Annotated in this window: 49 protein-coding genes (1 of these 49 only partly in view); 25 read left to right on the forward strand and 24 right to left on the reverse strand. The window is 50.7% G+C overall.

Translation table 11 applies throughout. From position 1 onward, the window contains the following. On the forward strand, window positions 1-274 hold the end of the coding sequence (gene hemH, locus AD948_RS16920; protein ID WP_061472782.1) for a ferrochelatase. 764 nt of this gene lie to the left of the window's left edge; 274 of the gene's 1,038 nt are visible here — the last part of the coding sequence; its start codon lies beyond the left edge, outside the window; the stop codon is at window positions 272-274. A 310-nt stretch (window positions 275-584) separates the two neighbouring features. On the opposite strand, the gene nth is transcribed toward hemH, so the two are convergent. Continuing rightward, window positions 585-1,406 (reverse strand): endonuclease III, encoded by an 822-nt coding sequence (gene nth, locus AD948_RS16925; RefSeq protein ID WP_061472784.1) that lies wholly within the window; start codon window positions 1,404-1,406, stop codon window positions 585-587. Between the two features lie 156 nt (window positions 1,407-1,562). Between nth and AD948_RS16930 the strand changes: the two genes are divergently transcribed. After that, window positions 1,563-3,362 (forward strand): ABC transporter ATP-binding protein, encoded by a 1,800-nt coding sequence (locus AD948_RS16930; RefSeq protein WP_006558064.1) that lies wholly within the window; start codon window positions 1,563-1,565, stop codon window positions 3,360-3,362. A 227-nt stretch (window positions 3,363-3,589) separates the two neighbouring features. Continuing rightward, window positions 3,590-6,163 carry a TonB-dependent receptor plug domain-containing protein gene (locus AD948_RS16935; RefSeq protein WP_061472786.1) on the forward strand — a complete coding sequence of 858 codons (2,574 nt, stop codon included), beginning with the start codon at window positions 3,590-3,592 and terminating at the stop codon, window positions 6,161-6,163. 333 nt (window positions 6,164-6,496) lie between these two features. On the opposite strand, the gene AD948_RS16940 is transcribed toward AD948_RS16935, so the two are convergent. Further along, window positions 6,497-7,672 (reverse strand): cystathionine gamma-synthase family protein, encoded by a 1,176-nt coding sequence (locus AD948_RS16940; RefSeq protein WP_061472788.1) that lies wholly within the window; start codon window positions 7,670-7,672, stop codon window positions 6,497-6,499. A 238-nt stretch (window positions 7,673-7,910) separates the two neighbouring features. Between AD948_RS16940 and AD948_RS16945 the strand changes: the two genes are divergently transcribed. Beyond that, the gene (locus AD948_RS16945; RefSeq protein ID WP_006558068.1) at window positions 7,911-8,390 is read left to right on the forward strand and encodes an Lrp/AsnC family transcriptional regulator; all 480 of its coding nucleotides are present in this window, start codon (window positions 7,911-7,913) and stop codon (window positions 8,388-8,390) included. A 174-nt stretch (window positions 8,391-8,564) separates the two neighbouring features. On the opposite strand, the gene AD948_RS16950 is transcribed toward AD948_RS16945, so the two are convergent. Genes AD948_RS16950 through AD948_RS18895 form a run of 3 tightly spaced genes read right to left on the reverse strand, consistent with a single transcriptional unit; the run spans window position 8,565 to window position 10,684 of the window. Continuing rightward, complete coding sequence (locus AD948_RS16950) at window positions 8,565-9,527, reverse strand: cyclodeaminase (RefSeq protein ID WP_061472790.1); 963 nt, start codon at window positions 9,525-9,527, stop codon at window positions 8,565-8,567. Between the two features lie 2 nt (window positions 9,528-9,529). Continuing rightward, a complete protein-coding gene (eutB, locus tag AD948_RS16955; RefSeq protein ID WP_061472792.1) occupies window positions 9,530-10,498 on the reverse strand; it encodes a hydroxyectoine utilization dehydratase EutB in 969 nt (322 codons plus the stop codon). Window positions 10,499-10,555: 57 nt separating this feature from the next. Then, a complete protein-coding gene (locus tag AD948_RS18895; RefSeq protein WP_006558071.1) occupies window positions 10,556-10,684 on the reverse strand; it encodes a hypothetical protein in 129 nt (42 codons plus the stop codon). A gap of 778 nt (window positions 10,685-11,462) precedes the next feature. On the opposite strand from AD948_RS18895, the gene AD948_RS16960 reads away from it, so the two are divergent. From AD948_RS16960 to ehuD, 7 genes are all read left to right on the forward strand, one after another. Beyond that, complete coding sequence (locus tag AD948_RS16960) at window positions 11,463-13,718, forward strand: TonB-dependent receptor domain-containing protein (protein WP_061472794.1); 2,256 nt, start codon at window positions 11,463-11,465, stop codon at window positions 13,716-13,718. A gap of 67 nt (window positions 13,719-13,785) precedes the next feature. After that, a complete protein-coding gene (gene doeA, locus AD948_RS16965; protein ID WP_061472796.1) occupies window positions 13,786-14,967 on the forward strand; it encodes an ectoine hydrolase DoeA in 1,182 nt (393 codons plus the stop codon). A gap of 10 nt (window positions 14,968-14,977) precedes the next feature. Further along, window positions 14,978-15,988: a N(2)-acetyl-L-2,4-diaminobutanoate deacetylase DoeB gene (doeB, locus tag AD948_RS16970; RefSeq protein ID WP_061472799.1), complete on the forward strand. Its 1,011-nt coding sequence runs from the start codon at window positions 14,978-14,980 to the stop codon at window positions 15,986-15,988. Beyond that, window positions 15,985-16,782: an amino acid ABC transporter ATP-binding protein gene (locus tag AD948_RS16975; protein ID WP_082782498.1), complete on the forward strand. Its 798-nt coding sequence runs from the start codon at window positions 15,985-15,987 to the stop codon at window positions 16,780-16,782. Before doeB ends, AD948_RS16975 begins: the two co-directional genes overlap by 4 nt. A gap of 8 nt (window positions 16,783-16,790) precedes the next feature. After that, window positions 16,791-17,675: an ectoine/hydroxyectoine ABC transporter substrate-binding protein EhuB gene (gene ehuB, locus AD948_RS16980; protein ID WP_156479079.1), complete on the forward strand. Its 885-nt coding sequence runs from the start codon at window positions 16,791-16,793 to the stop codon at window positions 17,673-17,675. Continuing rightward, window positions 17,672-18,331: an ectoine/hydroxyectoine ABC transporter permease subunit EhuC gene (gene ehuC / locus AD948_RS16985; RefSeq protein WP_061472803.1), complete on the forward strand. Its 660-nt coding sequence runs from the start codon at window positions 17,672-17,674 to the stop codon at window positions 18,329-18,331. The genes ehuB and ehuC overlap by 4 nt, the downstream gene beginning before the upstream one ends. A gap of 4 nt (window positions 18,332-18,335) precedes the next feature. After that, on the forward strand, window positions 18,336-19,073 hold the full coding sequence (ehuD, locus tag AD948_RS16990) for an ectoine/hydroxyectoine ABC transporter permease subunit EhuD (protein WP_061472806.1): 738 nt from the start codon (window positions 18,336-18,338) through the stop codon (window positions 19,071-19,073). A gap of 107 nt (window positions 19,074-19,180) precedes the next feature. On the opposite strand, the gene AD948_RS16995 is transcribed toward ehuD, so the two are convergent. Beyond that, on the reverse strand, window positions 19,181-19,669 hold the full coding sequence (locus AD948_RS16995) for an Lrp/AsnC family transcriptional regulator (RefSeq protein ID WP_061472809.1): 489 nt from the start codon (window positions 19,667-19,669) through the stop codon (window positions 19,181-19,183). A gap of 183 nt (window positions 19,670-19,852) precedes the next feature. Here AD948_RS16995 and AD948_RS17000 point away from each other — a divergent pair, with 183 nt between their 5' ends. Further along, complete coding sequence (locus AD948_RS17000; protein WP_338076688.1) at window positions 19,853-20,776, forward strand: DMT family transporter; 924 nt, start codon at window positions 19,853-19,855, stop codon at window positions 20,774-20,776. 129 nt (window positions 20,777-20,905) lie between these two features. On the opposite strand, the gene AD948_RS17005 is transcribed toward AD948_RS17000, so the two are convergent. The 4 genes from AD948_RS17005 to hydA all read right to left on the reverse strand — a co-directional run bounded on the left by AD948_RS17005 (window position 20,906) and on the right by hydA (window position 26,784). Next, window positions 20,906-22,180 carry a M20 family metallo-hydrolase gene (locus AD948_RS17005; protein WP_061472815.1) on the reverse strand — a complete coding sequence of 425 codons (1,275 nt, stop codon included), beginning with the start codon at window positions 22,178-22,180 and terminating at the stop codon, window positions 20,906-20,908. Between the two features lie 41 nt (window positions 22,181-22,221). Further along, a complete protein-coding gene (gene preA, locus AD948_RS17010; protein ID WP_061472818.1) occupies window positions 22,222-23,496 on the reverse strand; it encodes an NAD-dependent dihydropyrimidine dehydrogenase subunit PreA in 1,275 nt (424 codons plus the stop codon). An 11-nt stretch (window positions 23,497-23,507) separates the two neighbouring features. Continuing rightward, window positions 23,508-24,857 carry an NAD(P)-dependent oxidoreductase gene (locus AD948_RS17015; RefSeq protein ID WP_408736078.1) on the reverse strand — a complete coding sequence of 450 codons (1,350 nt, stop codon included), beginning with the start codon at window positions 24,855-24,857 and terminating at the stop codon, window positions 23,508-23,510. 526 nt (window positions 24,858-25,383) lie between these two features. After that, a complete protein-coding gene (gene hydA, locus AD948_RS17020) occupies window positions 25,384-26,784 on the reverse strand; it encodes a dihydropyrimidinase (protein WP_061472824.1) in 1,401 nt (466 codons plus the stop codon). 122 nt (window positions 26,785-26,906) lie between these two features. Between hydA and AD948_RS17025 the strand changes: the two genes are divergently transcribed. Then, on the forward strand, window positions 26,907-28,364 hold the full coding sequence (locus AD948_RS17025; protein WP_061472827.1) for an NCS1 family nucleobase:cation symporter-1: 1,458 nt from the start codon (window positions 26,907-26,909) through the stop codon (window positions 28,362-28,364). A 54-nt stretch (window positions 28,365-28,418) separates the two neighbouring features. Here AD948_RS17025 and AD948_RS17030 read toward each other — a convergent pair whose 3' ends face one another. Beyond that, window positions 28,419-29,291 carry a LysR family transcriptional regulator gene (locus AD948_RS17030; protein WP_061472830.1) on the reverse strand — a complete coding sequence of 291 codons (873 nt, stop codon included), beginning with the start codon at window positions 29,289-29,291 and terminating at the stop codon, window positions 28,419-28,421. Between the two features lie 75 nt (window positions 29,292-29,366). On the opposite strand from AD948_RS17030, the gene AD948_RS17035 reads away from it, so the two are divergent. Next, window positions 29,367-30,395 (forward strand): YeiH family protein, encoded by a 1,029-nt coding sequence (locus AD948_RS17035; protein ID WP_061473053.1) that lies wholly within the window; start codon window positions 29,367-29,369, stop codon window positions 30,393-30,395. Between the two features lie 149 nt (window positions 30,396-30,544). Here the strand turns inward: AD948_RS17035 and AD948_RS17040 are convergent, their stop codons facing one another. The 4 genes from AD948_RS17040 to paaI form a co-directional block, all read right to left on the reverse strand. Continuing rightward, window positions 30,545-32,692 carry a PQQ-dependent dehydrogenase, methanol/ethanol family gene (locus AD948_RS17040; RefSeq protein ID WP_061472833.1) on the reverse strand — a complete coding sequence of 716 codons (2,148 nt, stop codon included), beginning with the start codon at window positions 32,690-32,692 and terminating at the stop codon, window positions 30,545-30,547. Window positions 32,693-32,780: 88 nt separating this feature from the next. Continuing rightward, entirely contained in the window at window positions 32,781-34,274 is a 1,494-nt protein-coding gene (locus AD948_RS17045) for an aldehyde dehydrogenase family protein (protein WP_061472837.1), read from the reverse strand. Window positions 34,275-34,312: 38 nt separating this feature from the next. Then, complete coding sequence (locus tag AD948_RS17050; protein WP_169797425.1) at window positions 34,313-35,368, reverse strand: SphA family protein; 1,056 nt, start codon at window positions 35,366-35,368, stop codon at window positions 34,313-34,315. A gap of 99 nt (window positions 35,369-35,467) precedes the next feature. Then, window positions 35,468-35,899, reverse strand: a complete 432-nt coding sequence (gene paaI, locus AD948_RS17055) for a hydroxyphenylacetyl-CoA thioesterase PaaI (protein WP_061472843.1) — start codon at window positions 35,897-35,899, stop codon at window positions 35,468-35,470. A gap of 801 nt (window positions 35,900-36,700) precedes the next feature. On the opposite strand from paaI, the gene AD948_RS17060 reads away from it, so the two are divergent. The 6 genes from AD948_RS17060 (at window position 36,701) to paaE (ending at window position 41,551) form a co-directional block, all read left to right on the forward strand. Continuing rightward, window positions 36,701-37,624 (forward strand): PaaX family transcriptional regulator, encoded by a 924-nt coding sequence (locus AD948_RS17060; protein WP_061472846.1) that lies wholly within the window; start codon window positions 36,701-36,703, stop codon window positions 37,622-37,624. Between the two features lie 128 nt (window positions 37,625-37,752). After that, window positions 37,753-38,733: a 1,2-phenylacetyl-CoA epoxidase subunit PaaA gene (gene paaA, locus AD948_RS17065; RefSeq protein WP_061472849.1), complete on the forward strand. Its 981-nt coding sequence runs from the start codon at window positions 37,753-37,755 to the stop codon at window positions 38,731-38,733. Window positions 38,734-38,745: 12 nt separating this feature from the next. Continuing rightward, the gene (paaB, locus tag AD948_RS17070) at window positions 38,746-39,048 is read left to right on the forward strand and encodes a 1,2-phenylacetyl-CoA epoxidase subunit PaaB (RefSeq protein WP_061472855.1); all 303 of its coding nucleotides are present in this window, start codon (window positions 38,746-38,748) and stop codon (window positions 39,046-39,048) included. A 52-nt stretch (window positions 39,049-39,100) separates the two neighbouring features. Then, window positions 39,101-39,892, forward strand: coding sequence for a 1,2-phenylacetyl-CoA epoxidase subunit PaaC (gene paaC / locus AD948_RS17075; protein WP_061472858.1), 792 nt, complete (start codon window positions 39,101-39,103; stop codon window positions 39,890-39,892). Then, entirely contained in the window at window positions 39,889-40,386 is a 498-nt protein-coding gene (gene paaD, locus AD948_RS17080) for a 1,2-phenylacetyl-CoA epoxidase subunit PaaD (RefSeq protein WP_156479080.1), read from the forward strand. The genes paaC and paaD overlap by 4 nt, the downstream gene beginning before the upstream one ends. 40 nt (window positions 40,387-40,426) lie before the next feature. After that, window positions 40,427-41,551: a 1,2-phenylacetyl-CoA epoxidase subunit PaaE gene (paaE, locus tag AD948_RS17085; protein WP_061472864.1), complete on the forward strand. Its 1,125-nt coding sequence runs from the start codon at window positions 40,427-40,429 to the stop codon at window positions 41,549-41,551. A gap of 43 nt (window positions 41,552-41,594) precedes the next feature. Here the strand turns inward: paaE and AD948_RS17090 are convergent, their stop codons facing one another. From AD948_RS17090 to paaG, 5 genes are all read right to left on the reverse strand, one after another. Next, window positions 41,595-42,185, reverse strand: a complete 591-nt coding sequence (locus tag AD948_RS17090) for a TetR/AcrR family transcriptional regulator (protein WP_039903304.1) — start codon at window positions 42,183-42,185, stop codon at window positions 41,595-41,597. A gap of 104 nt (window positions 42,186-42,289) precedes the next feature. Then, window positions 42,290-44,329: a phenylacetic acid degradation bifunctional protein PaaZ gene (gene paaZ / locus AD948_RS17095; RefSeq protein WP_061472867.1), complete on the reverse strand. Its 2,040-nt coding sequence runs from the start codon at window positions 44,327-44,329 to the stop codon at window positions 42,290-42,292. A 19-nt stretch (window positions 44,330-44,348) separates the two neighbouring features. Next, on the reverse strand, window positions 44,349-45,692 hold the full coding sequence (paaK, locus tag AD948_RS17100) for a phenylacetate--CoA ligase PaaK (protein ID WP_061472870.1): 1,344 nt from the start codon (window positions 45,690-45,692) through the stop codon (window positions 44,349-44,351). A gap of 85 nt (window positions 45,693-45,777) precedes the next feature. Beyond that, window positions 45,778-45,945 (reverse strand): hypothetical protein, encoded by a 168-nt coding sequence (locus tag AD948_RS18265; RefSeq protein WP_156479081.1) that lies wholly within the window; start codon window positions 45,943-45,945, stop codon window positions 45,778-45,780. A gap of 5 nt (window positions 45,946-45,950) precedes the next feature. Beyond that, the gene (gene paaG / locus AD948_RS17105; protein ID WP_061472873.1) at window positions 45,951-46,739 is read right to left on the reverse strand and encodes a 2-(1,2-epoxy-1,2-dihydrophenyl)acetyl-CoA isomerase PaaG; all 789 of its coding nucleotides are present in this window, start codon (window positions 46,737-46,739) and stop codon (window positions 45,951-45,953) included. 330 nt (window positions 46,740-47,069) lie between these two features. Between paaG and pcaF the strand changes: the two genes are divergently transcribed. From pcaF to AD948_RS17120, 3 genes are read left to right on the forward strand one after another with little or no spacing between them, the layout of a single operon-like run. Continuing rightward, complete coding sequence (gene pcaF / locus AD948_RS17110; RefSeq protein ID WP_061472876.1) at window positions 47,070-48,278, forward strand: 3-oxoadipyl-CoA thiolase; 1,209 nt, start codon at window positions 47,070-47,072, stop codon at window positions 48,276-48,278. Window positions 48,279-48,282: 4 nt separating this feature from the next. Next, window positions 48,283-50,364, forward strand: coding sequence for a 3-hydroxyacyl-CoA dehydrogenase NAD-binding domain-containing protein (locus tag AD948_RS17115; RefSeq protein WP_061472879.1), 2,082 nt, complete (start codon window positions 48,283-48,285; stop codon window positions 50,362-50,364). After that, window positions 50,361-51,197, forward strand: a complete 837-nt coding sequence (locus AD948_RS17120; protein WP_061472882.1) for an MBL fold metallo-hydrolase — start codon at window positions 50,361-50,363, stop codon at window positions 51,195-51,197. The genes AD948_RS17115 and AD948_RS17120 overlap by 4 nt, the downstream gene beginning before the upstream one ends. Window positions 51,198-51,507: 310 nt before the next feature. Here the strand turns inward: AD948_RS17120 and AD948_RS17125 are convergent, their stop codons facing one another. From AD948_RS17125 to AD948_RS17140, 3 genes are all read right to left on the reverse strand, one after another. Further along, a complete protein-coding gene (locus AD948_RS17125) occupies window positions 51,508-53,049 on the reverse strand; it encodes a carbohydrate porin (RefSeq protein ID WP_082782501.1) in 1,542 nt (513 codons plus the stop codon). A gap of 99 nt (window positions 53,050-53,148) precedes the next feature. Further along, window positions 53,149-53,814: a hypothetical protein gene (locus tag AD948_RS17130; RefSeq protein ID WP_156479082.1), complete on the reverse strand. Its 666-nt coding sequence runs from the start codon at window positions 53,812-53,814 to the stop codon at window positions 53,149-53,151. A 173-nt stretch (window positions 53,815-53,987) separates the two neighbouring features. Continuing rightward, the gene (locus tag AD948_RS17140) at window positions 53,988-54,803 is read right to left on the reverse strand and encodes a helix-turn-helix domain-containing protein (RefSeq protein WP_169797426.1); all 816 of its coding nucleotides are present in this window, start codon (window positions 54,801-54,803) and stop codon (window positions 53,988-53,990) included. 187 nt (window positions 54,804-54,990) lie between these two features. On the opposite strand from AD948_RS17140, the gene AD948_RS17145 reads away from it, so the two are divergent. Together AD948_RS17145 and AD948_RS17150 are read left to right on the forward strand one after the other, a co-directional pair. Beyond that, window positions 54,991-56,556, forward strand: coding sequence for a 4-hydroxyphenylacetate 3-hydroxylase N-terminal domain-containing protein (locus AD948_RS17145; RefSeq protein ID WP_061472893.1), 1,566 nt, complete (start codon window positions 54,991-54,993; stop codon window positions 56,554-56,556). An 8-nt stretch (window positions 56,557-56,564) separates the two neighbouring features. Next, on the forward strand, window positions 56,565-57,104 hold the full coding sequence (locus AD948_RS17150) for a flavin reductase (RefSeq protein ID WP_006557364.1): 540 nt from the start codon (window positions 56,565-56,567) through the stop codon (window positions 57,102-57,104). Between the two features lie 7 nt (window positions 57,105-57,111). On the opposite strand, the gene hpaR is transcribed toward AD948_RS17150, so the two are convergent. Further along, a complete protein-coding gene (hpaR, locus tag AD948_RS17155; protein WP_082782502.1) occupies window positions 57,112-57,600 on the reverse strand; it encodes a homoprotocatechuate degradation operon regulator HpaR in 489 nt (162 codons plus the stop codon). Window positions 57,601-57,671 lie beyond the last annotated feature (71 nt).

The following is a 57,671-nucleotide window of genomic DNA, read 5'->3' on the forward strand; positions in this document are numbered from 1 at the left end:
GTCCCGCTTTGGGCCCACCAAATGGCTGGAGCCCTATACCGCGCCCTTTATTGAAGCCCTTCCCGAAAAAGGGGTGAAGAATATTGCGGTCATTACGCCCGGCTTCATGGCCGACTGCATTGAAACGCTGGATGAAATTGGCAACGAAGTGCGTGATGAGTTCATGGCCAAAGGCGGAGAAGCCTTCACGCTTTTGCCGTGCCTGAATGATAGCCCCGCCTGTGTGGATATGCTGGAACAGCTCGCCCGGCAGGACCTTTCCGGCTGGCTGTAAAAGGCTGTTGCAAAACTCTGCCGGGTTCAGGGGCAACCGGTATTGGCCATGGATCTGCGGGTGTTTCGTCCAGATGGGTTTGCCTCGCGCCCTCACACCTGTCTTTCAGGTTCAAAAACCTAGCGGTTTCAACTCCTTACTTTTGACGTACCTCCAAGAGCCAGCATCAGCCGAAGAGGCTGGTGAGCAGCTGACGGCTTGCCGAACAGAACTGACCCATTTTTTGCCATGTGCATGACAGAGAGCATACGCTGTCAGGTCGGACAGGGCAGGGCAGGGAGCGCGTGCTCTGGCCAAACAGAAAACCGGCCTATGTGCTCTGACGCGGCGGTTTGCTGACGGGTCTGTCCGTCTTGGCAGGGAACAGGCACGGCGCACTGGCGGCGCAGCGCCAGCATTCCGGCTTACGCGCCTTACATACGTAACGGCCTTGCAAAATCATCCAATGGTGGGAATCACGGATCATTTCCGGTGGAATACGCTTTTCCAGCGCGGTTTCCACCGCCTCCACCGTCTTGCCCCGCCCCAACCCGGTGCGGTTGGCCAGCCGGAACACATGCGTATCCACCGGCACCGTGGGCTGATTGAATGCAACATTCAGGACCACATTGGCTGTTTTGCGGCCGACCCCTGCCAACGCTTCCAGTTGGTCCCGCGTGCCCGGAACCTGTCCATCATGCCGTTCCAGCAACTGGCGGGAGAGTTCCACCACATTTTTGGCCTTGTTGCGCCATAGCCCGATAGTGCGAATGTGTTCGCCCACGCCTTCTTCCCCCAGCTGCACCATGGCGGCTGGCGTGGGGGCATCTGCAAACAGGCCCGGCGTAACACGGTTGACGGATGCATCCGTCGCTTGCGCAGAGAGCACTACCGCCACCAGCAGCGTGAAAGGCGTGGTGTAATGCAGTTCTGTCACTGCATTGGGCCACGCGTGGGAAAGATCGGTCAGGAAAAGACGAATTTCCTCTTTGGTCATGTCACGTGGGGCCTGCGTGACAGTCTTTGCGTCCTCAACAGGTGCTGCCTTGTCTTTTGCCGCAGCCTTCGGTTTTTTCGGGCTGGCAGCAACCTTCCGTTTGGAGGTTGCGGGCTGCGTGGTACGGCGGGATGGGGGCAGGGGCTGTTTGACCATGGGGGCAGTTTATCCCGCTCCGGGCTGGTGCGTCCATTGGCAGAGTGTGGCCTGAGCACGGTTCTGGTTTGCTAAAAAGAATGGGGCACGATACATAAGCGGACCAGATATGGCCTGTTTTCTCAGTTTTCCTGAGCTATTTTTCGGAATTTCCTTATGAATACCCCCTCTTCCGCTGCGCATTCCGCCGCACGGAGGCAAAATCTGTTTGTCGATGTCCTGAAATTTGTCATGCGCCGCTGGCTGGATTTTCCAGTTCCGCTGTGGGTGACTGTGGCCGGTGTCATGGTAGCCACGGTGTTGGATGTGCTCATGCCCGTTCTGGCCGGACGGCTGGTGTCGGATGTCGCGCAGCCTGCAACACAGTCTGCTTTGATGCGGGATGCCATCTGGATGCTGGTTGGCATGGCGGCGTGCGGCGTGGGGAATGTGCTGGGCAAGCGGGCCGCCTATCTGGGCATCACACATCTGACCACGCAGGTCATGCACAAGATCGGCGCGCAGGCTTTTGCGCGGGTGCAGCGTCTCTCCACAGACTGGCATGCCAATACCTTTGCAGGTTCTACCGTAAGAAGGCTGACACGCGGCATGTGGGCGGTGGACATGCTAGATGATACCCTGCTGCTTATGCTCATTCCCGAAGTCTGCCTGCTGGTGCTGACCACATTGGTTCTGGCATGGCACTGGCTTTTCATGGGGGTGCTGCTGGGCGTTCTGTCCGCGGTTTTCATCACCACCTCCTGCCTGCTGACCTTGCGTTATGTTGCGCCCACGGCACGGGAATCCAACCGGTGGGACAGCCGCATGGGGGCCGCGTTGGCGGATGCCATTACCTGCAATGCGGTGGTCAAAGCCTTTGGCGCGGAGAAGCGTGAAGAGCAGCGGCTGGAGGATGTTATTGGCCAGTGGCGCAAACATACCTGCCTGACATGGACACGCGGCACCAACAGCGCGGGCATTCAGAATCTGATGGTCACGTTCATGCGGCTGGCTCTTGCCGGGGCGGCAGTATGGTTGTGGCTGAAAGGGCTCGCCGGGCCGGGCGATGTTGCTTACGTGCTGACCATGACCTTTCTGGTGCAGGGCTATCTGCGGGATATCGGCCAGCAGGTGTCCGTTGTGCAGCGCTCCGTCAACGAGATGGAAGAACTGCTTGAACTGTGGCGTACCGAACCATCCGTGAAAGATGTTCCCACTGCCGTTCCGTTCAAAGCGCGGGAAGGGGAGATCCGGTTCGAGCATGTCAGTTTTCAATATCCGGGCCAGAAAAAGCAGATTTTTTCTGATCTGAACGTCACCATCAAAGCGGGTAGCCGTGTGGGGCTTGTGGGGCCGTCAGGTTCGGGAAAATCGACTTTCACCAAGCTGTTGCAGCGGCTTTATGAACTGGATGGCGGGCGTATCACTATTGATGGGGTGGATATTTCCACCATCAATCAGTCCTCTCTGCGGTCGGAAATTGCCATCGTGCAGCAGGAGCCCATGCTGTTTCACCGCAGTCTGGCAGACAATATTGCCTATGGCAGCCCGGATGCCACACAGGCTGATATTGAAGAAGCTGCCCGGCTGGCCAATGCGGCGGACTTCATTGCCCGCCTGCCGGAGGGATATGACACGCTGGTTGGTGAACGCGGCGTGAAGCTCTCGGGTGGGGAGCGTCAGCGGGTGGCCATTGCGCGTGCGTTTCTGGCCAACACCCCTATTCTGGTGATGGACGAAGCCACAGCCAGCCTTGATTCTCAATCAGAGGCGCTGGTGCAGGAGGCCATGCAGCGGCTGATGGAAGGGCGCACGGTGATCGTCATTGCCCACCGTCTTGCCACTGTGGTTGATCTGGACCGCATTCTGGTGTTTGAGCGCGGTCATGTGGTGGAAGATGGTTCGCACGCAAAACTGGTGCAGAAACCGGACGGACTTTATCACAAACTGTATGAATTGCAGTCCCTGGAACAGTAGTAGGCTGTCTGCGTTAGCAGAGACGCAGATGATAGCCCGTGGGTTTCAGCCCTGAAACAAACTGTTGCCAAACCACCACACGCTGTTGCCAATACGATCTGCCATCAGACTTTCCAGATGATACCAAAGAAAAAGTTGTATAGATAATAATACGTTATTATTTGTATTTTTGTGTATCAGGAGCGTGCCTCGTGCATCAGCGTTTTTTGTCAGAGGGTAGAAAAGGTATGCGGGCAGGCAAAGGCGTGGTTCTGCGCCAGCGGGGCAGTTTTGCCTCCGCGCTGCTGACCGCAACTCTTTTTTCCGGGCCAGTTGCTGCCTATGCACAGACAGTTCAGCCTTCTTCGAGTGGTAGAAATACAGGGACGGCGTCTGACGCTGCGGTAGTGCCGCATCGCTCAACCCGGGCTGCCGCCGCCACGCCTTCTGTGGCAGATCCCTCTGCTGCCAGTACGGTGCGCTCTGTTAGCAAAACAGCGGCTGCGGCCCCCGTTGAAAGCAGTGGGGAGGAAAGCGTCATTGTCACCGGCACGCGTGAGACAGGCCGCAAGGCCCGGCAAAGTCTTTCCCCTATTGATGTGGTGTCTGCCAAGCAGTTGAGCCAGACCGGGCAGCCCAACCTGCGGGAGGCTCTGGCCCAGCTTCTGCCCTCTCTCACCATGCCCACCGGCGGGTTTGACACCGGCGCTTTGACTGATTCCATCAGCCTGCGTGGCCTCAACCCGAATGAAACGCTGGTGCTGGTAGATGGCAAACGGCGCCACACCACGGCCAACATGTATGCAGACCCGGGCCCGCAGCAGGGTTCCACTGCTGTTGATATTGATATGATTCCCATGGCGGCCATTGACCATGTGGAAGTGCTGCGTGATGGCGCATCTGCACAATATGGGTCAGATGCCGTGGCAGGTGTGGTGAATATCATCCTGAAAAAGCAGGATCACGGTTTTCATGCACAATCCATCTCCGGCATCACGGCGGCCAAAGATGGTTTTCAGCAGGGCGTTTATCTGGATGGCGGGGCCAAGCTGGGCCAGCGTGGCTTTATTCACGTCAGTGGCGATTTTTTCCATACCGATCACACCTATCGCAGCGCGCCCGATGCCCGTACCGGCACCAAGATCAACAATGTGCTGGGTCAGCCGGAACAGACGCGTGAAAGTGTGGCCATCAAGGCCGGATACGATATTACCGACAATATCCAGCTTTACGGCACGGCAACCTACGCTCATCGCCACGCGGAATCGTATCAGAACTACCGTCTGCCGTCCTCTCTGGCCAGTTATCCCGGTTACGCAGCCCTTTATCCATACGGCTATTCTCCCCTGCAAACCATGGAGGAGAATGATTACGAACTTACTGCTGGCATCAAAGGTGTTTTCAAAGGTTGGAACTGGGATCTTTCAACCGTTTACGGGCGTGACTACAATGATATCGGCCTGAAGAACTCTGCAAACACCGCTATCGAACGTGATACAGGCCGCACGCCAACACGTTTTGATGTGCAGGGATTCAATAATTCGCAGTGGAGCAACACGTTCGATCTGTCACGCAAGTTCCGGTTTTCTGGATGGCCGCATGAAATCAATGTGGCAGGTGGGGCATCCTACCGGTATGAAAGCTATTCCATCGGCACCGGTTCTCCTGACTCCCTTTATGGCAGCGGGTCAGATGCTCTGGCGGGCACCAACCCCGGAAACGCGGGCAACTTCAATCGTGATGTTGTGGCTGGGTATGTGGATGTTTCCACACACCTTACCCGCCACTGGCAGCTTGATCTCGCTGGGCGTTATGAGCACTACACAGACGTAGGGGATACAGAAACGGGCAAAGTGTCTACCCGTTACGATGTCTCGCCTCGTCTGGCATTCCGCGCCACGATCTCCAACGGGTTTCATGCCCCCACGCTTGCGCAGGAACATTATAGCGCTCTGGCTATTTCTCCCACGGCCGCACGTGGCCTGATCGCTGTGAATTCGGCCGGTGCGTTGGCAAATGGTGCCTCCGCCCTCAAGCCGGAACGCTCAACCAACGTGAGCGGTGGCATCGTCATGGAACCGTTCAAGAAACTGCATGTCACAGTGGATGTGTATCAGATCAACCTGCGTGATCAGATCATGCCGGGTGGCCAGGTTTATGGCGCTCAGGCAGCGTCTGCTTTGCTGATGAACGGCTTTGCTCTGCCGGAGGGGTATCAGTCCTGGTCTGATGCTTCTCTTTCCACCCACTGGTTTGCCAACGTGGCTAGCACACGTACACAGGGGCTGGATCTGACGGCAACCTATCCTACCCAGCTTGGCAATATTGGCCGCATTGATTGGGATGTTGCGATCAACCTCAACCGTACGCGCCTTTCCCATCAGGCTACGGATACCAATGGTAATCCGCTGCTGAATGCGCAGAGCATTGCTTACATCACCACAGCTTACCCGCGCAGCAAGATGATTTTTGGTGGCCGCTTTACCAGCGGAAAATGGGCTGTTGCCGTGCATGAAATCCGCTACGGGCAGGTAACATCACAGTTGACCTATTATGGTGGGGCCGGAAACACCAGCTCTCTCTCCAGCACAAATTACAGAGAATTTCAGAACACGCCAAAATTCATTACAAACCTTGAAGTCACCTATCGTGTTAATCCACATCTTGCCGTAACGCTTGGGGGAAACAACCTGTTTGATGCCCGCCCCAGCCGCGTGCCGGATAACAACCGTTATCTGGGCGCACCCCAGTATTACATGAGCACGTCTCAACTTGGTATGAATGGCGGCTTCTATTACCTGCGCGGAGATATTTCTTTCTGATAGCTTCCACGCTCTGCTGTTGGACACTCAGTTATAAGAAAATGATCAAAAAAGACCGTTCTTTCTTGAAAGGAACGGTCTTTTTTTAATGGTGATTTTTTTCAGAAAGACCTGAAAAGAAAAGCCAATACATTTCTTCCCTGCCCAAGCGTGCAGGCACTAAAAATGGCTGAACAACGCTCACTTTGCAGAATTGTGCTCTCTCGGTTGTCTCAGCGCAGAGTGAAACCAGAGAGAGCACAGTCAGATCTGTCTGTTCACAATGACCCACTCCTATGTTGAGGACTGGGTAATCACAGTGCATACAATTTTCGACTGTTTAGTGATTTTATATCAGAGTTTGTCTAACGCGCTCGATAGATCTTCAATCAGATCACAGCTGTCTTCCACACCAGCCGAGTATCTGATCAGGCTTTCAGGAATGCCGGCAGCCTGACGTTCTTCCGCGCTGAGTTCCACATGGCTGGTAGTTTTTGGGGGGCCAACCAATGTGCCGACAGAGCCAAGGCTGGCTGCCTTGTGAGCGTAGCGCAGGCTTTCCAGCAAAACGACAACCTTGTCAAAGTCGCCTTTGACAGAAAAGCTGAGCATCCCACCAAAAGCCTTCATCTGCTTTTTGGCAACATCATGCCCCGGATGTGTCGCTAGGCCCGGATAAAAGACCTTGTCGATTTTGGGATGGTGAGAAAGAAATTCTGCAACTTTCATACCATTTTCATTATGGCGTTGCATCCTCAGTTCCAGAGTCTTCATGCCTCGTAAAATCATATAGGCCGACTGTGGATGCAGCGTTGCACCCGTAATCTCACGATAATGAAAAATCGTATCGATCAGATCTTTCCGGCCGACGGCCAACCCGCCCATTACATCAGAATGGCCGTTCAGATATTTTGTGGCGCTGTAAACCACAATATCCGCTCCCAGAGAAAGGGGAGTCTGGTTGATCGGGGTGGCGAATGTATTATCCACAATTACAATCGCACCCTGGGCATGGGCGCATTTGGCAAGGCGCTCAATATCCAGAACTTTCAGCGTCGGGTTGGTCGGTGATTCCAGATAAACGACCTTACAGCCCTTTGCGATCTCACGTTCAATAAGATCATAATCTTCGGTGTCACACAGGCAGACATCAACATTTATTTTGGGCAGAAACTCGATAAAAATCTTGTTTGTGCCGCCATATGTATCCTTGATTGTCACAACACGGTCGCCCGGCTCCAAAAGAGCCAGCAACGTGTTGCTTATGGCCGCCATGCCCGTGGAAAAGCTGGTTGCTTCTTCTCCACCGTCCATGATTTTTATTTTCTCTTCAAGAACACGTACCGTCGGGTTTGTGTTTCTTGAATAAATATGGCCAGGTTTTGCCCCTGTGGCGACGGCAAACCATTCCTCCATATCGTCATAGCCGAATGCAACGGAATTATAGACCGGCACGCATATGGCACCTTCGGAAAAAACGTCACTTTCTCCGGCCCAAACGGATTCTGTGCCAACACCCACGTTTTTCATAGCGTATACCTGAACAGAAGAGATTTCATTGAAGCGGCGGACGTTCTGATTTCATCCATTTTCTGGCTGTCACGCATTCTGGAACCATTTCATTATTATGTTTCCTTCTTGTAACAAAAAGTGGAGAACGTCTCGATCATCAGAGTATAGGGCTATCCATAAACATATTTACTGCGTAATATTCCGATTATGATATGATATCGTTCGTAATGATGTATTCGATGAGGATTTCCGGCTTATGAAGCTTTATGACCGCATTGATGCGAGTATTCTTGAGATCGTTCAGAAAAATAACCGTCTGACATCTCAGGTTATCGGAGATCAGGTTGGCTTGTCTGCCACGGCCTGCCAAAGGCGTTTGAAACGGCTTCGTGATATTGGTGTGATTGAAGGGGATGTCTCGATCATTTCCGCGCGGGCGGTGGGGCGCCCGATTCAGATGATTGTTCTGGTCACCCTTGAACGTGAACGGTCTGATATTATTGATCGTTTCAAAAGAGCACTTCGTATTACACCTGAAATTGTCAATAGCTTTTATGTGACGGGTGAAACCGATTTCGTTCTGTATGTTACTGCCCGTAGCATGGAGGATTATGAAGTTTTCACCAGAAACTTCTTCTATGAAAACCCAGATATCCGAGGTTTCAAGACTCTGGTGGTCATGGACAGGGTCAAGGCAGGTTTTTCGGTCCCTGTAGAAGTTCCTGATGAGGATTAGTACCGTTATTAGGGACTGACAGAACACTCGGCATCATGCCGTATTCTTGCTTGTGCATGCGAAGAGTGTTTGAAAGTTACATTAGATCCTGATGGAGGGATTTTCCTGCCATAACATAGAGGCTTTTTCTACTTTTTTTAAAAAGACCGTTTTGTGGATTATCTTCCCTTTATTTCATAAAGTTGTCTTTTCCCATAGGTCATAAGCCATTGTAGCAATAACAGTGTCCTGAACGCCTGTTCCAGTCAGATCGGCTACAGTAATCTCATCCGATGCGCGTCGGCCAGAGTGGTTTCCGTTCAAAACGGCTCCCAGTTCTGTGGAGCGGGAAGGATCAATGCTTAGGCCGCTTTCCAATGCATTGTGAAGCTCCCCAAGCCGAGTGGTTTGAGGGAGACTATCAGCCACATAAAGGGATGCGTGAGAAATAATGGCTGGGTCTAATTCATTCTTGAATTCGGCATCTGATCCCATGGCGGTAACGTGCTGACCAGGCTCCAGCCAATCCTGTAGCAGAATGGGGCTAGCTGATGGTGTTGTCGTGACGAGTATATCGGCCCCTTTTGCAGCTTCTGCTGGGTTGGCATAAGCTTGAACGGGTAGACCATATTCTTTTTCACACCATTCAGCGGTTGCTTGCGCCTGTTCCGGGCGGCGCGCCCAAATCCGTGCCTCGGTGATGGGGCGGACCAGCATCAGGGCTTCCAGTTGCAGACGTGCCTGTAAGCCTGCACCATAAATAGCAGCAATATGGGAATCCGGTCGTGATAACGCACGCGCTGCGACGCCACCGGCTGCTGCAGTCCGTATATCCGTCAGGTAGCCGTTATCGAGCAAAAGAGCTTTTGTCAGACCTGTTTCTGCATCCAGAAGAACCATCATGCCGCTTAGGCTCGGTAGCCCCAAAGCGCTATTTCCAAAAAAACCAGAGCTTATTTTGACAGCAAAGCTTTGAACCCCTTTGACGTAGGCTGTTTTGACATCGACTTCCCCACGATCGGGAATATCAAGCCGCAGGATATCGGGCATCACAACATTGCCCGCGGTCAACGCTTGGAGCCCATCGGCTATGGCATCAATCAGCGTTACATCCAGCTTTATCAGTGAACGTAGTTGAGGTTCGGTCAGAATTTGCATGCTTATATCTTCTGGTATTCTGAGACGAGCTTCTGATGCACCGCCATGTCGATGTTTCTCCCAGAAACAACGACAGCTACCGTGCCAGATGGGTGCACTTTTCCTGCCAGTAAAGCTGCTATTCCAACAGCTCCGGCTCCTTCAACAATTTCCTGTTCCTGCCAGTAGGCATGACTAATGCCTGCACCAATCTCCTCTTCTGTCAGAAGGATAATGTCATCAAGATATGTCTGGCACAGATTAAACGTGTAGTGGTTGGGAATACCGATACCACCGCCAAGAGAATCTGCCAGTGTCGGTTCTTCCGTTACCACAACAGGCTTGCCAGCCTGAAGACTGGCCGCCATGGCAGCGCCCTTTTCCATGCTGACCCCGATAACCCGAATAGAAGGTTTGACTGATTTGGCCGCCATGGCCACACCCCCGGCAAGCCCCCCCCCAGAGAGAGGAACAAGAAGGGTATCAACCTCGGGTCTATCTTCCAGAATTTCCAGTGCGATTGTACCCTGTCCAGCAATCACACGCTTATCATCAAATGGCGGAACCGGAAGCAATCCTTCAGAGAGAACAAGCCGATCAACCTCTTGCTGCGCATCGTCCTGCGAGGACCCAACGATTTTTATGTCTGCACCAAGCGCCCTTACAGCGCTGATTTTGTTTTCAGGAACAAGTTTTGACATGCAGACAACACACGATTTTCCCATCTGCTGTGCCGCATATGCCAGTGCGCGAGCATGGTTACCGGTGGAGGCAGCAACAAATCCTTTTGCTGTCTGGCCAGAGAGAAGAAGCGTGTTGCTGACACCGCGTAATTTGAAACTTCCGGTGGTTTGCCGAGTTTCCAGTTTCAAAAAAACAGATGAGGCTTGGATCGTAGATAATGATGCTGACGAGATCAACGGTGTCCGAACAATTCGTTCCCGTAGCCGCCCTGCAGCAGCCATGACGTCACTTAGTACAGGCAGTGTCATGATGAAAGTTGTTCAGAAAAATACTTCGTTGCGTCGCTTTGTTTTACAGATGATCTCTTATAATCTGTTTGTAAAGAAAACAGGAAGTCGGGTTTTGTTCTGTAAAGTCTTGCGATAACGGGCAAAGCCCCCTTTTTTTGAAGTTTCATCTGTTTCCTGCTCACGTGCCTGACGAATCGTTTCCATAGCACTGTATCATGATTCTGAACTGTTTTCCCGCATTTTGATACGTTGACGATATGGATTTCTACGCATATATGAAAATTAACGCAGAATTTCATCGCCAAAAGAGACATCGGAATGGCTCTTCTTTTTGTTATTTTTTGGTAACGTTATGCCTCTGAGGGATATTCTCTGCGATACCGCATTCCCATATGAATGATATTCTGATGATAATAAAACGATTTTTCTCAATTATCGTTTTTTAGGAATGCAAAAAATCCTTACGTTAAAAAACAGGGAGATCACTCAAAACGCTGGGCGGGAATACTGTTCTGAAAGAAAGTGGGGCTAAGGACTGCAGCCAGTATCTTTCAACGCGTGGGCGCAACGTTGCCAAGGAGACTAAAACAGAGGCGCATGCTTCACTACGAAAATATGTGAGAATTACGCTTATAGCGCATATTATCCTCTCATATTTGCATTGATATGATGCAAAGAGTCTCTCGCGCTTTGTTATTCTGGTTTCGATATGAAACTGGAAAAGGCGCGATCCCCAGATCTTCTCGGAATGCTTTCTCCAGCCATGCCATCGCTGTGAGATACGCCCAATACGCAATCTGGGTTTTCGTTGCCGACTGTTTCCTGACGAGACGCATGGACCAGTGGCCCTTGGCCTTTGATGAGGAACGTACGGATGAAACAAAGCACTTTGTGCCCTTTGCTTTTATGCTCGACGCTATTTGTGTCGGTTGGGGGCTCTGAAAGTCTCGCTGCTGAGTCGCATCAGAAAGCGAAGGGCCATGTGGCGTTGCCCAAACAGGCAGGCGTCAAAAAGATTACGAGAGCAAAGGGCCGGGCGCGCGCAGCAATCTCTTCTGGAGAAGAGTCCGTAAATGTCGTCACGCGCCGTGCCTCCCATGGCTCCAATGAAATCATGACGGCGCGTGACATAGAAAAATTTGTTCCTGGCACCAATCCTCTCAAGGTGATTGCGCAACAGCCGGGTGTGCTCTTAACAGCAGCCGACCCTATGGGGCAGGATAGCTGGGCGACGCAGCTCTACGTTCGCGGTTTCTTTCAGGACCAGCTTGGCTTTACCCTTGATGGCATTCCACTTGGCGAGCTGACTTACAGAAACTACAATGGTCTGGGCATCAATCAGGCGATCTCACCTGATAATATCAGTCGGATGGATGTCTCGCAGGGGGCAGGGGCGGTTGATACCCCCAGCACCAATAATCTTGGCGGTGCGATCAGCTTTGTTTCCATGGACCCGACACGGAAGCGGCAGATTGATATTAGCCAGACGTTTGGAAGCAATAGTGCTTTTAGAACATTCGTGCGTCTCAATTCCGGCGATCTCAACGCGTCCGGTACACGGTTCTTCGTTTCCTATGCGCGTAGCAATAGTGAAAAATGGAAAGGTTCCGGCCCGCTGTTTGATCAGAAAGTGAATGCCAAATTGGTTCAGCCTATTGGTGAGAACAGTGAAATCTCGGCATTTTTTGACTGGGACGACCAGCAATATCTCAGCTATCAGGACCTTTCTCTTAATTATCTGCACACATTAGGGCCGCGTCTGGATAATTTTTATCCAAATTATAAAGGGGCTTATCTTGCTGCGCAGGGCATTTTCACAAACGGGCAGGATAAAAGCAATGATCCGCTGGATGCCATGTTCTATGATTCAAGTGCAATCGCTCGGGATTATCTGGGTGGGCTAAAAGCGCATATTACACTTGCCGACAACCTGACGTGGGATAGTGTTGCGTATGGTCACTCAAACCTTGGATGGGGCGGCTACGCCAGTCCATTTGCGTCCTCACCAAATGGCGCCCCCCTGCGTTATCAGGAACATCAAGGATCCATTGCCCGGTATGGCTTTACGACGGGCGTAACATATCAAATCGCTCACAACACGATTAACAGTGGCGTATGGTATGAAAATAACCGTTATATGATGGATTATTTTGCGTATCAGATGCCGCTCCTTGGCGAAGGAAAGCCATTGAATCCGCTTTCCATGAGCAGTTTCAGAAATCCGATTGGGCAATTGTGGGGCACAACGTACAACACAAACACGTTTGAATATCACCTTCAGGACACCTACCGTATTCTCAAAAATCTAAGCGTACACGCTGGCTTCCGCTCCATGCTGGTTACAACTCATGGTGGTGCAACAGCGAATGATGTGGCTTATACAGGGCAGTCTGAGCTTCCTTCTGGTTCCTTGACCACAGCCGCCGCTTTTCTTCCGCACATCAGCGCCAACTGGCGTTTCCTGCCGGGGCACGAACTCTATTTTGATATCTCCCAGAACAAGCGCGCTTATGCCCAGGGTGGTTATCAGATGGGCCAGGCCTGGGGTGTAACCAATCAGGCAACATTCCATGAATTGCAGAAAACCATCAAACCCGAATCAGATTGGGCTTATGAATTGGGCTATCGTTATAATTCCAACCTGATTTCGGCGTCGCTTAATCTCTATCGGGTTAATTTTTTCAATCGTCTTCAATCCATGGCATCCGCATCCATTGTCGATCCGGTTTCTACCGTTGTGAATGTTGGATCCGTTACGATGAACGGTGTTGATGCTGCTTTTACAATCAGGCCAATAAAGAACCTTTCCATATATAACAGTATTTCCTATAACGATTCTCGTTACGGATCGGATATAACATCGGCGGGTGTGGTGTATCATCAGGCGGGAAAGAAGGTCGTGAACTACCCGGATTTCATGTACAAAGCGGGTGTGGATTATACCTATAAACGGATGTCGGCCCATTTTGATGTCAATTATATCGGGAAACGGTATCTGAGCTATATGAATGATACATCCGTTCCGGGCTACTGGCTTGCCAATCTTGGGGCAAAGTATCAGTTGGGAACAAAAGGGTTCCTGAAAAACATGACGTTTGAATTCAACGTCTACAACCTTTTCAATTCTTCTTACATCAGTACGATGGGAGAGAATGGAAACCCCTTTATGGGAGATTATCAGAGCTTCATGATTGGTGCGCCCAGACAGTATTTCGGGACAGTGCGTGCCAGATTCTGACGAACGATATTCGAAAAACTGTTTTATCAAATAGCCTGTCTTCACTTTTTTAGAAAGAATGTGTGATATGGATCATGCAAGGTTGAGATTTTCCCGCGAAGAATATGCTGCGCGTCTTGAGAAGACACGTCAGGAAATGAGCCGACGCAATGTCGATCTTCTGATCGTAAGTGATCCATCCAACATGGCATGGCTGACGGGATACGATGGATGGTCATTCTACGTTTATCAATGCGTCATTGTTCCCTTGTCGGGAGAGCCAATCTGGTTCGGCCGGGAACAGGATGCCAATGGTGCGCGCCGAACAGCGTGGATCAGTGAAGACAATATCCTTGGTTATCCTGATATCTATGTTCAGTCACCAGAACGCCATCCAATGACCTATCTGGCAGCCAAGATATCGGAACGGGGGTGGCAGGCTGCTATTATTGGCGTGGAGATGGATAATTATTGGTTTTCTGCTGCCGCTTATGCCGCGTTAATGAAAGGTCTGCCAAATGCCCGGTTTTTGGATATAACTAGTCTTGTCAACTGGCAGCGCGCGGTCAAAAGTCCGCAGGAAATTGTTTATATGCGGCGGGCAGGTAAGATCGTCGAGAATATTCATTCCAGAATCTATGAAAAAATAGAACCAGGAATGAGAAAATGTGACCTGGTTGCAGAGATTTATGATGCAGGGCTTCGTGGCACAGCGGAGTTTGGTGGAGACTACCCTGCAATTGTTCCTTTGCTACCATCTGGCACAGATGCATCGGCTCCTCATCTCACATGGGATGATCGTCCTATGCTCAAGGGCGAGGGTACTTTTTTTGAAGTTGCCGGATGTTACCATCGGTATCACTGCCCGCTTTCCAGAACAGTCTTTCTTGGCAAGCCAACACAGGCTTTTCTTGATGCGGAAAAAGCAACTCTTGAGGGTATGGAAGAGGGGCTTCTGGCGGCAAAGCCTGGCAATTTGTGTGAAGATATTGCCAATGCTTTTTTCGATGTTCTGAAAAAATACGGGATCAAAAAAGATAACCGGACGGGATATCCTATTGGTCTGTCCTACCCGCCAGACTGGGGTGAACGCACGATGAGTTTGCGGCCCGGAGACAAGACTGAATTGAAACCCGGAATGACGTTTCATTTCATGACTGGTTTATGGCTGGATACAATGGGTTTTGAAACAACCGAAAGTATTCTTATTACCGAGACAGGTTACGAGTGTTTGGCAAATGTGCCCCGCAAACTGTTTGTGAAGGACTGAGGGCCGCATCATGACGGATACACAGCTTGATTCCCCTATTGTCGCTACCGTTCCGTTTGATAAAGACGGTATTCATCATGGCTTCCTCCGCCTGCCTTACAGCCGTGATGATTCCGCCTGGGGATCAATCATGATTCCCCTAACAGTTGTGCGTAACGGGGAGGGTCCAACTGCTCTTTTGACCGGTGGTAATCATGGCGATGAATATGAAGGGCCTGTTGCTCTATTTGGACTTGCGCAAGAACTTGATCCTTTAGATGTTTCTGGTTGTGTCATCATTGTCCCGGCAATGAATTATCCTGCCTTTCGTGCAGCCACACGTACCTCGCCTATTGATCGTGGGAACATGAACCGCATTTTTCCCGGCCGCCCAGATGGCACGGTGACAGAGAAAATTGCGGATTACTTCCAGCGCGTTCTATTGCCTATGTGTGATATTGTTCTGGATTTCCATTCTGGTGGTAAAACGCTGGATTTCATTCCATTTGCGGCAGCACATGTTTTACCTGATCCTGTTCAGGAAGAGAAATGTTTCTCTGCCGTCAAGGCTTTTGGCGCTCCCTATTCATTAAAAATGGTCGAAATCGATTCACGGGGAATGTTTGATACAGCCATTGAAGAGATGGGAAAGGTATTTGTCACAACCGAACTTGGAGGTGGCGGCACGGTTTCAGCAAGAACAGCGGAAATTGCCCGGCAAGGTGTGAGGAATGTCCTGCGGCACGTGGGTATCCTTGCGGGTGAAGCTGTAACCTCACCTACGCAGTGGTTGGACATGCCGGGAGATGAGAGTTTTGTTTTTGCTGAGCAGGACGGCCTTCTTGAAATGTGTGTTGATCTTGAAGCTCCGGTAAAAAAAGGTCAGACAATAGCGCGCATTCATACAATTGATAGAACTGGTGTCGCACCGACACGCATTCTTGCGCCCTGTGAGGGCATTCTGATTGCTCGTCACTTTCCAGGCCTTATAAAAATGGGTGACTGTGTGGCATCTTTTGGCGTTGTAATAGAAGATTTATGACCATCATGGAGCAGATAGTCGTGTCATGTCCGATGATACAAATTTCAGACGTTTCAAAGGCGTTCAACGGTATATCGGTTCTTGATGGTTTGAACCTGGAAATTCCCATAGGCCAGAAAGTTGCTTTGCTTGGCCCTTCAGGGTCCGGAAAAACGACAATCCTGCGTCTTCTCATGACGCTGGAAACAATTGATGCAGGCCAGGTGCGGATTGAAGGTGTTCCGATGTATGAGGGAGCACCTGATACGCCACGCCTGCTTCCCGAAGGCCAGCTTCGTGCTGTCAGATCACGAATTGGAATGGTATTTCAATATTTCGGTCTTTTTCCGCACTTGAATGTTCTGAATAATATCGCACTTCCTCAGATCCTCAATGGCCAGGCAGGAAAGACTGAGGCAGAAAATCGAGCACACGAGCTTTTGCAAATGGTTGGATTAGGGGAAAAGGCTTACCTTCTTCCTGACCAGCTTTCTGGCGGCCAGAAGCAACGCGTTGCTATTGCACGGGCGCTGGCTCTTCAACCTGATATTTTGCTGTTTGATGAACCGACTTCAGCCCTTGATCCGCAGCGCGTTTCTGAGGTTCTAGATCTGCTTAACATGATTTGTCGGAAAACTGGCGCCACTATGTTGCTTGTAACTCATGAAATGGAGTTTGCCCGGCAGTTTGCCGATCGTATCCTGTTTTTTGATCACGGTCAGATTGTTGAAGACGGCGCACCGGATGAGGTGTTCACCAATCCAAAGGATAATCGCACACGGGCCTTTCTGGGGCTCCCTGTCATAGATGTGTAATGCGAAATATGACTTATTTTTCAAATAAAATAAAAAAATATAGTTTTATTTTAGGAATTTCTTTTTCATTTTTGTACTTTATCCATTCTGCAGACTGTCAAGCAAACGGTGAGAGCCGCCCAACGCGGCTGGAAAAATTACAAAAACGTGGGTATGTAAGAATTGGTCTGTCCAATGAACCTCCCTGGACAGTAATTGATGCAGACGGGCAGGTGGGTGGTACTGGCCCAGACCTGACTCATGCCGTGTTTCAACGAATGGGGGTTTCAGAACTGCAGGGTGTGTTGTCAACTTTTGGCGGCCTGATTCCAGGGCTTCTGGCCGGACGGAGTGATGCAATCAGCTCAGGTTTGTTTATCCAACCCGGCCGGTGTCAAGCAGTTGCTTTCTCAGAACCGGACTTATGTGACCGAGAAGCATTTCTCATGAAAAAGGGTATGCCTCTTGCACTAAAAACCTACCATGATTTGGCGACAAACTCCTCGCTGCACGTTGGCGTGCCCGCAGGAGGTACGGAGGAACGAGAGGCGTTGGCGGCGGGGGTTCCAGCGAGCCGCCTTGTTCCCGTTCCAGATGGTCCCAGTGGAATGATCATGCTTCTGGCAGGCCGCATACAGGTCTATTCCTTACCAGCGTCTTCTGCACAGCATCTGGTTGATCTCTGGCGTGGACAAAAATTTTCTCTTGTGACGGTAGAAGACGCGCCGGTTATGTGTGCCGGAACAGCGTTCAGCCCGAATGCTGTTGACCTCAGGGATGCTTATGATCGTGTGCTGGCAAAACTGAAGGCCGACGGGACGTATGACCGGATCTTGCGGGCACACGGCTTTGATCCCTCTCTCGCGCGTGGCCATACGCGAGAGGAGTTTTGTAGGGGAAAAGAGTCCTTATGACAGAACTCGTTTTATCTGATCTGCTCCGCTCTGTTCTGCGTGGGCTGGAAATTACGGTCATTCTGACAATTTCCGGTAGCATTCTCGCTTTTGTGTGCGCGTTCGTTTTTGGTTTGGGTCGTGTTTCGCGGTGGCGTTTCATTAGAGTTTTCAGCGTTTGCTATATTGAACTTTTCCGTGGCACGTCGGTGTTTGTTCAGGTTTTCTGGCTTTATTATGCTCTTCCGGCATTCGGGTTGTTACTCTCGCCTTTGCTTGCTGGTATCCTGGGGCTGGGTCTTAATGTTGGTGCATACGGGGCAGAGGTTGTTAGAAGCGCAGTGCAGGCGACTGGCCGAGATCAGTACGAAGCCTGCTGTGCGTTAAATTTTACCCGGTATCAGACATTCAGATATATTATTCTGCCTCAGGCTTTTCCCCGTATGTTGCCTGTGTTCGGCAATAATATGGTCGAGTTGATGAAAGCCAGCTCTATTGTCTCGTTAATATCGTTGTCAGATATTACTTTTCAGGCACAGCAGTTCCGTATCCGGACGGGGCAGACTTTCCTTCCATTTGCAGTGACGCTGATTGTTTATTTTATTCTCTATCTTGTCATTCTTTTCTTTATTCGTTCTGTAACGCGATTGGCTAACCCTCAAAAGGTGAAGGTATAATAATATGACGTGGGATAACCATTTTGCCGTCATGGTCTTCCCTTATCTGCTGAAAGGGTTGCAAGTTACTATCATAGCAACTCTCAGCTCATTCGCTTTGGCAGTGTGTCTGGGGCTGGCAATCGCCGTCCTTGAAAAAATAACCCGAGGGCCAATTTTTTTTCTTATCTCTGGTGTCACACATTTCATTCGTGGTACACCGCTTCTTGTTCAGCTTTTTTTTCTTTACTATCTTCTGCCGTACGCAAATATCACGCTTCCAGCGTTTGGTTGTGGAATTTTGGGTTTTGGGGTTCATTACGCAACATATCTGTCAAATGTTTATAAAAGCGGAATTGAAGCAATTCCCGTATTGCAGTGGGAAGTGAGTAAAGCCTGCAATTTTTCGCCTTTCCAAACATGGCGATATGTTATTCTCCCTCAGGCTATCCGTCCTGTGCTTCCCGTTCTGGGCAACTATTTCATTGCTCTGATCAAGGAAACGCCGCTTTTATCGTCAATTTCTGTTATGGAAATGATGGGAGAAGCCAGTTTGTTTGGCGATATGCATTATCGCTACCTTGAACCCATTACTATGGTCGGAGTGCTGTTTCTAGCTCTTGGTATGGTTGCCAGAGGTTGCGTTGGAAGTATGACGAGGATTCTCGGTGTGCTGCGTGAAAAAGACGATCATTCTGCGTCCTCTCTCAAGAGGCCTTATGAAAATTCTGAAATGGACCCGTCTGAAAATCTTATTTCGTAAAACGTAATAGAAGAGAAATTAATTAATGTAAATAAAGTTATGTTTTTTTTCAGAAATAATGGAGATTTATTATATCTTATTATTTTACGAACATGACCTACTATCACTTATTTGCCCAGATGTCCTGTTGGAAGAGCGGTTGTGTATTTAATCTGGCTCAGGGCAAAGCTCGAGCGTATATTGGAGACAACAGGAATTTTTGTTAGGAAATCCAGAATTAATTCCTGAAATTTCATCAGGTCTTCAACAACAATACGCAGCATATAATCAGACTCTCCGGACATAAGGTAACATTCCATGACTTCGGGTCTGGTTTTTACGGCCTTGTTGAAAATCTCAAGAGAGTGTTTGTCCTGATGTGTTAAAGACACGTGGACGAAGACATTCACTGCCAAGCCAAGCGCCAGTGGATTCACAATGGCGACTGATCGCTGAATTACGCCCTGATTTTTCATCTCATTGACACGGCGCCAGCATGGAGAGGCTGAAATTCCTGCTGCCATAGCAAGATCGTTATTGCTGATTTCACAATTTTCCTGAAGCACATTCAGAATGCGTATGCTGGTGGTGTCCAGCGTAAAAGATGTTTCAGGCAAGATGTTCCCCTAAATTAGAGCATCAAGGTTATTATTACCAGATTATTCACAAACAACGCAAAAGATAAGTCAGATTTTCCAACAAGCCTTCTTTAATATTTCGGCACATGATGCTGCAAGGTTCTTTTTGCTTTGCAGCCCGCGAAATTTCAAAAGAACGGACTTTCTTGAATGTCGTCCTCAATGGTACAGCCAGTAAGAATTTCGGCAACAAATGAAACTAACTTCTGGTTGGGTGTTATGGTTGTGCTCTGGGGATTAAGTTGGCCTGCTATGAAAATCGCTGTTGGGCTAATGGATCCGCTGTGGATGGCAACACTCCGTTTTGCGACGGCAGGATTCTGCCTGTTTCTGTTTCTGGGGTGGCGACGTGAACTCAAACTACCCAAGCGCGGTGACTGGGCCATTCTGGCAAGTATAGGCGGCCTGCAGATGATGGTCTTCACAGCGCTTGGTGTAACAGCAATGCAGTATACAGATGCGAGTCACGCGGCACTTCTTGCTTACACAACGCCTTTATGGGGCTTGCTGGCTGGTTGGTTGCTTTTTGGGGACAGACCAACTTCAACACAGTTAATTGCACTATGCGTCGGGCTTTGTGGCATTGGTTTGATCTGTTCGCCGCTAGAGATGGATTGGAATCGCCCGGGCGCAGTGCTGGGGGCCGCTATGTTACTTCTGGCGGCGGTAGGTTGGGCGTTGGTGATCCTGCATGTAAAGCGGCACCAGTGGATTTCCCGTCCTATTGATCTGGCCCCCTGGCAGATGCTGTTTGCAACTGTCAGCCTGACCGTGATGTCCTTGGCTATTGTGGGGTTGCCCCATGTTAAACGCTGGACACCCGAACTGTGGGGACTGCTGCTGTTTATTGGACCGGTTGCAACCTCACTCTGTTTCGTAATTTCAGCGGAATATGGACGTCGTGTCTCAACGTTTACTATGTCCAATGTTACATTGGGTGTTCCGGTTATTGGTGTTCTTGCTTCAGCGGTATTCCTTCATGAACACATTACCGCTTTGCTGGCAATTGGACTGGCGCTGATTGTCGGTAGCGTTATTTTCGCGACATGGGCAGGAGGAAGAGCGCGGAAGAGTGTTGATGAATAATGATGGAGCATCTTTTACTCTCGGTAACTTTACGCAGTTATGAACTTTTCTCGTAATATTGTGACGGTGCGTCCTGCCGCTCAGTTTAGCAGGAACATATTGAGATGTTCCTGCTAAAAAAATTGCTTCTCATTCAGACGGGTTGAAAAACTGATCTGCTTTTAATACGGCTTCCAGCAATACATTGGCACCTGCTTCGGCATGGGTCTTGGTAATGCTTTCGTCTTCATTATGACTGAGGCCATCTTTGCAGGGTACAAAAATCATGGCGGTAGGTGCTACACGTGCTACGTATCCGGCATCATGTCCGGGGCCAGAGACAATACGCCGTGCCGGATAATTGGCCTCGGCTGCGGCTTCTTCCACCATATTTACACATTGTTGATCAAAATGCACAGCTGGGGCGTCCCATATCTGAACGACTTCAATCGTTACACCACCGTTTTCTGCAATCTGTTGCAGGCGCTGCATAAGATCCTGTTCCATTTTCAAAACAACGACATCGTCCGGGTCGCGAATATCAATGGTGAAGAAAACTTCTCCGGGCACAACGTTGCTGCTGTTAGGCCTGTTTTCTAACAAGCCGACGGTGCCAACGGCAGAAGGACTATGTTCTTTGGCAACAAGGCTTACTGCCTCGATCATTTTTGCAGAAGCGAGAAGCGCATCATGCCGTAAGGGCATGGGGGTGGATCCCGCATGGGCATCCTTGCCGCGCACGGTGACTTCATACCAACGTGCGCCCTGAATGCCTGTGACAATGCCGATTGTTTTATCTTCGGCTTCAAGAATAGGTCCCTGTTCAATATGGAGTTCAAAATAAGTTGTCAGGGGGTGTTGCCCACACGGCTCTGCACCGCGGTATCCTATCGTATCCAGTTCATCACCAAAGCGGATACCTGCGCGGTCGCGTTTTTCCAGAACGTCTTCTTCAGTAAATACGCCGGCAAATACGCCAGAGCACATCATGGGGGGAGAGAAACGGGAGCCTTCTTCGTTCGTCCAGTTGATGAGCTCGATCGGGTGGCGCGTGACATAACCGGATTTGTGCAAGGCACGGATTACGGACAGTCCACCGAGCACCCCCAGAATTCCATCAAATTTTCCGCCCGTTGGTTGCGTGTCCAGATGGCTCCCCATAGTGATGGGGGGAAGGGTGTTGTCCTGCCCGGGTCTTCGGGCAAAAAGGTTTCCCATGGAATCATAGGAGACAGTACAGCCTAAGCTTTCACAGGTTTGCATGAACCAGTCACGCACCTGTTTGTCTTCCTGCGTGAGGGTTAATCGACGGATACCGCCTTTTGGCGTCTTCCCGAAGCTGGCTGTGTCCATCAGATCGGTCCAGAGAGCCTGCCCATCCACACACAGATTGCTGGTTCTTGCCTTGTTTTTTTCCTGCATCATGCCTGCCAATCCTTTAATACGACGCTTTATTTCAAGATGATTTATGATTCCACAGTAACGCGATTAGGGTTGTTGGGATGTTCCGGCCAGGTCAGCTCTTCTTCTACAGGTTGAGGTTGCATGGTAATACAGCCGTCAATAGGGCAAACATGGGCGCACAGGTTACACCCTACACATTCTTCCTCAATCACATCGTAATGGCGTTCACCATTTATCAGGGATTTGGCAATTGCCTGATGAGATGTATCTTCGCACGCAATGTGACATAGTCCGCAACTAACACAGGCATCCTGATTGATTTCAGCTATTGTTTTGAATTTTAGATTCAGCTTGTTCCAGTTGACAAATTTTGGAATGGCCTGACCACTCAGAGACGGAATATCCGCATATCCCTTCTGGTCCATCCAGGCGGAAAGCCCATCAATCATGTCATCGACAATTCGGAATCCGTAATGCATTGCGGCGGTGCACACCTGAAGCGTGGTGGAACCCATAGCCAAAAACTCGGCGGCATCCCGCCATGACCCGATACCGCCTATGCCGGAAATAGGCATGCCAGCCATTTCCGGATCACGTGCAATTTCGCCAATCATGCGCAGGGCAATGGGTTTTACGGCAGGGCCGCAATAGCCACCGTGTGTGCCTTTTCCCCCGACAACCGGCATTGGGGCCATCTGGTCCAGATCAACGCCGATAACAGACTGAATGGTATTAATGAGTGAGACTGCATCCGCGCCACCGCGTTTTGCGGCATGCGCGGGCATGAGAATATTTGTGATATTAGGCGTCAGTTTTACAATAACTGGCATACGTGTATATTGCTTGCACCAGCGCGTAACCATCTCCACATATTCGGGCACCTGTCCGACTGCTGCACCCATATTGCGTTCAGACATCCCATGCGGGCAGCCGAAGTTCAGTTCAACGCCATCCGCCCCTGTTTCTTCCACTATAGGAAGAATGGCCTTCCAACTGTCTTCCACACACGGCACCATCAGACTGACAACAACGGCCCGGTCAGGATACTCTTTTTTTACCTGCTTGATTTCTGCGATATTCACGGCCAGAGGCCGGTCAGAAATCAGTTCGATATTGTTCAGCCCCATCATGCGGCTGCCGTTATAGTTCAATGATCCATAACGCGAACTGACATTGACAACGGGAGGATCTTCACCGAGCGTCTTCCAGATGACCCCGCCCCATCCAGCCTGAAAGGCGCGTCGTACATTGTAGGCTTTATCTGTTGGAGGAGCAGAAGCCAGCCAGAATGGGTTGGGAGACGTGATGCCAGCAAAACTGGTGCGCAGATCAGCCATGGTCTGTTCCTTTATTGCCCTGATGTTTCGGACAGCATCAGATGAATAGCCTCTGCTGCGTCTCGCCCGTCTCGCACTGCAGCTACAGTCAGATCCTCTCCAGGCGTGCAATCTCCCCCAGCATAAACACCTTCCATTGTGGTGCGGTACTGATCATCCACCAGAATACGGCCACTGCTGATAGCAATGGAATCGCCTTTTAACGGGTCGGGCAGAAAAACTTGCCCTACGGCCTTAAGCACCATATCGGCTAGCACCACAAACGTGTCCTGTAGATCATACACGGCTTGCCCATCAGGCTTCATTGAGCCTCGTGCAAATTCCACACCGCAGAGCAGGCCATTTTGAGCCACTATTCTGATCGGCGAGGCCCAATGCTTGACGCTCACGCCATTTGTTTGCGCCCATTCCCGCTCAACCGGAGTGGCAGACATATGCTCAGCCCCACGTCGGTAAACAAGAGTGACCTCTTCCGCCCCTAACCGGCGGGCTTGGACGGCCGCATCGACTGCTGTGTTGCCACCGCCAATCACCACAACCTTCCGACCAACTGGGACAGTTTTCTTATCGTGTGAGCGTAGGGTTTCAATAAACCTTACGGCATCCATAACGCCGTCAAGCTGTTCTCCCTCAATTCCCAACGCACGCACACCAGCGAGCCCAACGGCAAGAAAGACCGCATCATAGTCACGCCGCAGATCTGAAACCGCAAAGTCTTTTCCAAGAATTTTGGTGCCGGAGAATGTAATGCCGCCAATGCTTATGAGAAACTCTACTTCTCTCTGGGCAAAATCATCGGCCAGTTTGTAGGCGGCTACTCCATATTCGTTCAGTCCGCCTGGTAGAGAATGGGCGTCAAACAGCACAACGTCATGCCCGTGGAGTGCCAGCCGATGCGCGCAGGCCAATCCAGCAGGGCCTGCGCCAACAACGGCAACTTTTTTGCCTGTTAAGGCCGCACGGGTAAAAGGCTGGTCGCCATGCGCCATCTGCCAGTCTGTTGCGTGGCGCTGCAAGGCACCAATGCGAATAGGGTGCCCTTCTTCCCGCACGTTATGCACACATTTTTGCTCACACAGAATTTCTGTCGGGCAAATACGGGCACACGCTCCGCCCAATATATTGGCCTCAAGGATGGTTCGCGCGGCTCCCTGCATATTATCTGTTGCAATAGCCCGAATAAATTTTGGAATATCAATGCTGGTTGGACAGGCTTCAATGCACGGAGCATCGTAGCAGAAAAAACACCGTTCGGCTTCGACTACCGCCTGTGCATGCGTCAGGGGCGGGTGCGCATCTGCAAAGTTGACTGCTAGTTCTTCTTCGCTCAGGCGGCAGCACAGGGTATCCGGGAGGCTTATCATGACAGTCCTCATGAAATTCCGATTTCGTAATGGTATGAGGAAACAAGCCGCTTCCGCAACATTTTTCTGACCATCTGTTCAGTTTTTACGTCTCGTATCGGAAACTGTTGCTTGTCTGCCTCTGAAAGCCGAGCGGCTCCCGTGCGCCCAATCGGGTGCGCGAACCATATTGAGAATGAAAGGGTAGAATTTCCGAAGCTACTCGAAATGGAACACGTCATTGCTCGGTGCTATTATATAAGAAAAAAGCTATGGTTACGATTTATTTTGATAAGTAATCGCCTGTTGGAATTCTTTTTATACTGCTATGAATTTATGAAGTGATTGTTGTGGTGAATATATAGTTCTTCTCTGAATGCCCGTCATGTGGATTTCGGTAAATCGCATGACAAACGTAATATTTTCTTCCGCGCTTTTTTATTTAGGGTCTATCCGGTTACAAAAGACGGCTCCTATGCTTGCCGTATATGGTCCCATCAAGTTCCCGCTTGCTGCATAAGAAAATACAAGAAGATCGAAAATATCATAACGGGAAGCGTGCTGATCGCTTATAAGCAGGACGTTCCAGATAGCGGCCAGCGCCTTTTACGGCTTTTAAGTCTCCATTATCCCACACCAGCTTGCCGTTACTGATGGTTTTTCGGGCAAGTCCGCTGACAGTCATGCCTTCATAGATATTGTAATCAACATTTTGGTGATGCGTTGCGGCAGAGATAGTGCGCTCAGCCGTTGGGTCCCATAAAACAATATCGGCATCAGCGCCTATGGTTATGCTCCCTTTCCGCGGATACATATTGAAAATACGGGCTGTGTTGGTCGATGTCAGCGCGACAAAATTCTCTGGTGTCAATTTTCCACTTTTCACACCGAAATGCCACAACACGCTCATACGGTCCTCAATGCCGGGTGTTCCATTGGGAATACGCGTAAAATCAGCCTTGCCAGCTTCCTTCTGCTCCTTGCAGAAACAGCAATGATCGGTTGCCGTGGTCTGTAACTGGCCAGACATTAGGCCGCCCCATAATGCTTTTTGATGATGAGCGGGCCTGAACGGGGGGCTCATGACGTATCGGGCGGCTTTCAGCCAGTCTGATGCCGTATACACCTGATCATCAAATACCAGATGCTGAGGCAGAACTTCACCATAGACTTCCTGCCCACGCATACGGGCCTGCGCTATGGCCGAGGTCGCTTCTTCAGTGGAAACATGGACAACGTAAAGTGGCACACCCAGCAAACCAGCCAATGTAATGGCACGCTGTGTGGCTTCTCCTTCTACTGCTGGCGGTCGTGAAGCTGGATGCGCTTCCGGGCCAGTTTGCCCCTTTTCCAGCAGATTTTGCTGAAGATAAGCAACGGCATCCCCGTTTTCTGCATGCACCGTGCAAAGGGCCCCCAATTCTCCCGCACGCCGCATGGAATGGAGAAACGTTTCATCTTCAATCATCAACGCATTCTTGTACGCCATGAAATGCTTGAAGGAATTAACGCCACAGTCCTGCACCAGAGTTCCCATATCTGCATGGACCTGATCGTTCCAGTGCGTAATAGCAACATGAAACCCGTAATCGGATGCCGCCTTCCGGGCTTTCTCACGCCACGCCTTCCAGGACTCCAGCAAGGTGCGGTCAGAACCGGGAATGACAAAATCCAGAATACTGGTTGTGCCTCCGGCGAGACCTGCTGCCGTGCCCGTATAAAAATCATCACTGGCTGTGGTGCCCATGAACGGCATTTCCATATGGGTGTGCGGATCAATACCACCCGGCATAACCAGCAACCCGCCAGCATCAACAACGTCATATCCAGCAGGTGTTTCCAGATTTGCACCTACCTGAACAATCAGTCCTGTATCGTCACACAGAATGTCAGCCCGTGTTGAACGTTCAGCCGTAACAACAGTTCCGCCTCTGATATGCAGCATGATCCGGTTTGCCTTCCCTGCTGTTCGGACTGAGATGAAATTTTATATCAAAATCGTATTGTTATTTTGACCTCTTGGTCAATAAGATATTCTGAGAGCGAACCAATCAGAAAGTGTTCTCAATGCCCCCCACCATGGATGGTCAGACTGATACGCGTTTGATTAACAAGGATCTCGCACCCACCCAGACCAGAACGTGGGCGTGGTCTGATTATCTCTTTCTATGGATGTCCAACGTTCATAGTGTGGCAGGGTATGTTACTGCGGGCAGCCTTTTTGCCATGGGGTTGCCAGCAATGGATGTTTTTCTGGCACTGCTGCTGGCCATATGTGTTGTGCAATTAGGGAGCAATCTTGTCGCTCAACCCAGCTTTGTTTCAGGCTCACCATTTCCGGTTGTTGCGCGCATGGCATTTGGTGTTCATGGTGCCATTGTGCCGGCTTTTGTAAGGGGTGCTATTGCTGTTGGATGGTATGGCATCCAAACATGGCTTGCCTCCAACGCGCTCCTCATTCTGGCGCTCAAGATCTGGCCTTATCTGGCGTCATGGGCAGAAGTGCAGCAGCATGGTTTTGCGGGCCTTTCCACCTTGGGGTGGACAACCTTCATGACCGTATGGCTGCTTCAGCTCCTGCTGTTTTGGCGCGGAATGGAAGCTATCCGGCATTTTATTGATTGGGCAGGCCCAGCCATTTACATCATGATGATTGCGCTGGACGGGTGGCTTTTGTGGCATGCACACGGGCAGATTGATTTTCACGTTTTTGATACGGCTGAAAACGGGAATTTCACAAAAAGGGTTTTGGGTGTTCTGAATGCAGTCTCGTTAACTGTTGCCTATTTTTCCCCCATCATTCTGAATTTTGGTGATTTTTCTCGTTATGGAAAATCAATGCGGGATATCCGCGTTGGCAATTTCTGGGGGCTTCCTGTCAATTTTATGGGTTTCTCCGTTCTAACGCTCGTAACAATTCTACTGACTCAACCTGTCTTTGGGCGTATTATTCTGGATCCTGTTGAAACGATTACTCAAATTGATAGTCTGAGCATTATTGTTGTTGGTATGGCGACGTTTCTGATCGCAACAATAGGGATCAATATTTCTGCAAATTTTGTTTCAGCCGCATTTGATTTTTCAAACCTTTCCCCCCGTATTCTTTCCTGGCGCAAAGGGGGCGTTATTGCCGCTGTGGGGGCTATTCTTGTAACACCATGGAATCTCTACACGCGGCCAGAGCTTATTCACTTCACGCTGGACGTTCTTGGCACCTTTATTGCGCCTCTTATCGGTATTCTCCTTTCTGATTACTATCTCGTCCAGAAAAAGATGGTTGATGTGCAGGCCCTATACTCTAACAGTCCGGCAGCGCGTTACTGGTACCGTAAAGGGGTGAATTTCCGTGCTCTTTTCGCTCTTATAGCGGGCGTGGGGTGCGGGTTGATCATAGTTTTCACACAGCATTATATGGCTTTCCGCAATTTTTCCTGGATTGCAGGGTTTTGTGTGGGAGGAATATCATACACGGGGTTGAGTTTTCTGCTGCCCCGTTCCCACAAACAGCCTGAGCCGTCTCCATGATGATTTGGATGACGTTTTCACAATCTGAATTTTAAAAAAAACAGGTTGATCTTGTCAGATCATCTCCACGAATGCTTGTGCAGCATGCCCCATGCGTCGTGATTTGTGGCGCAGCATAGAGAAGTTGCGTTCATCCAGAATGCAATCAAGAGCCTGAATGAGGCCTGCCCGAACGCGCGGCGCGGCAGCAAGGTGAGAGACGGCGGTAATCAGATCACCGTCTGAGACAGCCTCCATCACGGCCTCATTGGATGGAAGAACCAGTCTGACTGTCAGTTCTGTTAAGTCCAGACTAAAACGGGAGTGCAGACAGGTTTCCAGATGGTTGCGTGTGCCAGATCCTTCCTCACGCAAGACCCATTGGGCTTTTATAAGGTCTTCACGGCGGGGCGGGCGGTTCGTCAGGGGGTGTCCCGGTGCCACATAGAGCCCAAAGCCATCTCCTCCCACTTTGTGCCGTGCCAACACTCCTTCCTCAACATAGCCTTCCACAAATCCCAAATCCGCATCGCCAGCAAGAACGCTCGCGGCTGCCTGCGTTGTATTGCAAACCCGAAGGTCGAGCGTGATGCCGGGGTGGCAGGATGCAAACCGTGCGAGGCGGCGCGGTAACCAGTAGCTCGCTACTGTCTGGCTGGCGACGACGCGCAACGTTCCGCGGACCAACCCTGAAAGATCGTCAAGTGTTTGCAAAGCCTGCGCCGCTTTTGCCAGAACACCTTGTGCCTCTGGCAGAAAAGTTCGGCCTGCTTCATTAAGCTCAAGGCCGCGCCCAATGCGTTCGAACAGTCTGGTCGCGTGTTTTTCTTCTAATGCAGCAATGGCAGCGCTTACGGCAGGTTGCGTCAGGCACAGAATTTCGGCAGCCGCACGCATGTTGAGCGTTTCCGCAACGGTCACGAAGATACGAAGTTGTTCCAATGTCATTCAATAAATATAATCTATTGAACAGATACAAACAATCCATTGGATTTATCGAGTGTGGGCCGCGATGCTGCCCTCATGAAACAGAAGCGTCTCAATTATGGTTATGCGCCTGGGGTAGTCCTCAGTCTTGCCGTCGCCATCGTATCGCTATTGGTAGAACAGGCTGAGCGGCTACTAACAGGCACGGTATGGCTTGAAGGGCTTGTTCTTGCCATTCTTCTGGGAACAATCGTTCGCACTGTCTGGATGCCGTCGGCTCGTTATCATTCTGGTATCCATTTTACGGCGCATCGGGTGTTGGAATGGGCCGTTGCACTAATGGGGGGAACAATCAGCGCGGGCGTGGTGCTGCGGGCAGGGCCAGTGCTGCTGTTCGGGATTGTCCTCACAGTGTGCGTTACAATTCTCGCTGGTATCGCAATTGGGCGTGTGTTGAAACTGCCCACGAAGATGGCCATTCTGATTGCATGCGGCAACGCAATCTGTGGCAATTCCGCGATTGCCGCCATAGCCCCGGTTATTGATGCGGATAGCGACGATGTGGCGACATCTGTTGCCTTTACTGCCGTGCTCGGCATTATCGTGGTGGTTGCCCTGCCAATCATTGCCCATGGATTGGGGTTGACGGCTGAAGGTGGGGGTATGCTGGCTGGGCTGACGGTGTATGCCGTGCCACAGGTTCTGGCTGCTGCTGGCCCCATGGGCCCGGTGGCGGTACAGATGGGCACAGTGGTCAAGCTGGTGCGTGTGCTGATGCTTGGGCCAGTTGTCGCTGGTTTTTCGCTTCTTCACGCACGAACGGAGTTGGCGCGGGATGCCTCCATTTGTAGATTCGGCGTAACCCGGTTCCTTCCACCATTCATTCTGGCGTTCATGGCGCTGATGGCTCTGCGTTCGGTCGGCCTGCTACCGGATGCTGTGGTTGTCCCCCTGCACGTTACGAGTAACGTGCTGACAATTGTCGCCATGGCGGGGCTTGGTCTGACCGTTGATCTGCGCGGTGTCTGTGCTGCCGGCATGAAAACCATAGCCTGCGTTACGCTCTCTCTCTTTCTGCTGGGAACTGCTGCCTTGTGCGTTGTTCGGTTGTGCTGTCATGCATAATGGAAAACGGCACCCGCACTGATCGGGCAGGAAAAGTCCGCATGCCAAGAAAAGGGGGAAGGCTGGCTCGGGCATTTTTGAAGAAGATGATGGTGCACCAGAATGCGTAGGAGCAGGTAAGTCGCTCCTACGCAAGATGATACCGTGTCTTATTCGGTAATCGCGCGGCCTTGTGGAATGTTCTGAGGGTTGGCGCGGGCTGCTACTTCTCGCGCGTAGGTCTCATTGGCTCGTTTGATCAGGAACTGGCGGATTTTTTCAATGTCCTGGCGTGAAAGGATGTCATCAAAGCGTGCCATGCCGTACGCGGTCAGGGCTCCCCGGCCGACGACATTCTGGAATCCCGCCATGTGATGAATGGCACCTGACCAGCGCAGGTCCGGCAGGACACCACCAGAAAGCGCGTTGTCACCGTGGCAAACCTGACAGAACGTTTCGTAAAGCTGGTACCCTGCGGCGGCCTGCTGTGCATCGAATTGTTCTGGCGGCTTGACCGGTATCATCCCCCTGTCATTTTGTGGTGGGAGTTCCGCCGTACCATCCAGCGCGAAAACGAGCAGACGGGAATGATTGACCGTCCAGCCCGAGGACAGCGCCGTTCGTCCCATCAGCAATGGATAGATGCCGCCCCAACCGGTTTCTACAGCAATATATTGCTTGCCATTCACTTCATAGGAGATTGGCGGTGCGATAATCCCGCTCTGTGCGTTGAAATTGAAAAGATCTGCACCATTCCTTGCGTCATAGGCATGGAACTCGCCGTTTGCTAGCCCCTGGAAGATCAGGTTGCCACCCGTGGAAAGGAGGCCCCCGTTCCATGGCCCCTTGTGATCGACCCGAAAGATTTCCTTCTGTTGTTTGGGGTCCCACGCAATCAGCCACCCTGTGAGCGTCTTGAGAAAACCGTCGCGGATAGCGGGATCATCGGGAAGACCCTGCATGCTGATTCCGAGGTTCAAGCCTTTGTGCTTCAAGGGGTGGGCGTCGGGGGTAAACACCATCGGGATCTGTTGGGCAGGAATATAGACAAGGCCAGTCTGGGCGCTATAGCTCATGGCTGCAAAATTATGTCCGCCCAGATCCCCCGGAAGGCCTGCCCAAGGTTTGCCCGTAAGGGAATACAGTGCGTCAGGAACGATATTGGGGCGGCCCGTTACGGGATCAATCTCTTTGGCCCAGTTAACAGGCACATAGTTCCTTGCCGAGATGAATTCACCTGTTTGCGCGTCTATAATATAGAAGAAACCGTTTTTGGGTGCGTGAAGCAGGACATGACGCTTTTTGCCGTTGATTTCGAGGTCGGCGGTCATAATGTGCTGGGTAGAGGTATAATCCCACTGATCCTGAGGTGTTTCCTGGAAATGCCAGACATATTCCCCGGTTTCTGGCCGAATGGCCACAATTGACCCAAGGAAGAGATTGTCCCCAATTCCGTCAGAACGTTGTTTATAGTTCCACGGTGAGCCGTTGCCGACGCCAAGATAGACAAGATCGGTCTGCGGATCATAAACGATGGAATCCCATACCGTTCCGCCACCACCGGAGTGGATCCATGCACCATGCGGCCCCCAGGTACGATAGGCCATGGTCATCAGGGGGGCGTCAGATGCTGCGTGGTCGGGTTGATTTGAACGGTTGGGCGTGGTGTAGAAGCGCCATTTCAGCGCCCCGGTTTCAGCATTGAAGCCCGAGACGAAGCCGCGTGCGCCGAACTCCGCGCCACCATTGCCGATCATCACCACGCCCTTGGCTACGCGTGGTGCGCCATCGGTAATGTAGGATTTTATATCGCCCAGCCACGCGTCCTTGGGAATTGTGTCCACCTCCCATATTTTGTGGCCGGTTTTAGCATCCAGAGCGATCAGACGGTTATCGAATGTTCCTACAAAAATCTTGCCGTTCCAGTAGGCTGCCCCACGATTAACGGTATCACAACAGCCGCGCACGGCGGATGGTCCCGGCACTTGAGGATCATAACTCCAGAGCAACTTGCCGCTCGCTCCGTCATAGGCGCGGACCTTGCTCCAGTTTGTCGTGGCGTAGAGGGTACCATTGACCACCAGCGGCGTGCCTTCCTGGCCGCGATTGGTGTCGAAGTTGCTTGACCACGCCAGTTTGAGCCGGCCAATTGTTTCCGTGTTGATCTGGTTTAGCGGGCTATAACGGTGTTCGTTATAGGTGCGTCCATGGGTCGGCCAGTTCTGTGGCGATTCCTCCGCTTGTGTGACGACAGGATCATCCGTTGCAGCCTGGCTTTGCGATAGATGGGTAGCGGACAAGGTAAGGATGACGACCATATATAAGGTCGCCCTAAACAGGAAAAAGTGCTTCATGGTATTGCTCTCGACCAGTGCTGACTTGCGAAGAGTGCTCCGGTTATTGTTTTTAATATCGCATGATCACTGATTTGATTTCCGTGAAATGATCGATGAACGCACTTCCGAATTCACGACCGATTCCAGATCCTTTTGTACCGCCAAATGGCATGGCGGGATCGATATAATTGTGCATGTTGACCCAGACTGTGCCCGCTTCAACACGAGGAATGAGACGCAGGGCCTGCGATAGATTGTTGGTCCAAAGGCTGGCAGCCAGACCGTATGGTGAGTCGTTCATGAGTGTCACCAGTTCGTCCACGCTGTCATACGCCAGAAGAGACGCGACTGGACCGAATACTTCCTGACGCATCAGTTCGTCATTCTCTGATCGCGCCAGTACTGCCGTTGGCTGTATGTAGCAACCAGGCATATCAAATGCGCCGCCGCCATGGATGAATGTCAGATTCTGGTCACGTGCTCTCGTGAAATACCCGATCACTTTGTTAAAATGGGACCGATTTGCCAGCGGGCCGAAACGGCTTTCATCATCCATCGGATTACCCGGCGTGAGAGTCGTCAGACGCTTGCCGAGTTGCTCTGCTACATCATTGATCAGGGAGCGATGGACATAATAGCGTTCAGCAGAAGCACAGACTTGACCCGAATTGAGAAAACCGGCCTCAATAATGCCCTCTACAGTCTTCTCTGGCGAAACATCAGGTAAGAAACCTGCGGCATTCTTGCCACCGAGTTCGAGAGTGACTCGTTTGAAGCCAGATTGAAGGGCGGCTGTGCCGATAATTGCCCCTGTTTCCATGCCGCCGGTAAACGTGACTTTGGCAATTTTGGGATGTGTTGTGAGGGCGTGACCCACCTGCTGCCCGGGGCCGTTGACCACGTTTAGAACACCAGGAGGGATTCCTGCTTCAATCGCCAGTTCTGCAACACGTAGCATGGTGAGGGGCGTCACCTCGCTGGGCTTGATGACGGCTGTGAAGCCGCACGCCAGCGCTGACCCGAATTTCCAGACCGCAATCATGATCGAAAAATTCCAGGGTACAATGCCTGCCACCACACCCAGTGGCTCACGCAGTGTCAGCCCGGTATATTTCTCGCCATTGGCGGAAGGGAGAGAGAGTGCAACAGTCTTGCCCTCAATTCGTGTTGTCCAGCCTGCATAATAGCGCAGGAACGATACGGCATAATCGACCTCGAAAGCGCGTGATAAAGTAATCAGCTTTCCCGACGTCAGGGTTTCAATCTGTGCCAGTTCTTCACGATGGGCGATCATGAGATCGGCAAGCCGGTTCAGCAGCAGGCCGCGCTGGGCTGGAGAAACGTCCGCCCAGCCACCGTGAAAGGCACGGTGAGCGGAGTCTACCGCATAGTCGATATCTCTGCTCGTGGCCGTGGCAACATGTGCAATCACCTCATCCGTAGCGGGATTGGTGATGGTGATCACTTCGTCCCGCTGAGAAACAACAGTTTTGCCGTTTATGAATTGACCGTTCAACCGATTCATGAAATCGCGAACCTGGGGTAGTATGGAAACTTCAACCATATTTTAAACGTCCTGTTCTGAACGGAAGATATTCTTGATCAGTCGAACAGGTGGATCGGTAAGGCAAATTCCACCCAGTAACGGTCGCCGCCAATTGTATTGCGGGCATCCAGGGCATGCTGCCATTTAAGGACTACGGCTGTACCGGGGGAAAAATCATAAACAATCTGCGGTCCTATGGTGAAGTTGCGCAGCTTGTAGCCGTCCATATAACGTTGCCCGTTCAGGGTATCGTTACTTGTCTGGTAGGCCCAGTTACCGTTGACGCCAAACTGCAGTTTGCGCAATTTGGGGAACGGGCGGTAGGAAATACCATAATCCATGTTGAACAGCGTACCATCATGGTAGCCTGTATCACGGTTACGGGTTGACATCTGGACTGTATTTTCAAGAGAAAACTCCCAGTTGCCAGGGGTCCATGTCACGGCGCCTTCTTCCATGAATGTCACGCGCGTGGCAGTAACATTCGAGAAATCAGAGTGGTTGTAAGAAGAACCCGGAAACCAGAAATCCTGTCCGAACAGTAAATGCAGGTCTCCTTTCGACCAGGTGACATAGAGGGCCTGCAGGTCGAATGATGACATGTTGAAAGTATAGCTGTTCTGGCCACCGACACTTACATATTTGCGCTGGAAAACTGGCGAAAGTCCGGTGGAAAAATGAAAGTCCCCTAGTGCAAAATTCCATGTATGCAAAAGGCGCGGCGCAAACGCGAACAGATTTCCTCCAAATGCTTCGGGGGAATGACGACCGTGGCTGTCGTTGAGGGATGTCAGCGGAATATCAGCAAGATAATTCAGAAGTTCGGTTTTCCCGAGATCTGGCATGATGGCCGGCAAAACGGTATTGACCCCCATGGGGTAGGTACTGCCACCTCCCTCAGTGGCATAAGCCGCCCGTGGCGCAGCATGCAAGCTCCACGCTGCCAACGTGATCAAAACAAAGGGCAGCGCTTTTTTGAAAAGAGAGTCATGAGTTTTTCCCAGTTTCTTGCGCTGAAGCGCCATGATGTCGTCCCGCGAGGTGCCTTGTGCGGCACGACAAGACTGAACGAAACCTTTACCCTTCGACACAGCAGAATAAGGCAGTGCCATAAGTTCCTCCATGTAGCACGTTGACCGTGCTTTTGTTGTGAACATGTTTGCCGTGTTTTTTATTATCAACACGCTTTTCGTGTTTATTGATGAAGACCGTTATGAAGACGGCTCGGAGAACAGGGTGCCGCCTATGGATCGGGAATGCCCGCGAAATTGCGCTATGATGGTTCCTTCCTGACTGATTTCAATGTCGTACAGGCCGGAACGTCCTGCGCGACTGATTTCCCGGGCGCTTGCGAGGAGGCGCTTGCCTGCCACGCCGGGGGCCAGATAAGTGATGGAGCAATGCGCGGCGACTGTACGATCATTGTAGCTATTGCACGCGACAGCAAATGCGCTGTCGGCCAAAGCAAAGATAAAGCCACCATGGATTGTGCCGATGCCGTTGGTCATTTCAATGGTTGCATTCATGGCAACTATCGAAAAGCCGGGTCCTACTTGCAAGATTTCCATGCCCAGGCTTTTGCTTTCCCTGTCATTGGTCCATAAGGCTCTGGCTGCTGCGCGGGCACGTTCTTCTGGGGTCATGTCGCTTTACCATTGGTCCGAGTTACGCGCTGTTTTACGAAAATCAATAAGCTTCCTCTAAATACTTGGCGAAAACAGGTCGTGCGTAGCCTGTCCCTGTTTAAGGCAAGCGTAGCGCTGTTGTGCACTATAAAAAGGGTTGGCTTCACGTAAGCACTCCCGCCTCAGACCAACTAGGTCTTTAATTAACCGTCTGGACGATCAATAACGATTCTGACATTACAGAGTTTCTGTCTCTGTCGCCATCACTTCTGAGGGAGGATCTTAAATTGCCACTTTCCTTTTGAAGCGCAGCCCAGTTTTGAGGAGGGGGAACTCGATGTTCTACCTGCGTTAGCTCGTTATTCGGATACACTTTTTCAGACGGCAGGAAGAAGAGAAAATATTTCTATGTATCTGTAATTATTGGTAAAAACTGTTTTAAATACATAATTTATCGTAACAGGAATAAGGTTGTGACAATAAACGTGGATGGTTCAATGGTCCGATTGAGTGGTCATACAAGCCGTTCGATGAGGTGGATAAACAGCGTTTGTAATCACCGCCTGAATAGAACTATGCTTGCTGCAGTATAAGGCGAAAGGACACTGTTTTTTGAAGAGAAACGGGAAATTTTTTCCCATATATGATGATGTTTTGATAAATTTATTCTAAGTCGAGGTCACTGGTCTTTGCGATGATTGTTTGTGGCAGCTTTTTCTTCCTCAGTGGGGCTTATTGGGAAGGAAAGTGTAGACAGGACCGTTATTCTTCTTGCATTTCAGCACTCAGAAAAAGCATTGGCCGAGGAATATCAGGATCATGGACAAACCGCTCAAAGATATATTGCGGCTGTTTCAGGCAGAGCCAAGCCGAACATGGTCCATTGTCATGACCTTCTTTGGGGATATGGTTCTTCCTCGTGGTGGTTCGATTGGACTGCCGACGCTTTTAAGTCTTTTTCACGCCATGGATGTGGGCTCTGGTACAGTCAGAACAGCGTTATCACGGCTTTCTGCGGATGGATGGGTTGAGCGTACACGTATTGGGCGCAACGCTTATTATTGTTTGTCGTCCCGCGGCATGGCGCTCTCGCGTGATGCAGAGCCAAGAATCTATGGAACCGTTTCGTTTAAAACCCAGCGTAAGCTGCGCTTGGCCGTTGCATCGGCATCCGTAAGGTCTTTGGTGGGCGATGAAGCCGCTCTTGTGGCCACACGGATGAGGGAAGCTGGATATACAGCATTTGCCCCTGGGGCATGGCTTGGGGTGGATGAAGGTACTTTGCCTGATGGCATCTTCGGCCTTGACGTAGACGGCTCTCAGGTAGCCATGCAATGTCTTGCTGCATATTTTTCACTTGATGATCTCGCTCGATCCTATCTGCGGTTTGAAAAGATATTTTCGCCTCTTGCCAAAATGTGCACAGACCATGCAGAGCAAAAAGGGGCGTTCCATCAGGATGGACTGAGTGCCGTTGTTGCGCGCACTCTGCTCATTCATGAATATCGGCGTATTGCCTTGCGTGACCCGCATCTTCCAGAAGCGCTCATGCCATCTGACTGGGCCGGATATAGAGCTCAGACTCTATGCGCCACAATCTATCGGGCTTTATTGCCAGCATCAGAAGCATGGTTGACGGAAAATGGTCGTGGCGGTGATGCAGGGCGGCTACCGGCACCAACGCCAGCATTTTATAAGCGATTTCAAGAGGTAAGCAGGGCGCAGTCAAGGGACTTTGTATAGTCCTTGCTCCAAAAAAAGAAAAATAGGGAAAGTCAGATCTGATATCACGTGTATTTTATGTTACAAGATTCGCTATTATTTTGTAAATTATGTAATGCTTTCGGCTGTAAGTTTGCAGGAGAACGCTTATGTACACGCAGGCACTTAACGATCTGCCGACTCCGCATAATCTGGAAGATGCCGAAAAAATGGCAAATTTTCAGACCCGTATTGATTCGGAAGACCGGATTGAAGCAAATGACTGGATGCCCGAGGCTTATCGGCGTACTTTGGTTCGCCAGATCAGCCAGCATGCTCATTCTGAAATTATCGGACAGTTACCAGAAGGGGCATGGATAACGCGAGCACCATCCTTGCGCCGCAAGGCGGCCCTTTTGGCAAAAGTACAGGATGAATGCGGGCACGGCCTGTATCTCTACGCTGCCGCAGAAACACTCAATGCATCCCGTGAAGCTCTTATGGACCAGCTCATGGAAGGAAAGGCCAAATACTCCTCCATTTTCAATTATCCCACCATGACATGGGCCGATATTGGTGCAATCGGGTGGCTGGTGGACGGGGCGGCAATCATGAACCAGATTCCGCTCTGTCGCTGTTCTTATGGCCCTTATGCGCGTGCGATGATTCGTGTCTGCAAGGAGGAGAGCTTTCACCAGCGGCAGGGATTTGAAATTATGATGACGCTGGCAAAAGGTTCCGCACGTCAGAAAGCAATGGCGCAGGATGCCTTGAACCGCTGGTGGTGGCCCAGCCTGATGATGTTTGGACCACCGGATACTGACAGCCAGCATTCAGACCAGTCTACTCGTTGGAAAATCAAGCGTTTCAGTAACGATGAACTGCGTCAGAAGTTTGTGGATGCGACCGTACCTCAGGCCCAGTTTCTGGGTTTGACACTTCCAGATCCGGATTTGCGTCAGGATGAGGTCACCGGAAATTGGATGTATGGCGAGATAGACTGGGAAGAATTCAAGCAGGTTATCTCTGGAAACGGCCCCTGTAATCAGGACAGGCTCGCCAGCCGCAGGAAAGCTCATGAAGAAGGTGCATGGGTAAGAGAAGCTGCAGCAGCTTATGCTGCACGGCAGGCCTCCCGCCATGCCGCTTAAGGAAATAGGACTATGAATAAAACACTTAAGGCAACGCCGCCTGTGCAATTGTGGGAAGTATTCATTCGTAGCCGCAGCGGGCTTGCGCACAAGCATGTGGGATCTTTGCATGCTGAAGATGCTGAGCTGGCGCTTCAGGCTGCCCGTAATCTTTTTACGCGCAGAGGTGAAGGGCTTTCAATCTGGGTTGTACCCTCGCACCTGATTATTGCTTCAGACCCTTCGGAGAAAGGCATGCTGTTTGAGCCTGCGCTTTCTAAAGCTTACAGGCACCCGACTTTTTACAATGTACCTGAAGAAGTCGGGCATATGTAGCCTTTGGCTATCGTGCCATGGCACGAAGCCTGCAAGAGCAGGAAAAAATATTATGGTCACAAATACCATATCTGTTTCAGAAACCCCACAGGTGCTCTATGCACTGCGTCGAGCCGATGATGCTCTCATATTGGGGCACAGGCTTTCAGAATGCTGTGGCCACGCTCCTACCTTGGAAGAAGATATGGCTCTGGCCAATATTGGGCTGGATCTTATTGGTCAGGCGCGCGCGTTATATGCGCTAGCCGCACTGCGTGAGCCCTCTTTAGAAGGTGGTCATGCGAATACAGAAGATACCTATGCCTATTTGCGTGATGTTGGGCAGTATCGTAATCTTCTGTTGTGTGAATTACCAAATGGTGATTTCGGACGCATCATCATGCGTCAGTTTCTTTATTCTGCTTTCATCGATCCCTATTGGCGTGCGATGATGAAATCATCTGATGCACAATTGGCCGCTATTGCAGAAAAAGCAGAGAAGGAAACAGCATACCATCTGCGTTATACCTCTGAATGGGTTATCAGGCTTGGGGATGGCACGCCGAAAAGCCATGATCGGATGCAAGCCGCTCTGGAGTTTCTTTGGTCTTATACCGGAGAAATGTTCGATACGGACGAAGCGGAAGCCATGCTGCAGGCTGAGGGAATGATTATTGATGCATCGGTTATTCATGATGGCTGGCGCACCACGGTGCAAACTATCCTTGATCGTGCAACTCTCACCCTTCCTCAAAGTACATGGATGCAGGAAGGTGGGCGTAGCGGCCGTCATTCAGAACATCTTGGATTTTTGCTTGCTGAAATGCAGCAGCTCCCTCGTTCTGAACCGGGAGCTGTGTGGTGACACCCCAGACAGATGCCTTGTTGCGCACAAGGGTACTGCATGCTCTCGATGATGTAACTGACCCGGAAATTCCTGTTCTGACAATAGCAGATTTGGGAATTTTACGGGATGTCCGAGTGCATAATGGTGTGGTGGATGTGACCATTACGCCTACCTATTCAGGTTGCCCAGCCATGAACATGATTACTCTGGATATTGAGACAGCCCTTGCGCGCGCTGGTATTGAAAATTTTCATGTAAACACAACACTTTCCCCCGCTTGGACAACCGCGTGGTTGAGTGAATCCGGCCGCCAGAAGCTTCTTGCATATGGTATTGCGCCTCCACAGGAAGGAAGTGGGCGTGGCAGTCTTTTTGGAACAGTGGAGGTGGCGTGCCCCCAATGCGGCTCAACAGACACCAGCAGGTTGGCGGAATTTGGGTCTACCTCCTGCAAGGCTTTGTGGCGTTGCAATACATGCCGTGAACCCTTTGATTATTTTAGGTGCCATTGAGCCCAAAGCATGAGACTTCATAAAAAAGAAAGAATAGGAAATGTCTCAAACAGATAGTCTTAACGCATCAAGTGCTCAGGTTGCACGCACGGCGCGCTTCCATAAATTGCAGATTGCTGATGTGAGGCGTGAGACACCGGACGCGGTTTCTCTTGCTTTCATAGTGCCGGACGATCTTGCTGAGGCTTACAGTTTTGTGCCTGGGCAGTATCTTACTTTGCGAACCACGCTGGATGGAGAAGACGTGCGTCGTTCTTACTCTATCTGCTCCGCGCCGTCTGATGGCGAATTACGCGTGGCCCTTAAGCGTGTAGAAGACGGTGTATTTTCCACATGGGCCAATACAAGCCTGGCAGCAGGTGACAGTCTGGATGTGATGACTCCTACGGGGCGTTTTGGCATTCAGCCCGATAGCACTGCGCAACGTGTTTATGCGGGGTTTGCCGCAGGTTCTGGTATTACGCCTGTTTTATCTCTTGCCAGAGGATTGCTTGCGACCGAACCGGATAGCTCTTTCTTCCTGTTTTATGGGAACAGATCAGTCGGAGATATGCTGTTTCGTGAAATGCTGGAAGATCTGAAAGACCAGTTTATGGAGCGCTTTTCGATCTTTCATGTTTTTTCAAAGGAACAACAGGATATTCCAGCATTGAATGGTCGCCTGGATGCAGAAAAAATAAGAACAATTCTTCTGCATGTTCTACCCACCGAAACATTGGACCATGTTTTTGTGTGTGGTCCTTCAGGTATGACCGATGATGCGCTTTCAGTTCTTCAGGATGCAGGGGTGGCGGAAGACAAGATACATATAGAAAGATTCATATCCACGTTTTCTGGAAAACCGCGCTTGCATCCAAAAGTGACGTCAGAGCAAGCTGCGCAAACCGGCGTGGTGGCCACCTTAATTGTGGATGGCAAACGCGCAGACGTGAATGTTGCTGAAGAAGAGACGCTTCTGGATGCTGCATTACGCTCGGGGCTGGATCTTCCCTATGCGTGTAAGGGCGGTATGTGTAGCACCTGCCGTGCCAAAGTGACCGAGGGGAAGGTCGAGATGACTCTTAATTTCTCACTTGAAAAATGGGAGGTAGAGGCAGGTTTTGTTCTTACCTGTCAGGCACACCCGACAACAGAGCACGTTACGGTAGATTATGACGCCATGTGAGGCGTCATTGTTTTCTTGCCTCAGTTTGGTCACCACTCTTCTTTCAGGGGAGTGGTGCGCCAATAATACGCCCCGCTGCGAGTCTGGCATAGTCTGCACGGCTCAGGGGGCCATCTTCTTTGAACCATGTATAGGCCCAGTTCAGCATGGCAAATAAGGACATTGTCAACGGTTTCAGTAACATGGGAGAGGAGCCGGGGGAGGGGAGTGCTGCATTGATGGCGTCCGAAAATCGACTCACCAGAGCGCGCTCCATCATACGGATGGTGTCTTGCTGTTCAGGGTCCAGCAGATCCATGTGGTTGAGCTGAACCTTGTGTTTTGCATTAGCATCCCGGTAGGCGTTAAGGAGCGCTTCTGTCATACTGTAAAGTGTTTCTTGCGCAGTTAGGCCTGACCATTGTGTTGGATCCGTTGCGATCAGAAGTTCCTGCAGATGGGTTTCGATCAGGTCAAACAGAAGTTGCTGTTTATCTGTATAATAATGATAAAAAAGAGCCTTGGATGTTCCACAGGCTTTGGCAATCATGTTGATCGAAGCACGATCAAATCCAAGGCTTGCAAATAAATGAGCCGACCGCTCCAGAATCATGAGGCGTTTTTCTTCGTAGTCGCTTGCGCGCGGTCGCGCCATGATTGATTTCCTTTAATGTATAGTCAGCAGATGCTAGTTTTTTATAGAAATGCCAATAAAATCAAGGGGTATGTTGGCCCCTTGACAAAAGAAAGTTGCCAGACTCAGGCTGTAGCAGGTTGTGCGCTCATGGTCAGAAGGTCGTAGCGGGCCACTGTCTCCTTGTTCTGGTTAAACAGTTCTACGTCCCAGCGAACCTCGCCATAATGAGGTTCACGAGCGGCATTTTTTGACTTTACAGTCAACCGTACCTGAATGGCATCTCCAGGTGACACTGGCTTAAGGAACCGAAGGGATTCCAGTCCATAATTGGCCAGAAGTGGACCAGGCGCTGGGTCCACAAACAGGCCGGCAGCAAAAGAGAGCAGCAAATAGCCATGTGCAACGCGACCGGGGAAAAACGGGTTGGCGGCTGCTGCCTTCTCATCCGTATGAGCGTAGAAAGTATCCCCCGTAAATTCAGCAAAATGCTCTATATCCTGCACTGTAATGGTGCGCGGCTGAGTATGGATGGTGTCCCCTACCGTTAGCTGGGCAAAATTGTATCGGAAGGGATGTTCCTTGCGCAACGCTTCCTGCGCGCCAATGGTCCAGCGCCCTGTGAGCCGTGTGAGGCGTGTGGGAGAGGCCTGCAAGGCAGTGCGCTGCATATAATGGCGAATGCCCCGTATGCCGCCCAGTTCCTCTCCACCACCCGCACGGCCGGGGCCGCCATGCACCAAGGCGGGAAGGGGTGAGCCATGGCCCGTGCTTTCTTTGGCACAATCCCGGTCCAGTATGTGCAGCCTCCCGTGGAATGAAGCCAGACTTGCTACAAGCTCTGCTGCCACATTGTCATCGTATGTGCAGAGGGTTGCGACCAAGCTTCCTTCACCACGTTTTACCAGGCTGGCTGCGTCGGCCAGAGATGTGTAGGGCATGATGGTCGCAACAGGGCCAAAAGCTTCAGTATGGTGTACACTGGTGGCATCATGAGGGTTCAGATTCTGGAGCAGGACCGGGCTCATAAAAGCTCCGCTCTGATCAGATGCACCGAGTGGATCACAGTGCTGTGGGTCCCCGAAAACAATTTCGCTTTCTTGTGCAAGAGTAGCGACATGACGCCGAACATCTTCACGCTGGGCGAGGCCAGCGAGGGGGCCCATTGTCACACCTTCATGTTGTGGGTCGCCCACAACAATCCTGTCCAGCCGTGCTTTTAGTGCTGTTGTGACTTCTGCGATGATGGTCTCCGGGACCATAATTCTTCTGATAGCTGTACATTTCTGACCTGCCTTGACGGTCATTTCCTGCGTAACCACCCGAATAAACAGATCAAATTCCGGCATATCGGGAGAAATATCAGGGCCAAGTACGGCTGCATTGAGGCTATCACGTTCGGCGATAAAGCGTACAGCGTTTGCAGAAATGATTGGGTGATTACGTAATTTTTCGGAGGTTGTAATGGAACCGGTGAAAGACAGAACGTCCTGCCCTTCGAGATGATCCAAAAGGTCGCCTGTGCTTCCACAAATAAATTGAAAAGCGCCGGGGGGAAAGATGCCGGAGTCAACAATCATTTGGGCAACAGCATGTGCAACATAACTGGTCACTGTGGCGGGTTTTGTAATAACGGGAACGCCAGCAATAATTGCAGGTGCAAGTTTTTCAAGCATGCCCCAGCAGGGAAAATTATAGGCATTGATGTGAACGGCTACTCCTTGCAGGGATGAAAGGATATGCGTTCCCATGAATGTGCCATTCCGAGAAAGTGTTTCAACCTCTTCGGCAAGGATATATTTGTCTGGAAGGTTTTTCTTGGCCATTGACGCATAGGCAAAAAGTGTTCCTATCCCGCCGTCAATGTCAAACAGATTATCGCGGCTGGTCGCGCCGGTATTGAAAGAGAGATCGTAAAGCGTCTGTTTCCGTTCTGTCAGATAGAGAGCCAGTTTTTTTATCATATCTGCACGCTGATGAAAATTCAGCTTGCGGAGTGCAGGCCCGCCTTTGCTGCGCGCATGTTGCACAAGTCCTCCAAAATCCAAACCTGAACTGGATGCCTGCGCGATGATCTGCCCGTTGACAGCGCTCTGTATATCTTCAAAGTCTGAAACAGCTTTATGCCATCTGTCCTGTGCGTACGAGGCAAGTATGGGTGTCATGACTATTATCCTTTTAGGTTCAGGCCAGAATACTGCTTGCCTTGGCGCGGTTATCAATCACGCGAGTTACTTTGCCGTTTGAGCGCGGGATCATGCCTGGTTCTTTCACGGAAACCTGCACAGAAACACCGATTGTATTTTTGATGGTTTTTATGATTTCGCGGGAACGATGAGACGTTTCTGCCGGGTTCCATGCTTCCGGCCGGGGCTCTACATGAATGGTCATGTTATCCATGCGGCCATGATGGGTCAGTTCGATCTGAAAATGTGCGCTGCACCATTTACAGTGCAGAAGGGCCGCTTCAACCTGTGTAGGGAAAATGTTCACGCCACGCAGAATGATCATGTCATCTGAACGTGCCATTATTTTTTCTATTCGTCTTACCGCAGGCACCATGGTGCCCGGTAAAAGGCGGGTTAAGTCACGCGTGCGATAGCGCACGATAGGGAAAGCTTCCTTGGAAAGTGATGTAATGACCAACTCTCCCGGCTCTCCGTCCGCGACGGGAACGCCCGTTTCCGGGTTAATGATCTCAGGGTAGAAATGATCCTCCCAGAAATGGAGGCCATCTTTTGTTTCTATAAACTCCTGAGCAACGCCGGGGCCAACAACTTCTGAAAGTCCGTAAATATCAACAGCATGCATATCGAATGCCTGCTCTATCTCTTCACGCATACTGTTTGTCCACGGCTCTGCACCAAAAATACCATACTTTATGGAAGAAGCCCGAGGGTCCAAACCCTGTCGCCGGAATTCATCCAGCAGGGCCAACATGTAGGAGGGGGTAACCGTAATGATTTGCGGCTTGAAGTCCTCAATCAGTTGCACCTGCCGTTCCGTCATGCCGCCAGACATGGGAATAACGGTGCAGCCCATACGTTCAGCTCCCAAATGCATGCCGAGGCCGCCTGTAAACAACCCATAGCCATATGCATTATGCAGTTTCATGCCGGGCCGTCCGCCTGCCGCGCGGATTGAGCGCCCGACAATGCCCGCCCACATATCCAGATCCGCATGGGTGTATCCGACAACTATGGGTTTTCCTGTGGTGCCGGAAGAACCATGAATGCGTGCAAGCCTTTCCTGTGGCACGGCAAACATTCCAAAAGGGTAGGTATCGCGTAGGTCTGCTTTGGTTGTTGTCGGGAACCGGGCCAGATCAGATAATGAGCAGAGATCGTCCGGATGGACGCCCGCCGCTATGCATCGGTTACGGTATAAAGCGACATTCTCATAGGCATGGCGAAGAGACCATTTCATACGCTCAAGCTGAATGAACATCAGTTCATCGCGAGATAGCGCAGCAATGTCATGTATGGCTTCCGGATGGGGGTAAGCCGGGGTGTAGACGGTGGCGTTCATCGTAACCTCATATCGCCTCTTTGCGGGGCTGTTGTTTTGGGAAGGTTCGGTTTGTAAAACGTTCGTCCTGTAGGCACTGTATCGGTTAGATGTTGTTTTTTAGGGCAGAGAAACCATTGATGACATGAGCATTTTCCCTGCCAATGTTGAGGTTTTTTTGTGCTCTGTCTTTTTTCATGAAAAGCGTGGTCCAAGGTTTTGCAGCTTTTGGAACAAGGAAGACTGTAAAACAGGCAGTGCCTTCGTAAGACATAGCGATTATCCCAAACCGCTGAAATGCGGCTTTCGCTTTTCGATGAAAGCGGCTACCCCTTCAGCGTAATCATCTGTCTGGCCAGCACGGCGCATCAGGTCGCGCTCAAGGTCCAGTTGCTGGTCCAATGTGTTATGGGATGATGCATTGAGGGCAGATTTTATCTGGCCCAGGCCAAAAGTCGGCTGTTCAGAAAGGTGTTTTGCAAGAGAGAAAGCCTCTCCATGAAGGTTTTGATCTTCAACAGCCTTCCAGATGAGCCCCCAATCCGCAGCGGTTTCTGCTGAGAGGGGCTCGCCCAGTAAAGCAAGTCCCCGGGCACGAGCCTCACCAACAAGGCGGGGGAGGTGGTAGGTGCCCCCAGAATCGGGAATAAGGCCAAGTTTGGCAAAGGAAAGTACAAATCGTGCTCCCTTGCCTGCAATCACAATGTCGCAAGCCAGGGCAATATTCACGCCCGCGCCCGCTGCCACACCGTTGACGGCGCACACTATGGGCTTAGGCAGGGACCGAAGTTGCCGGATGAGAGGATTATAAAATGTCTCTACTGTATGTCCAAGATCAGGAGCTGCGGCATCTGGTGCGCGAAGCCGCTCGGAAAGATCCTGACCAGCACAAAACCCTCTTCCTGAGCCTGTAAGCAGAACGGCCCTGCATGATGGGTCTTCTCGCGCTTCTGTCAGGGCTGCCCGTAACGCTGCATGCATTTCATCGTTAAGCGAATTAAGGCGTTCTGGCCTGTTGAGAGTTATGGAAAGCCAGCCAGGATGCCGTTCAACGAGCACTGTAGTCATGGGATATTCCTTGTGGGTCGGTAGAGCCGATCTTGTTTTTGTTTCAGGCGAAGGACATCACGTATTAATATATTGACCAACCGGACGGTTGATATATTCTGACAGAAGTCTACATCTGTCAATAAATCAAAAAAAACGGAGGCAGCCGATGGATGATAACCCAATATGTCAGAAAGCGTTTTTCTTTGGTGCATTTGTCCCACGCTTTACGAATCAATGCCGGGATGAGTTCCCTGACGTTAGAGACAGCCTTTCACGATCTGTTAGCTGCCTAAGCACAGAGCCGTTTTGGAATATTCCCGTAATATCCGGGCGGGCAGGAGATATTTCATGAGGCATGCTTATATCTGTGATTATACGCGCACACCCATAGGCCGCTATGCAGGTATTTTACGCGATATTCGGACAGATGATCTTGCGGCACATCCGCTGCGTGTCATGCGTGAGCGGCATGCAGCACTGGATTGGGAATGCATTGATGATGTGATTCTCGGGTGCGCCAATCAGGCAGGGGAAGATAACCGCAACATAGCCCGTATGGCACTTCTGCTGGCAGGGCTTCCTGAAAGCGTATCGGGCACCACAATCAACAGGTTATGCGGTTCCGGCTTGGATGCTGTGGGCATGGCGGCCTATCGCATTATTGCCGGAGATGCAGATCTGGTTTTGGCTGGTGGGGTGGAGAGCATGACACGCGCTCCGTTTGTAACAGGCAAGGCAACGCACGCATTTGGCCGCCATTGCGAGATGTATGATACGACCATCGGCTGGCGTTTTATCAATCCCGTTTTTCAGGCGCGGTTCGGTGTGGATTCCATGCCTGAAACGGCCGAAAACGTGGCGGAACAGTTTGGAATTTCTCGCTACGATCAGGATCTTTTTGCTGCTCGCTCACACAAACGTGCAGCCGCCGCTCAGGCAAGCGGCTTCTTTGCACGTGAAATTTCACCCGTGCAGATCTCTGGCCCTGCAAAAGGCGAAAAAAGCTGGGTAACGGATGATGAACATATCCGCCCCTCAACAACCCCCGAAACATTGTCCAAGCTAAGAACACCATTTCGTGATGGTGGAAGTGTGACTGCTGGCAACGCTTCTGGTGTGAATGATGGTGCAGCGATTCTTGTTCTGGCAAGTGAAGACGGAATACGCCGCCATGGCTTGCAGCCCAAAGCGCGCCTGGTTTCAGTGGCAACTGTGGGCGTAGCCCCCCGGATCATGGGGATTGCTCCGGCTCCCGCCACAGAGAAATTGCTCCAGCGAAACGCTCTTTCAGTGAAAGATATCGACGTTCTGGAACTGAATGAAGCATTTGCCGCACAGGCATTGGCTGTTTTACGTCAGCTTGGGTTGCCTGATGATGCTGATCATGTGAACCCCCATGGGGGTGCCATAGCGCTGGGACATCCGTTAGGAATGTCGGGTGCGCGGCTGGCTATGACAGCGGTAAATGCCATGGAGCAGGGAGCGGGGCGTCGCGCTGTGGCAACCATGTGTATCGGCGTTGGGCAGGGTATTGCCGCTTTGATTGAAAAGGTTTGAGACAATGCAGACCATATCTCAACCTGTCGTTCGTGTGTCGCGTCATGATAAAATTGCCGTCGTGGCAATTGATAATCCACCCGTAAATGCTCTGTCTGATACAGTAAGAGCGTCATTGCTGCATATGCTCCGCGAGTTGGCGGAAGACCCCACCGTAGCGGCTGTGGTATTGACAGGCCAGAACGGACAGTTTGTTGCAGGGGCAGACATTCGCGAGATGTCCAGACCGCCAGCTCAACCATTTTTGCCAGAGGTTGTGGCCGCGATTGATGCAATGAAAAAACCAATTCTTGCGGCCATTGATGGTGCTGCTTTAGGGGGAGGGCTGGAGTTGGGCCTCGCATGTGATCTTCGTGTTGGCGCTGAGCGTAGTCGTGTGGGGCTGCCAGAGACAAAACTGGGGGTTATTCCCGGTGCTGGCGGTACGCAACGCTTGCCTCGATTGACAGGGGTAGCAACAGCGCTTGAGTTGATTGGAAGCGCAAAAATAATTTCTGGAAAAGAGGCTTTGCATCTTGGTATTTTAGATGCGCTCATGCCAGAGGACAGAATGTTAACGGACGTTATTGCTTTGGCGGAAAATACTCCCAAGCGCAGGCTGTCCGACCGTGATGTGCCATGTGCTTCGAAAACTGATGTTCAGGACGCAGAGAAGAGCATCCTTAAGCGGGCCAAGGGGGCTACGGCTGTGCTGGAAGCCGTGCGGGTGGTTAAAGCAGCCGAGACAGAGCCTTTTGCACAAGGACTCTCCCTTGAACGAGAGGCTTTCCTGCGGTTGCGCGAAAGTGATGAGGCAAAAGCGCTCCGTTATCTTTTCCTTGCAGAACGCGCTACAGGACGTTTGCCGGCAAGTGAAAAAGCCCAACCGCGCCATTTTTCCCGTATCGGGATTATTGGTGGCGGAACGATGGGAGCGGGAATTGCTGTTACCACAGCGGATGCAGCATTAAACGTTGTGATTATAGAGCGTGGTGCTGCTGCGGTAGCTGCATGCCAGAAACGCATTGCAAGTCTTTATGCCAAACAGATTGAAACAAAAAGAATTAGCGAAAAAGAGGCAGAAAGACGATTTAAAAAAATACAGATTTCCCATGAGTGGGACGCGTTAAAGAATGTGGATTTTGTGATTGAAGCAGCATTCGAATCCATGGAAGTAAAAGAAGATATTTTCCGTAGTCTTAATAAAGTCGTGCAGGCCCATACGGTTGTCGCAACAAATACATCTTATCTGGATCTTGACGCAATTGCCGGATGTGCCGAAAGGCCAGAGAATGTGCTGGGGCTGCATTTCTTCTCTCCTGCGCATATTATGCGTTTGGTTGAAGTTATTCGTGGTGCCAAAACAGCACCGGATGCTTTGGCAACAGCAATTTCTTTAGGACGGAAAATACGGAAACTCCCCGTAGTTGCCGCTGTTGGCGAAGGATTTATTGGGAATAGAATATTTTCACATTATCGTAAGCACGCTGAATATTTAATGGAAGATGGGGTGTCCCCGCAGGACATTGACCAGGCCATGCAATCTTATGGCTTTGCTATGGGGCCATTTGCTGTAGCGGACCTTTCCGGGCTGGATATTGCATGGGCCATGAGAAAGCGGCAGAGTGCAACACGCAATCCGAACGAGCGGTATGTGAAAATACCTGATATGTTTTGCGAGGCAGGGCGTCTTGGCAGAAAGACCGGTAAGGGCTGGTATTCTTATGCTTCGGCTTCACCCGAACTGGACGATGAAGCGTGTGCTCTGATTGAAGCAGGAAGAAAACAGGCGGGGAGTCGTCACGTTAAATTGAGTGCTGAAGCCATTCAACGTCGTCTTCTTGCCGTTCTTGCAAATGAAGGTGCCAAGGTAATGGAAAGCGGAGTTGCGTCCTCTGCGTCTGATATCGATATTGTGTTTGTAAATGGGTATGGCTTTCCCCGTATTCAGGGTGGCCCGATGTTTGCGGCTGATAAAATGGGTTTGCCTAATGTTTTGAGGGAAGTGGAAGCTGCTGCCGCTGTAGGGGGAGCAGGTTCAGAACCTTCGGCTTTATTGATCAAACTGGCGCAATCGGGCGGCTCTTTTACCGCAGGAATAACATGAAAGCAGCGTTGCAGACAGATTGGCGGTTACGAGAAGAAACCCCAGTCTATGGAAAGCCCATGGATGTTGTGGATGGGATCAGGCGCATTGTAGCACCTAATCCCCACTCCATGACGTATCATGGAACAAATACGTGGCTTATAACCCATGCAGCCGGTACCGCCGTAGTTGATCCAGGAACGGATGATCCTGCGCATCTGGATGCTATTTGCGGAGTTTCCGGCACAATCAGCCATGTTATTGTCACGCACTGGCATCATGATCATTTTGACGGGGCCCATGCTCTTGCATTGCGTGCTAACGTTCCTGTTTTCAAGTTTCCGTCGGGTCCGTTAAAAGGGGATAAAGACCTTCTTCACGGAGCTGAAATTGCGGGTATGCGGGTTATCCATACGCCAGGCCATGCAGAAGATCATATTTGTCTTGAACGGTCTGATGGAGTTTTGCTGAGCGGTGATCATGTGATGGGATGGTCAACCACCTTGGTTCCTCCACCGCCGGATGGTGATCTGGGTGATTATATTGAAAGCCTGGAACGCGTGCAGGCTCTTAACGCTCGAATTTTTCTGCCCGGGCACGGGCCAGAGATTCTGAAACCATATTCGTTCATTGAACAACTTTTGGAAAAGAGATATGAAAAACTGCATCAAATTGAAAATATTCTGACGCATGAGGTTCAGGAATTTTCCAATATTTTTGAGCGTGCATATCCAAAATTGAGCAAGACATTGCGGTTTGCAGCAGAAATGATGCTTGAAACGTACTTGCTAGAGCTAAAAAAACGCGGGAAAGCAATACAAGAACCGGCAGGTTGGAAACGAGCAGGATTCTGATTTCTCGATCTCCCAAGATCGTATTTTTTCTATAAGAGCCGACAGAAATGAGCGGAATCTACCCTTGCCTTTTTCTAGAATTAGGTTCCCTGAATGTTATTCTTCCTCTTGAAGCAGAGTGTTATCTCATAACTGACGATAAGTGACAGGGAGGGAACAGCCGGCTGGCCAGAGTAATTACAGGATGAGTGTCGGTGTTAATCCTAACGTTAGAGTGGGTATAGTAAACATTCTTCTTACAAAACATCTTATAAATATTAATCAAGTTTTTTAGAATAAGAATTTTGTAAAGGGCGAGTGCAGTATTCTCTCAGTGTGCCGAAAGGCCCGAGAGGAAGCCCATGTCGATCATCAACTGACCAGCAAGAACGATACCATTTGAACTAATCTTCTTTGCTGCGGGATTATAGTAATTGTCAGGATTAAAAATGTATTGAATGCTTGGCTCGAACGCGATTCCGGGAACGATGGAGATATGCCCACTGACCTCCAGGCGCATGATATTCTGGGAGCCTATTCGCGGGTCTCCTCCATTTTGAATACGTGTTCGCTGCTGATAGAGCATCTGGTGTTTGGAAGCCCGTACGTAGCTGAATTTAATCTGTTCCCGGTCTAACGTGCGTTTAAAGTGCCCATGATAACTAAAACCCCCTTCTGCAAGTGCTTTGAAGGGAGCAGCAGGGTCTGCGGCAAAGCCGAGTGCCCCGAACGCATTAAGACCTTCAGGTAAGGGGGAAGGGACTGGGTGCCTATGGTCCCGGCGCCAGATGAGCTGTTGGCCGCGAAATTCGGCACCGGCTCGTCCATAATGTGTTGTATTGGTGTAAGGGTCTTTATATTGGGAACTGTTAAAGAAGCCGGACAACTGATACCGGCCGCCGTAAAGGTGTGAAATCTGAAGCCTTCTATAATTGAAGCCGCCCAGCAGAAGATAACCTGAGGCCGTGCGGGTGTCCCAACGCCATCCGTTTCCGTGTTGGAAATACTGATTCATATTGGCCTCGAAAGCACCCATCTCAAAACTGATGTCATGAAACATACGTGCAGTGATGTAGCTGCCCCATGTTGCATACGGAGGCGGCAGTATACCGGCGGATGCCTGCATGATCGGATCTGTGCAGTTAAGGAAGTTATCGCAGTTATTAAAGAAAAAATACCGCCGAGGGTGGGTTCTACCCACAGAAAAGTTAACACGATTATAAAAGAGTTTTTGCTGATATGTCAGTAGTGCGAGCCAGCCTCCTGCAATATCATTATGCTGATCAATGCCTGCAAAATAATTTCCAACGGCTCCAGCCCATGCAGGGCCTGCGGGGTATCCACCATTTACAGTGGGCCGAAAGAGAATTTCTTCAAAATGAATTTCCCCCCCTTTGATTCCCATAATTTTCTGAAGATTGGCATCCAATCCCAACACAATGCCGGTTCCAAGAGAAAAACGGCCAGGGCGTGGTCCAATGTCAGGATTTGTCATATAGAGCTGGTTGAAAATTGCGTGCGGCGTTAAACCAATGTGCGTTAGAAATCGGCCTAGGAATGTTAAAGGTCCTTTTGGTGCCGGGGTGCCAGGTGACACCAGAAGAGGCGCGCCAGCCAATACTTGAGGAGGCAGTTCCGAAGGCACAAGTGTAATCGGTCCCTGTACATTGACGTAGCGGTCCTGCAATTCTTTGGTAAGGCGTACCGAATCCCAAAAATGACTGTTGGGTGGAGGAGGCGAGGTTATTGTGGTTTCCTCTGCCAGTGCAACGTGGAACAGGGTTGATAGTGCGAGACTGACGCATACGAGATTTGCCCAAAACCATGACAGACGGTGCCGCGTAAGTACGGACCGTATACAGACGAATTTCATGAAACACTCCTCTCTGACTGAATTTTTATTATTATTCAGACAGAAGCGTAGGGATCTTTGTCCTGGATAAAAGAGCGTGCACAGCAGGGAAAAACTGCTTCACGCGGTGCGTGCTGCGCGGGAACCGGAATCCGATGCAAAAGAAAGGATCGCTCCTAGCGCCACACTGAGATAAGCGGCAAAAACAACCCGCCATATATTGGGCAATAGAAACGTGATGGTATGTGCTGGGGTCCAGAAAAAAATCAGACATAAGCCAACAATTTTTGCCCAACGGGGGAATCCGTTGGAACGTAGGTATTCGGTCGGAGCCTTTATACCCTCATCCAGCATTCGGTCCGTGATAAAATGGGTTAGCATCATGAAGAAACCGTACCCGGAAAAGATATTCATCCACGCACTGATAGCGAAAGCAGTGACCGGTTTAGATAGAGAGCTGGTACCAACAAACCATCTAACGCCTGAATCCATAATCATGAATGACATTGCAATCCAGACGCCAAAGCAGCCCCAAATGAGAGCCCGCGCAATCAAATGATCCGGGATCCAGTTGTCTTGCGTAATACGGCGCCTCAGGCATTCGCCAAAGGAGGCCAGGAAGAAAAATTTTATATAAGCCAAAAGGAACGGATGCCCCTGGACATTCAAGACGAGGTATATGACTCCACAGGTAACCAAAATCAGGTAAAAAATGGCTGCGATATCGGACGATCTGAATCCAATGTTTCGCTGTCTAGTGTTGAATATATTTTCATTGTTAGACATTTTGGTCCGCCTTTTTCTTTTTATATTTAGCGTGACTTTGTACGATTGAGCCAGGAAAAGGGAGTTGGTAAGCCTTGCGGTGTCGTCTCTGGAAACAGAAGGCCTCCTCCTTCCTGCTGTCTGTAGACCAATTTAATTATCATGTTAATTAAAACAACGTATACCGTGCCACCTCACGCAGGCGTGTTGTCTGGTATGCCTGTCAGTAAGCTGTCTTTAGTATTTTCTGCCCATTGCCGTCTCCATTCTCGAGGCGAAAGGCCAGAAAAAGTATGGAAAAATCGGGAGAAATAAGCGGGGTCAGGGATTCCGACTTCAGCGGCAATGGCCTCGATAGGGCGGATGGTAAATGCAAGAAGCCGTTTACTTTCTAGTAATCTGCGCTCAATGATCAGCCGTTTCAGGCTTTGGCCGAAGGCGGCCTGTGTCGTCGTGTTGATTTGATATGGCGTTTGACCAAGCGCGCGTGCGTAATCGGTAATCGACCACGCATCACGAAAATGCTCCTCTATGAGAGACCGGATTCTGACTGCTGCGGCACTTTCATCGGGAACCCGTGCAGAACGGGTCAGGGAAAGTGCTTCACCTAAAATTGCTATGGCAAGACCACGAATAACGCTCTGTGATGTCTCGGGAGCGATTCTGTAACGCTCATAACCCGCCTGCATAAGTGTCAGCATCAGCGGGGTAGGTTTTGGTTGCTCCGGACTGCCCAGAACCAGCGGTGTGCGGGCGGCAGTGCTTTTAAAAAGTGGGTCGGTATCAGTATAACTGCTGGCAAGAGAAAACACGATTGCATCAGAGCCCGATGATACAGAAAACCCATGCACGACCCGAGCAGGAATAAAGACAAACATCGGTGCTTGGAATTCAATTAACCGATCTTCAATGACATACGCGCCCGATCCGTCTGTCCAAAAACACAACTGAAAAATCTGCTCGTGCCTGTGGGCTGGAACGTGGCCGTTATGGAGGGATTTGCGATCCATAACGTTTTCAACATGCACAAAGCCTATGTCATCAGTTTTTGTGTTGATGCCATATGTCAGAAAGCTCGGAATCTCGGGTTTTTGGGGCATTTAAAAAAGTCCAAGTTTTTCTTTATTTTCTGCATTCTCTCTTAGTTTCAGAAAATATACCATCGGTTTCAAGAAGAATAATAAAGGATGATCGGAAATGGATGATTCCTCAGGGCTATGTGGTGCAGGCGCTAAGCCGTCTACCATCATCAAGCGTCCTTTCACGGGCGCGGAATACCTCGAGTCACTTCGTGATGGTCGAAACGTTTATATTAATGGAGAACGCATAGACGACGTCACCACGCATCCGGCCATGCGAAATTCGGCGCGTTCAATAGCGCGGCTGTATGATGCTCTCCACCAGCCAGAACACAGCAAAATTCTGACAACTCAAACAGACACAGGCAATGGCGGCTTTACCCATAAAAGCTTTGTATCGCCTAAGTCTGTTGAAGATCTTGTGGGCCAACAGCAAGCTATCGCCGGGTGGGCGAGAATGACGTATGGCTGGATGGGTCGAACGGCAGATTACAAGGCTGCGCTGACAAATACGTTGGGAGCGAACGCGGAGTGGTATGGTCCTTTCGCTGACAACGCACGGGCATGGTATAAAAAGACACAGGAACAGGTATTGTTCCTTAATCACGCAATTGTAAATCCGCCTATTGACCGGCACAAACCGGCCGAAGAGGTCAAGGATGTCTTTGTCCATATTACAAAAGAGACGGACGCAGGCATTTATGTGTCTGGCGCAAAGGTTGTCGCAACGTCGTCTGCCCTGACCCACTACAATCTTCTGGCTCAAAGCTCCGCAACAGTGACAGAAGATCCGTCAATGTCTGTAACATTCATCGCCCCGATGAATGCCCCCGGCATTAAAATGATCTGCCGTACGTCTTATGAAGAGACAGCGAACACGGTCTCCTCTCCGTTTGATTATCCGCTTTCCTCGCGGTTCGATGAAAATGACGCCATCCTGGTGCTGGATAATGTTTTTGTGCCGTGGGAGGACGTTCTCATTCTGCGGGATGCAAAGAAAATCCTGTCTTTCCCCATAGGCTCGGGCTTTATGCAGGGGTATTGCTTTCAGGGGTGCACGCGCTTTGCTGTCAAGTTGGACTTTCTGGCTGGCGTTCTTGCCAAAGCGCTCCGCTGCACGGGTGGAGATGCCTTTCGCGGTAATCAGGCGGCATTGGGTGAGGTGATTGGGTTGCGTCATCTTTTCTGGTCGCTTTCCAATGCCATGGCGCGCGCTCCGCAGCAGTGGCACAATGGTGCGGTGCTTCCCAACCTTGAAGCTGCGTTGACCTATCGTGCCTTTATGTCAGACGCCTACCCGCGGGTGATAGACCTTGTGCGTCGCTGTGTGGCTTCGGGGCTTATTTATTTGCCGTCTTCGGTCAAGGATTTCGCTAACCCGGAGATAGACGGTTATCTTGCACAGTATGTTCGTGGTTCAAACGGCATCAGCCACAAGGACCGGATCAAGATCATGAAACTGTTGTGGGATGCAACGGGCACCGAGTTCGGCGGGCGGCACGCACTTTATGAACTGAATTATGCAGGTAGTCCGGAGGATGTGCGCTTGCAAATTCTCAAAGGAGCAGAACGAGGCACGGTGCTGCGTCAAATGGAAGAACTCGTTGATACCTGTTTGAACGATTATGATGAAAATGGTTGGACTGGTGACACATGGCTGTCTCCGGCGAAAGCTGCGGAGTGAGGTGTGATATGACCACTACACTTAAGCAACAGGTAGCGTTGCCCGATCTTGGAGCTGTTCAGCTTGAGTTTCGTGCGGCGATGGCGAGGGTCGGGGCATCCGTCAACGTCATTTCCTCTGCTGGGGAAGCGGGGCGGGGCGGATTTACCGCAACGGCCATGTGTTCGGTGACGGACAGCCCGCCAACCCTGCTTGTCTGCATGAACAGGCGGTCCAGCCAATGTGATCTTTTTCTTCGGAATGGTGTTTTCTGTGTGAATGTTCTCAGCCATGATCATGTTGATCTGGCGGAATATTTTGCCGGGAAGGTCACTGATATGAATGAGCGCTATGCGTCCGGTATGTGGGAGTGCCTGCCGTCCGGGAATCACGCACTAGCGGATGCGATTGCCTCGTTCGATTGCAAGATTACGGCGCATCACGTTGTTGGAACACATTATGTGCTCTTTGGGGAAGTCCAGAGCATTCGGTGTTCAACAGTAGGGCATCCGCTTTTGTATCTTGATCGAGCCTTTGTTGGCGCGACTGCCGGGATTGTATCGAACTGAACGCTTCTCAAAATTGAGCAAGATCATCCAGGAGTTCAAGAAGGAGCGCTATTTTTCTTTTTCCAAAATATGCTTCTATTTCTTTGTAAATTTTTACCCTGTCTGGATAGATTTTTTGGAAAGAGGTCTCGCCGAGGGATGTCAGCCTAAAGAGATAACGCCGACGGTCTGACGCGCACTGGACCCGCGTCACCAGATCACGTGCTTCCAGATTGGCAAGGATACGTGTCAGGCTGGGGGGCAGGATGAAGGCTTTTTCTGCAAGTTGCGCTGCATCGAGTGTGGAATGCTCGTTCAGAAGTCTGATAACGCGCCACTGCTGGGATGTGAAATCGTGTTCAGCAAGCATGGGACGAAAGCGGGACATAAGCGCTTCTCTCGCCCTCAGCAGCGCAATAGGCAAAGCCTTTGTGGCTTCGTGCGGTAATTCGGACGGATTGGCGCGTGAGGCGGAGTGCGAGTCCTGCGCTGGTGGTGGCCGCTTTGGGATAGTCATATTTCACCTTGGGTTGAAAAGGTTATCGAGAGGATATCACGAAATATGGAACGAGGGAGCGTAACGTGAAT

Origin of the sequence: Acetobacter senegalensis (assembly GCF_001580995.1) — a bacterium.
In the GTDB taxonomy this organism is placed as follows: Bacteria; Pseudomonadota; Alphaproteobacteria; order Acetobacterales; family Acetobacteraceae; genus Acetobacter; species Acetobacter senegalensis.

Bases quoted from the DNA above. Each gene is read 5' to 3' on its own strand.
- eutB (WP_061472792.1), bottom strand. From the start codon at position 10,498: ATGACACTGCCTGTACTAAGTGACGTCATGGCTGCTGCAGGGCGGCTA.
- ehuD (WP_061472806.1), top strand. From the start codon at position 18,336: ATGACGTGGGATAACCATTTTGCCGTCATGGTCTTCCCTTATCTGCTG.
- AD948_RS18265 (WP_156479081.1), bottom strand. From the start codon at position 45,945: ATGTCTTACGAAGGCACTGCCTGTTTTACAGTCTTCCTTGTTCCAAAA.
- AD948_RS17060 (WP_061472846.1), top strand. From the start codon at position 36,701: ATGGACAAACCGCTCAAAGATATATTGCGGCTGTTTCAGGCAGAGCCA.
- AD948_RS17145 (WP_061472893.1), top strand. From the start codon at position 54,991: ATGGATGATTCCTCAGGGCTATGTGGTGCAGGCGCTAAGCCGTCTACC.
- AD948_RS17030 (WP_061472830.1), bottom strand. From the start codon at position 29,291: ATGACATTGGAACAACTTCGTATCTTCGTGACCGTTGCGGAAACGCTC.
- paaC (WP_061472858.1), top strand. From the start codon at position 39,101: ATGGTCACAAATACCATATCTGTTTCAGAAACCCCACAGGTGCTCTAT.
- ehuB (WP_156479079.1), top strand. From the start codon at position 16,791: ATGACTTATTTTTCAAATAAAATAAAAAAATATAGTTTTATTTTAGGA.
- paaE (WP_061472864.1), top strand. From the start codon at position 40,427: ATGTCTCAAACAGATAGTCTTAACGCATCAAGTGCTCAGGTTGCACGC.
- AD948_RS17035 (WP_061473053.1), top strand. From the start codon at position 29,367: ATGAAACAGAAGCGTCTCAATTATGGTTATGCGCCTGGGGTAGTCCTC.
- AD948_RS17045 (WP_061472837.1), bottom strand. From the start codon at position 34,274: ATGGTTGAAGTTTCCATACTACCCCAGGTTCGCGATTTCATGAATCGG.
- AD948_RS17040 (WP_061472833.1), bottom strand. From the start codon at position 32,692: ATGGTCGTCATCCTTACCTTGTCCGCTACCCATCTATCGCAAAGCCAG.
- AD948_RS16940 (WP_061472788.1), bottom strand. From the start codon at position 7,672: ATGAAAAACGTGGGTGTTGGCACAGAATCCGTTTGGGCCGGAGAAAGT.
- AD948_RS17115 (WP_061472879.1), top strand. From the start codon at position 48,283: ATGCAGACCATATCTCAACCTGTCGTTCGTGTGTCGCGTCATGATAAA.
- AD948_RS16975 (WP_082782498.1), top strand. From the start codon at position 15,985: ATGACCATCATGGAGCAGATAGTCGTGTCATGTCCGATGATACAAATT.
- paaA (WP_061472849.1), top strand. From the start codon at position 37,753: ATGTACACGCAGGCACTTAACGATCTGCCGACTCCGCATAATCTGGAA.
- AD948_RS17050 (WP_169797425.1), bottom strand. From the start codon at position 35,368: ATGGCACTGCCTTATTCTGCTGTGTCGAAGGGTAAAGGTTTCGTTCAG.
- paaZ (WP_061472867.1), bottom strand. From the start codon at position 44,329: ATGACACCCATACTTGCCTCGTACGCACAGGACAGATGGCATAAAGCT.
- hydA (WP_061472824.1), bottom strand. From the start codon at position 26,784: ATGCTGCATATCAGAGGCGGAACTGTTGTTACGGCTGAACGTTCAACA.
- AD948_RS17005 (WP_061472815.1), bottom strand. From the start codon at position 22,180: ATGATGCAGGAAAAAAACAAGGCAAGAACCAGCAATCTGTGTGTGGAT.
- AD948_RS16945 (WP_006558068.1), top strand. From the start codon at position 7,911: ATGAAGCTTTATGACCGCATTGATGCGAGTATTCTTGAGATCGTTCAG.
- AD948_RS16930 (WP_006558064.1), top strand. From the start codon at position 1,563: ATGAATACCCCCTCTTCCGCTGCGCATTCCGCCGCACGGAGGCAAAAT.
- nth (WP_061472784.1), bottom strand. From the start codon at position 1,406: ATGGTCAAACAGCCCCTGCCCCCATCCCGCCGTACCACGCAGCCCGCA.
- doeB (WP_061472799.1), top strand. From the start codon at position 14,978: ATGACGGATACACAGCTTGATTCCCCTATTGTCGCTACCGTTCCGTTT.
- AD948_RS16950 (WP_061472790.1), bottom strand. From the start codon at position 9,527: ATGCAAATTCTGACCGAACCTCAACTACGTTCACTGATAAAGCTGGAT.
- paaI (WP_061472843.1), bottom strand. From the start codon at position 35,899: ATGACCCCAGAAGAACGTGCCCGCGCAGCAGCCAGAGCCTTATGGACC.
- AD948_RS17125 (WP_082782501.1), bottom strand. From the start codon at position 53,049: ATGAAATTCGTCTGTATACGGTCCGTACTTACGCGGCACCGTCTGTCA.
- AD948_RS17025 (WP_061472827.1), top strand. From the start codon at position 26,907: ATGCCCCCCACCATGGATGGTCAGACTGATACGCGTTTGATTAACAAG.
- preA (WP_061472818.1), bottom strand. From the start codon at position 23,496: ATGGCTGATCTGCGCACCAGTTTTGCTGGCATCACGTCTCCCAACCCA.
- ehuC (WP_061472803.1), top strand. From the start codon at position 17,672: ATGACAGAACTCGTTTTATCTGATCTGCTCCGCTCTGTTCTGCGTGGG.
- doeA (WP_061472796.1), top strand. From the start codon at position 13,786: ATGGATCATGCAAGGTTGAGATTTTCCCGCGAAGAATATGCTGCGCGT.
- AD948_RS16935 (WP_061472786.1), top strand. From the start codon at position 3,590: ATGCGGGCAGGCAAAGGCGTGGTTCTGCGCCAGCGGGGCAGTTTTGCC.
- hpaR (WP_082782502.1), bottom strand. From the start codon at position 57,600: ATGACTATCCCAAAGCGGCCACCACCAGCGCAGGACTCGCACTCCGCC.
- AD948_RS17000 (WP_338076688.1), top strand. From the start codon at position 19,853: ATGGTACAGCCAGTAAGAATTTCGGCAACAAATGAAACTAACTTCTGG.
- pcaF (WP_061472876.1), top strand. From the start codon at position 47,070: ATGAGGCATGCTTATATCTGTGATTATACGCGCACACCCATAGGCCGC.
- paaB (WP_061472855.1), top strand. From the start codon at position 38,746: ATGAATAAAACACTTAAGGCAACGCCGCCTGTGCAATTGTGGGAAGTA.
- paaK (WP_061472870.1), bottom strand. From the start codon at position 45,692: ATGAACGCCACCGTCTACACCCCGGCTTACCCCCATCCGGAAGCCATA.
- AD948_RS17090 (WP_039903304.1), bottom strand. From the start codon at position 42,185: ATGGCGCGACCGCGCGCAAGCGACTACGAAGAAAAACGCCTCATGATT.
- AD948_RS17150 (WP_006557364.1), top strand. From the start codon at position 56,565: ATGACCACTACACTTAAGCAACAGGTAGCGTTGCCCGATCTTGGAGCT.
- AD948_RS18895 (WP_006558071.1), bottom strand. From the start codon at position 10,684: ATGGAAACGATTCGTCAGGCACGTGAGCAGGAAACAGATGAAACTTCA.
- AD948_RS17140 (WP_169797426.1), bottom strand. From the start codon at position 54,803: ATGGATCGCAAATCCCTCCATAACGGCCACGTTCCAGCCCACAGGCAC.
- AD948_RS17130 (WP_156479082.1), bottom strand. From the start codon at position 53,814: ATGTCTAACAATGAAAATATATTCAACACTAGACAGCGAAACATTGGA.
- paaG (WP_061472873.1), bottom strand. From the start codon at position 46,739: ATGACTACAGTGCTCGTTGAACGGCATCCTGGCTGGCTTTCCATAACT.
- AD948_RS17120 (WP_061472882.1), top strand. From the start codon at position 50,361: ATGAAAGCAGCGTTGCAGACAGATTGGCGGTTACGAGAAGAAACCCCA.